The organism is Mesorhizobium sp. M0106 (assembly GCF_040322715.1).
Taxonomy (GTDB): domain Bacteria; phylum Pseudomonadota; class Alphaproteobacteria; order Rhizobiales; family Rhizobiaceae; genus Mesorhizobium.
Genome location: NZ_JAMYUA010000048.1, coordinates 1 through 42336 on the forward strand (window position 1 = coordinate 1; position 42336 = coordinate 42336).

A 42336-nucleotide genomic window follows, 5' to 3' on the forward strand; every position below is an offset into this window, starting at 1 on the left:
CTGCTGCCCTTCAACTTCGCCAAAGTAACAGCAGCCTGATCAGACCAGATACCGTTCCCGATTCGAAGGCCATCCGTCGAAAGCCACCGCGTCAACGTGCAGCGAAAATAGCGCTTACCTACGAGCCATGCCAGGCGCGGCACCGCCTTCGACTACAACATCCCGGCCAAGCGCGCCGAAGAACGGTCCCGAGTCGAAAAGGCAGAAGCTGCCTATGCAGCAGAGACTTCCCGACGCGAACGAGGCCGGAAAGGCAGAAGGCTATGGAAAAAGCCGCCGAATGAGCAGAAGGGGCTATTCTACAACATCCGTCTGCATCGGCTTGCCGGGCGCAATGTAAGGTCATTCGACGCGGTTCTGATTCCGCCCAGGAGAGGATCGCGTTCGAGGTGCCGTTGCACCTCACTGCTGCTGTCCAGAAGAGATGTTAAGCTGGCATTCTCGAAGGTGGTCTCTTAAGAGGAGGTAATCCTTCATCGCAATCGTCAGTGGGGACTCCAAACTCAACCTGCGTACTTCCTCCGCGAGTTCGGATTGGAATGCGGGGCTGTATTCGACAATCGGGGGACAGAGTATCTTTGGCACTCGTGCTTTGACGGGTGGTCGAGGAGAGACTGATGCTGGCAAATCGGCAGACTCAGAAGCTGACGTTGTCAAGCCGATCCAGCAAATCGTTAAAAGAACTGGAGCGAGATATCGATTCCTTGCCAATTTGGTTACGGGCATCCAGCACCTTCGGAACAAGAGGAGATTGCACGTCTATTGTGCCGACCACTTCAATATATTGAGGATCGGCGGGGTCAACACGAGTGACAACAACCCATTGGGGGATACATGCTAGCGGCAGTCGGCAAGAGACACCGTCCGAAAAACTTGCTTCACTTCCGCCTGGTGCGGCCCGGTTTAGGCGCCATGCATATTGCGTCGCTATAGCCGGGTCAAACCAAGGCCGCTGAATTCTTAGAACGGTCAGAAATCTTTTTCGTTCACCTTCGCCTATCTCCCGCCAATTTTCAGGGTGGCTGAGGTAGGTTAGTTCCACATGAGTAAAGGGACCGGCTCCGCTGCGAGTCCAGGCAGACCCACCATACGCCACAAAATCACTCGTCAAGTCAGCAAAAAGAAACAAAGGATCAATCGTTTCCAGGTCATGTGTAACCCAGAGCGCAATTGACACCTCCCGTCGGAACCCAAAATGATCCCAATCCTGTTGAATCTTCGTCAATTGGGAACTAGGAGCGCTGTCTGCCGGCTCAGCAGCCAGCGCGGTTTCCCACCGACTCCGGTAGGCCAAATAACTTTCAAACGCTCTACATCTGACGGTTCGTTTTTCTATGGGACATCGGCTTGGCCGATCTAGGATTTGTTTTGAATCTTGCAGGCGCCTCTGGCGCCCCAGGACCCGAATTTCGGGAACGTCAGCATATCTCAGTATGTATTCATATGACTCAGCTATTGACATCTCTCTGGGCTTTAGAGTGGCCTCTATCAAAGGACCGTAATTGCCATCTGGCGGGATCGGTATTTTTGACGTACTGGCGAAAACCGAAACTCTGTAGGACGAGCGCCAATATAATAAGTCGCTTTTACTCAATACGCTTTGAATATTAGCCTGCACCTCGTGTAAATCCGCAGCAGTCGACCTATCGACCCCGGCGAGTGTCGCGAAGACAACAAGTGCACAACGCGACACCCAAAAAATCGTGCGCGCACGATTGCTGACAAAATTCATTTGCTTTTAGCCGTATTGAGAAGCTCCTGAGCTGATTGAATCAATGGATCGGCACTCTCTGCCGTGGCAAGCGCTTCAATAGCTTTGTCCGTGCGTGGCTCATCCGGCCATACAACTGGCTTCCCGTTAATCTCCCGGGCACGCTTAGGTGATTCAGGGAGTGCATGTACTAAGTATCCAATTATCTGAGGGCTATCGAAGGTGACAGTGTTGCCGTTCCCTTCGGCATGGACATACGTGTCCTTCGAGCTCTTGTTTGTACGTCCTCCGAGCTTGAACGGACCATACCCGAATGACGCGCCGCCTCCTGAATGCTTCTCAATAAACTCCTTGATATCAATGCTCCAGTCTGCGGTCATCGAGAGGTTGCGCGCGACAATTAGCTCGACAGGGACGACGGGCATGATCCCTGTAGGCGTTTCACCCTTCGCGTAGTCGGCGCCGGACGATATCTTTTGCCCAGCGTAAATTGAACCGTTCGACCAATCCCACATCTGGGATTCAAAAACATTAGCGTCCATCCACGCATAAGTGATTCCAACACGGAGAACATCGAAGCTGATGGTCAAGTTGGAAGCATCTGCTCGTTCGGTATGTTTAGTTTCATCCTCGCTATAGTCCCCGCCTACACTGAACAACCCCCAGCTGCCTGAAAGCCCGCCTCCAATATCCGAATGCTCGTCGTGAGTCCTGGCATCGAGCATTTGAGATGTTATCTTAATGTTCTGCCAACTGAGGTCCTTGTTTAGCCATGTTTGATAAGTTGGATAAAATAGAGTCCTTCCGTACCAGTTAGCCTGGAACCAGTTGGCGGTAAACCGGTCCCTGAGTCTTTCAAAATAAAATTCCGTATCACGCTGAGCATATTTTTGAATCGTAAGCAAGTACCCCTGAGCTTTGTCCCCCTGATGAGCTATATACTGTGTCAATGCGAACTTTATCGCATTTATGTGCTCTAGGGGAAGTGCCTTTCCGACGTTCTGCGACTGCCAAAGCGAAGCATTCTGGTTGGCTGTTTGGAGAAGCTTGCTATACTTGTAGTAATCCTCCAACAATCGGCGCGACTCACCTTTGCTATTAAACAACTTTGAATTGGCGTCCTCCAGTTGAGCTTTCTCTGCGGATTCGAGAATCGGCAGCGGGACCACGTGACTGCGTAGAATTTCCTGGTATAGATCGCTCATTCGACCAGGTTTAAAGTCAAGGAACGCGCTTGGCAATATTATTCGATCGCTCATGTTTGTTATAATGTTAGCTGCGTCGTCCGCGTTGTCCATACTTATATTTGGATCAACTAATATTGCTGGCGCTGCAAGCACCAGCATATTGGTATTTGGACTGAGCTTTTGGTCGCCTACGCGAAGATTCGCCGCAATCTCGGAATACAGCTTCTGCATCAACTCAGCATTTGTCTCGCCGGCTGCAAAGGCGTCTGTTGCACCCGCTAGTAATGTTGCAACGCAGATTGCGTGTGATAGCCTCATGATCGGTTCTCCTCTAGTGTCAGTTTCCTAAACCCTCAAATGTCGGTAGCGGGTCTTCCCACACAAGATCAGCTCGCGGATCTGGCGCTGGGGGCAATATATCCCCCGTTAACCCTATAATCTGCACGGCGGACACTGCTATCACTTTGCGATCAACGCCAAACGGCTGAATTCTCATCAAGCCATTCCCGAATGCGAAATCGCCAGCTACTGCTATAGGTCCAAAATAGACCCTGCGTTTACCCGTTGCCGCCTCAGCGATTGCCCTCATGAGAGATTCTTCGAACTCACCGCTAATTTTAACATTCCGAATTAGGACTAGTTGCCGAGGCAACAGAGTAAGATCAACGCCCCCCCCCGGGTCGGCTAAGCCAGCCTGGCCTCGTGAGAGAGGGGCCTCGTCGCCCTTCCATTTCCATATCTGTCTTGCCGCACCCGACAGAATCTGGTCATCGCGCCAAGGTTGACTGATCTTCACTACCATGCGTTCAAATTCCATTTTGAACACGGGAGATAGTTCGTTGCCGGCACCAGCGGCGGGTAGGTCGCAACACCAAACGGGCGGAAGTGTCGGCGTTAGGCTGCCCGGTGGGGCAGGTGTAGACACATCCAATGTTACGGATACCGCTTCCCAGGAAGAGGCCTGCGAAAAAAAACTTATCTGAGGAGTTGCCTTCGTAGCCAGCTTGCCAGTTTTCGCGTCTATGTTGCGATTTAACCGCTCTTTCGCCTCCAAGCCGCGAGTTCTATAATCGTAATTTACCAGCGTCTTTAAGCGCGCCAACTTCGGTATGAGTTTATTTGCTTCAGTATCGTTCTGTAGCGCAGCCTTCGCGGCGTCCAGACGAGCCTTCAAGGCCGGGGTGCGCTCCTCAGGCTTAGCGGCAACCCATTCCTGTGTAACGGCCGCTAAGTTTGCCTGAAGCTCAAGCAATCTCTTTACTGCAGGCCGAGCTAGGAACTGACCGTTGCCGCTCTTGACATACAGAGCGGCCGTAAGCTCCTCATATTCCTTCATCTCCGTTGTGAATGGCACGCGTCCCCAGCTCGCCTCGGACACCAAGTGCGTATAGAGTTCGGCAGCTGTGCCGGGTTCAAGCTGGGATATCCAATTCGGCGCCACCGCACCGTTCGTGATGTCGGCAATGCTATTGTAGAAGTTGTCAGCCTCAGTGCCATGCTCAGCTAGAAGATCGAGCGGGACGGATCGGAGGAATACCGTGGCGAAGCTTCCTTGATCGAGGGGAATCGAGGCGTGGAGCGCAGCGTATACCGTTGTCGGCGTTGGCTCTTGCGCCTGTGCGCCATAGCCAAGGCTCGCCACGAACACCGCGGATAGACCCGCGTATCGGATGAACGTCATTGGCGAGGTCACGCGCAACCTAGCAATCGCAGAATGAGCGTAGATCTCGATCAAGTTAAAATCCCCCTGCGATACTCAACTTTATGAAGCTCGCACTTTTAAAAACTTACATTTCTAATATTAGGGGTCAAGGGGGATTTATCACCCTGTTGTCCAACTGCAGTAATATGTCAGCAAGGATGACCTTTTGACTTCCTCGCGCGCTTCTAGTTTCTGCTGTTGAAGAGTTAGGTGTAAGTGCAGCCAATTGCTTGATTTGCTAGTCTCGGCGCAGCGAACCAGGCAATTGGGGAGGCGACCTCAGCTGACAAGCTTTTGTTCCCCGACGGCACTTCGACCATCCCGTGCCCAGCGCGATCACGTCGCTGGCGATGAGGGGCGAAGATTGCGGTGTCGCGCCCCGCCATATCCTCTGAATTTACGCGGGCCAGGGACCATGCAGTTCCTTCCGCCTGACAAGTTCTCTTACCGCTCCAGCGGCCGCCCGAGCACTTCAGCGACCTAAGCTCGCGCTTCCGAAAAAGAACACGTCTCCGCAATTCTAGCGATGAGCCGGCAAGACTAAGTTTGTCGGGATATTTCGAGGCTCACTACCTCTCCATCTTTTTTCCAAATACTTCGAATCTTAAACGAAAGCCCAGCGTAGATAGTACTAAATATTAATAGTCCATCGGCTGCTGCCTCGCATAGTAGCTCTAGATTGCCGATACTATATCTGAAAGGTGATTCAAATGGAACGTTAGAAGTGTCGAAATTCGTATCTTGGTTATGTGGAGGGTTGTTGATAACTAGTTTGCCGTGGCAGCGGATGGTCGCGCCATCCCGAATAAGTTCAAAAGTCAGAAATTCTTTAGCGGATCCCGGTTTTTGCATTGCTACATCACTGCGGAACGTGAGTCCCATCTCGGTGGGATGAGAGAGATCTAAACGCCCTTTCTCAATTCCATCTCGACGATCCCATGCATACCTGTATCCGGTCCCATTCGCGTGCAGATCCTCGCTTACGCTATCCTCCTGGAATGACAAATTCAATTCAGAGGTGCTCGTATTTAAAGCACGTATTATCGAACCCATGGAATTCCTCCAACCGGCTTCAACATTCAAGATAAGTGATGAGTCAATTACAGAACTTAACATACTTTGGACATCTCGTCATACTACCTTATGCGGCGCGCACCGGGAGAAGGAAGCCCGGCCGTCACGATATCCAGCGTGACCCGTCCGGCGGGATGCCGCCGCTTGGCAGGATCATTTGCAGGTGCGGATGATGCGCTATTACCGATCCCCATGTGTGGAGCACGGCGGTGATGCCGATCCGGGCCCGAGGTGCTTGGAATCCGCCGCGATCGTCAGCATTGTCTCCGATGCCGTGACCTTGCCCCTCTGATCTAATCCGGTAAAGTCATCGGCTGTTGCCGCATGACGGTTCGCTACGAGACCAGCAGGCCGGACGACCGAGGTTCGCGAGCGGATGAAGGCGATCGCGCAAGAGCGTCGCCGGTTCGGCTACCGGCGTCTTCTCGTGATGCTGAGGCGGGAGGGCCTGGTCGTGAACCACAAGAAGCTGTTCCGGCTCTACCGGGAGGAGAAGCTCGCCGTTCGCCGCCGTGGCGGCCGCAAGCGGGCGATCGGGACCAGGGCGCCGATGCTGGTGCCGCTGAGGCCCGACGAGCGCTGGTCGCTCGACTTCGTATCGGACCAGCTCACCGACGGGCGCCGCTTCCGCATCCTGGCCGTCGTCGACGACTGCACGAGAGAGTGCCTGGCACTCATCGTTGATAGGTCTCTCTCGGGCATGCGGGTTGCCCGAGAATTGGACCGGCTCATCACCGAGCGCGGCCGGCCGAAAATGATCGTCAGCGACAAGCGAGTTCACCTCGAACGCCATCCTCTCCTGGGCGGATCAGAACCGCGTCGAATGGCATTACATTGCGCCCGGCAAGCCGATGCAGAATGGCTTCATCGAGAGCTTCAACGGCCGACTGCGCGATAAACTGCTCAACGAGACGCTGTTTACTTCGCTGGCTCAGGCACGCGTCGCCATCGCCCTGTGGCGCGCCGACTACAACACCGCGCGGCCGCATTCCCAAATCGCCTGGCAGACACCGGCCGAGTTCGCCACCACCTTCAATCTGCGACGGTCGCTCGCGCTGCGCTGTGCCAAAGGCTCCGCGCCAGCGCCCGTCGCTTCACCCGCCCAGCAGGGCACAACCCATGCCGGAAACGAACTCAAAACTGGATAGAAACTGGGGGCAACGTCAACAGCATCCCACGTCGCAATTCTACTGACTGCCTTCAAGTCGTCAGAACGAAAGACCGAGCTTATGCTTAGAGGTGGAGAAGTGCACCTGCAGTCACTTCCGCCCCGAGGCGATACTCGCGCCATCCAAACTCAAATGAGTCATTTGTCTGGTGCACGGATGATAGGTCAAACGCAGCTCGTAGCCGGCTGCGTGTTGCATCGCTTGTATCGGCCAGCGGCTGGCCGGTACCTTCCTGCTTCAATGCAGAGAATACATTTTTGGGAGACCGGTGCGACGGGAGAGTGTGAAAGCTAACTAGGTTCCACCCTGGCTCCAGTGTTACAATCTGGAGCGGCTGGCAGAGTGCACCATGGTACCCTACGAGAGAGACCAGAAAAGCCAACATGATCGTGGAAATACCAAGCAGCATCACAAGCACCCTCGAAATCTGGCGATGCCCACGTGGCAGGACAGTTTCACCAGCGTCAGCAAGAGTCAAGCTAAGGTAACAGTAAATCCGGAAGTTGGCCGTTGTGCAAGGATTACTGTAAAGGCAGTAGTGGAGAGAGAGTCTGCTCTTTAAAACCCGCTGTGGAGGAAGAAGCAGAGAGCCGCCTTCGCTAGAGGTCGCGGGCGCAGATCATACCGTTGGCTCGCATGACAGAGCAAGTTCACTCCAAAACCTGGCGCGGAGCTGGGAGGACTAGGCGGTGGCACGCAGAAGATCCGCTTACCAGCAGGCCTTTAGAGCCTCTTCAATCGGCTTGGTGTGGCACAGTGTCGGGTCAACCTCACAAACCGGGACAGGTTCCTGTTCCGGCGAAGGTACTAGCGAAACCCCCGTGTCGAAAAACAACTTGCCCTCGGTCGGCTTGGGCTTCTCGCCGGAATCGGCGAACTTCTTAATGGCCTCGATGCCCATCGATGCCATCAGCAAGGGATGTTGCTGGGAGGTGGCGCTAATGACGCCCTCGGCGACATTCTTGACGCCCGGACAGCCGCCATCGACCGAGACGATTAGCACATCCTTCTCGCGGCCAACTGCCGTCAGCGCTTTGTAGGCGCCCGCAGCCGAAGGCTCGTTGACCGTGTAAACGACGTTGATACCCGGATCCTTCTGCAGGCAGTTCTCCATGGCCTTGCGGCCGCCCTCTTCGCTGCCGTTCGTGACGTCGCGGCAGACGTTGCGCGCATCATCCTCGTCGCCGATCGTCTTAATGTCCCTGGTGTCGATGCCGAAGCCGGTCATGAAACCCTGGTCACGTAACACATCCATCGTCGGCTGGCGCGGGTTCAGATCCATATACCCGATCCTGGCATCCTTGGCGGCATCGCCTAGCGTGGCCTTGGCCCAAGCGCCGATCGCCTGACCGGCCTTGAAGTTGTCGGTTGCGAACGTGGCATCGGCAGCATCGATCGGCTCCAGCGGCGTGTCGAGCGCGATCACCAGAACGCCGGCGTCGCGCGCCTTCTTCACCGTCGGCACAATGCCCTTGTTGTCGGAGGCGGTGATCAGTATGCCCTTGGCGCCGTCGGCGATGCAGCTTTCAATCGCTGCGACCTGACTCTCGCTGTCGCCATCGATCTTGCCGGCATAGGTCTTGAGGTCGACGCCGAGTTCCTTGGCCTTGGCCGTGGCGCCCTCTTTCATCTTGACGAAGAAGGGATTGGTTTCGGTCTTGGTGATCAGGCAGGCGATCGGTTGTGCCCCAGCCTGAACGGCGCCGCAAACGATGATGAAAAGGCAACAGCCCCAACCACACAACAACCTGTAGGTAGACGACATTGTATCCTCCCTCGACTGCATGCTCGTTTATAGCCCGAATGGCGGCAGCGATCGGTCAGTTCCGGCGTGATCCCCCATATTAGACATAACTCTTCAAGGGCCGATGACTGGCTCGTGTATCGCCACGCCTGAATTACCTGTCTGTACAGCATCACATTTCTCGGAACCGAACACACCGCTTGAGCAGCAATACTTCTTGCGGAAATTGCCCTTAGAATGAATCCCCGCGATGTAGAACTGCCTCTCCCGCAGTACAAGTATCGCGCTGCCTGACTGCCCGCGATCGGTTTGGCACAAATGGTGAATCTCACCATCCTGATCGCGAGCAAGAAGCATGCAGTATGGCTCCATCGACACTGATACAAATCTGCCCAAATTATTTGGCACACCCTGATCTTCCGCAAGGACTGCCCTTGAGAGGTATGGATTGACACCAACAATGATCAGCGGCTCCCACATCTCGGCTGCGAAGTTCGCCAATGGAAGATATCGAGAAGGGCCTAAATCGGGTAACGGGATGAAAACTACGTCTCCGTTCTTTACATTAAACACTCTTCCCGAAAAACCGTCGTCCAATCTAAGGTGTAGCGTTTGTCCAGAAATACTAGTGAAAACCATATCCGAGAACACGTACGTCAATTTCGCTACATTATCCTCGCCCGTTGTCGTATACTGACCCAAGCAGTGCGCAGCAGTTAGCAAGCCAGACCGCCCTTCACCAATGCTAACAAGAGTAGCGGAACAATATTTATCTCCACCAGAACCGCTTAGTGCCCCAACGCTATCGCGCAAGGTTTCAACCTGCTCTTTTGAGGATATCCACGTCAGGTGGTCTGACGAAGCTCGATTTCCCTTATAACCACCCCCTTGATCCGTAATATCGGAAAAGCGAATGAGACACTGTGCCCTATATTCGCTGGTCAAATGCTGTGCGATCGGGCTTTCCGCAACGCGGTCAAAGAAACCGAATTTGCTAATGGCGTCCCAGTCTTCCAGTTGGTTCACAATGTCAGTGCACGTCATGCTGCGTCCCCGGCCAAAAAATAACTCTCTCCACGTGCCGGTTGGCCGTTCGATATCCGAATTGCATTTACGCTCGCCCGTGAGGACAAGCTGATCAGCCCAAAGAGCGGACTCACTCTTTATGATACGAACCTGCTCCTCACCAATTGCGCGGCACGGGAAAATCAGGCTCCCACTAAGCAGAACTGCCAACGCCAACATCTGCATCAGCCGCCTTGCAGACTTCCGCACTTGGTCTCGCGTCGAGCAATGCGAGGATCTCATAAAAGTCGACAACATTGCTCCCGCGTATGCCTCCTAGCGGTCAACAGGCGCCTGGATCCGCCCCACAGGCCTCGTCTACAAGGGACCGGATATTCGTCTTCTTTGTGTAAGCGTGGTTCTTTGCAAACCGCGATGCACCTTGGACTTTGATGTGACTGGTTGTGAAACCCCAGCTGGTTACGGCCGTCACCGTGTTAAGTTGACTGTCAAATGGAGGCGTCCCAGTGTACGAAGTAGGTGTTCCGAAATTTTGAAGCCAAGGGCAGCCACTAGATCCACCAGTTTGATTTGATCCGATAATCACATTGTTCGGGTCATCTTGATAGCCGAGGGAATCAGTGCGGATCATCTTTGTTCCGTCGTAATCCATTGACGGATATCCGAGTTGAGTAAAATGCGCAGATTTCTGCCCCAAGAAAAAAGTGAAGCCGAATTCGTGAGGCGGAACCTCGTCTTCGTTTGGTTCAGGGGGCAGATTGTACATGCCAACAACATCAGCGATAGCCTTGTCCCCGTTCTGGTTTAGCACGACTACTGCTATGTCATTCTCACAGACAACTCCTGGCGCCCCGTTAGAACAGACATCACTGCCGTCAAAATAAGTCTTAGGGATGAACCACGCCTTGGCGGTCCAAGTCCCGAAAGGCCTTGCATCGTCATGCCGCGCTGGCTCAAACGAGACAGAGCTTGCAAAACCCTCCTTACCCTTGCCGAAGTTATGCACACAATGCGCAGCGGTCACCAGAAGTGATCTGCCAATTACAGATGCAGAACAGACAAAACGTTGCGGTCCGAAGGTCATAGATAGCTTACCAGTGGCACGCCAAGGATAGCTATTGACTGGCTCGATGCCGTTCTCGACGCTCACACGCTCGGTGGTAAACGGGTGGCTCCCTGAGCCAAAGGCCTCTGCCCCTATAGATTTGTCTGGCAGACCTAAAATCGAGCGGACTTTGGGCGACAGTTGCTCTACGCTAAGCTCCCGATTGAAGTCGCTGTCGGTTGTGACAGCCGGAGCGACGCCGTGGGTGTCTGATGGCTGGCCCACGACGTTTTCATCGGAGTATGCTATGGAACCAGATTGGAGAAAAAGGCAATATCCTGCCGCAGCTAGCCCAAGTCGCGCTAGAACCCTCATCACTACCCCCCTGTATTTATTGTTAAAAGAATATCTATCGGAAAAGGGCGCTCGTCAATGTAAATCTTGTTGGGGCGTAGTAGTATGAGGATTATCGAGGTGCCAGTGCGCGTTGGAGCAGGGCTGTTTGTATTCTGCTTGGTAGCAGCCGCGACGGCCATCGCTATCGTGGCAGGAGTCGTCGGAATACCCTCAGCAGGGCCACGCAATGTTGAGTTGTCTGACCTTCAGGGCCGATGGGTTCTTGAGTCGGTCAATGGTGTTTTAGTATCGTCCTCAGTCCCTGTGTATTTCGAGGTAGTTGGTGACAACATCACAGGCTTTGACGGCTGTAATAACTTTGGCGGACCGCTTCTGACGCCGGACTTCATTCGAAAGGGCGAGCGAGACTGCGAAGGAGACTATGTCTCGCTTCCGCTGGATTTTGCGAATCCGCTGGAGCAGCTACGTCAGGCAACGCTCGACGGGAAGCTTTTGGTGCTATCCATTCCGAATACGGCAGGAAAGGCGCGCTTCCGTCGGGCCCCAGGATAAAGGCTATCGTGGGCATCAGGAGTTAGGTTCGTCGAATGTCTGGAGGCACGGCCAAAGAATGGGCCCGATTGCTGGGTAGTGTCCGCTTGGTGCGGAAAGCATGCAGTATCTGCAGGCGGGGGCATTACTGGCGAACGTCCTCGAGACTCGGCCGGCGCCGTTAGTATGGAGGCACTTTAAGACCTCGAGGCCGGCAAGATCGCGTGCGGGCAGGCGCACTTCAGCGCGCTCGCCTCCGGACGGAACCCAGCTCGATACATCAAGGCCAGAACGGTCGACGACCTGATGGATCACACGTAAGGCGTATCCTTGGCCGTTTCAGCTTTGCTCGGCTGCGGAGCGATCGTTGCGTTCGCAGCCATCGCTCGTCTGGCTCACGAAACTTCAGTGCGGCAATCGGCGGGCCGGCCACAGCTCGGACGGACGGTTGGCCTAACCAGAGAGCCGCTTCCGCTAGGCTGCGGCAAATATCTGCATCTACAATGACGGATGCTGGATCAAAGTCATAAGGGAAGGTAAGGCCAGCCAGCACGCCGTTCGATTATCGTCCACTTCCCTCCAAATACGGTTGCTGACTCGATCCGCAGCGGCGTAGTGAAATTTCCAACTTCGTCGCGGTACTAGAAATATGGGGCTCTCGCTGGATGCGGGATCATAGCGCTCCAGCGAAGACGTAGTTCTCAGTTTCATCAACGCTGGGGCGCCATTCCATCCAGTTGAAATCACTAGCCTTTTAGGTCTGCCTAACGCGACGGCGCTGGCTTGTTTTCGGAATTCAGCCGGTTTTTCAGACGGTTTTGGCAGACCGGCGGCAGCCAGCGTCAAAATCGCACCATGGGCTAAGTGCTATGTTTGGAACGGCACAGTCTGTGTCGAGCGACAGCAGATTCGCGGCGAGACTATCCTGCCGGCTCCAGCGTTTTGCGTTCGGCCGGCTCGGATTCTCCGGCCTTCGGACTGTCCTGGTCGACGGCGATGGCGGTCGGTTCGTACCCCAATGCGGAGATCAAGGCCGCGACGCGGCCACGCACCCTTGGAGGAAGCTGCATCAGCCCCTCAATCAGACGCCGGCCTTCCGCTGGCAATAAAATTGATGCGCTCGTCGACCGGCAGAGGCGGAGCCTTGCGCGTCTCGTTGCCCGGCAAGCCTTCGAAGAAGCGGCTAACAGGACGCCTAACGACAGGGCGATCTCGTAGAGCATGGACGCGCTGACACGGTTTCTCGCGTTCTCGTATTTCTGAAGTTGCTGAGAGCTGATGCCTATCGATCGGGCAAGCTGTGCCTGCGATACGCCCGACTGGATGCGAACGATCGCGATCTGCCTGCCGACATGCTGATCCGCGATCCGCGGGATGAGGGCTCGTTTGAGGTTTGGGCTTTGCCCACGCCGTGACGGCAGGAAGCCGTTTCGATTCCGACAAGGCCTCTCGCTGTTGCATCTGTCACCCCCTGGAATGTGAGTCAGTCACTGCGTGCCGCCAGGAACTCAGCAAATTCCGAATGCTTGGGAGTTACAGACCTGCGCGAACCCGCATGGACGCCTTCAACCCGGTTCTCTCTGCCGGCTAATCCCGGCAATATCCTCGATGGCCGAGCGGATTTGGGGCCAGGGAAACTCGGCATCGTCCTCAGACGACTGACCTTCCTTAAGGATTGCATCAAGCTTGGCTGCCACGCCGGCAAGGGTAGTGGCAGCCGTTTCAGACAATTCTTCGAGCAGGGCCTCCGCTCGGTTGGCCGCTTCGTGCTCAGCGCGCATCGCTGCGGAATAACCTATTTCCCTGTCGGCAGCATCCAGTGAGCCTGATGGGCCGCGAAGTCGGCTTCAGCCTTCGCGCGAACCGCTGAGTCGATAGGGTCGACGCCCAACAATTCACGAATTTCCTTCAGTGAATGCAGTGTCACGCTCTCACCATTCGAGAGTATCGTCGCGCTCGGAAAGCCAATAGTTTCGGCGAGCTTCCGCTCCAAGCGTCGTTGCTCACGGCACAGCCGCTCGGTCAAGTTGTGGGCATCCAGCCAATGGCCCCACACCGTTACCGCACGATCCGAAGTTTGGCCCTTTTTCAAGTCGTCCCGCGCAAGCTCGGTTGGCCGCAGTCGTTCGTTTGCGACAACTATTCCTGCTGGAATTGACAGGGCCAATCTTCAGGCCTCGTCAAGCCAGAAGGCAACTCGGTCCGGGCGTCTCCGCAAGCCATGTTGAGCTGCCACTGGGACAGACCCACCGAATTGGAAAGGTCGAGGCCCTCGATACGGGTCAGAAAGAAAAAGGCGCGGTCAAAGTCTATCGGCGCGGTGAACGTCGCTCCTCGGAAGTCCGCCCGTGCGAGATTGGCAAACGAGAAGCGGCTGCCGCTGATATCGGCGTCATGGAACTGCGCACGCCCCAATTCCGCCTTTGTGAAATCAACATTGGTCAGATTGGCGTCCTGGAAATTCGAGCGCTGCATTTCCGCGCTCGCAAACACAGCGCCCTGCGCGTCCATACGGCTGAAGTCGGTCCTGTAGGCCTCGATTCTGTCGAACCGGGCGCCTTTGGCGGTCGAGTCGGCCAGGGAAGCACGCACAAGCGTTGCCTTCTCAAGATTTGCGGCAACGAGATTGCTGTTCCTGAGGTCGGTCGAAGTGAAATCAACACCGAACAGGTTCGCCCCGCTCAGGTCCTGTCCTTCTAGGATGAGAAGCTTCTTGTCACACTCGTGCCAATTGACGCCAGGCGTCGCGGCTGCGTCGCAATTTTGAGCGGCAGTGGCGTTCTGCCAAGCAAACACAGTGCAAACCGCTAGAACCAAGCCGGATGCGCCGTATGCTCTGGTTCGTCTCAAAGTCATTGTTGCTGGACCTCTGCCACTCGCTGATATTCAACCTTACCACATCTGCTGACACTCGAGCCACGGTGACCACCGCCGTCACAGTTGGCGCATTTCTCATATTCAAGCTTTGATGTTGATCAACCGATCAACCCGCGCGTAGGGCGCGATTTGCGAGCGACTTCCCATATCATCGGCGGTCCAGCAGAGATTCATTTGTCACCGGCCAGGCGCATCATTCTGGTGTAGGACCTATTTGCGCTGACTAAGAAGCCCCGTCAGCAAACGAACTCGGTCACAGCACTGTATTGGCGGTATCCCTCTAGCGACTCGAACCCCCGAAATTTGCAGCGGAACGTTCCGCCGTCCGTCGCCCCTCCGATGCGCACGTCGCTACTCGTCTTTGCCGGAGACGTACCCGTGACCGTTGATTTTATTGGCTTTTTCGTTGGCCAAAATCAGAAATCTTCCCGTATTGTTCCGCACGGTCCCGCGGCTGATTATGGTCGGTCGTCTTTGCCCTAGATCAATGAATGCCCAGTTCATGCCGATAGGCTTTTAGGGGATTAACCGAAAGGTTGCCTGGAAGAGAGAGAATGCACAGGCGAGGACGACTATCCATTGGCCAAACGTCACTGACTGACAGGAAAACATAGAGGATGTCTGGTTCTTCTGTCGAATTGACAGTGCGTTGATAGAAAGCGAAATCTGATACGACACCCGCGTTGCCTTGTCTTGAAGCAACCGTGGTCTAGTAGCCGAAAGGAAGAACTGGGCTTGGGAGGACAAGCATGGGTGAGGATCTATCCGGTCATCACGCCGACCGCGTTCAGGCCGCGATCGCTTCGGACGCGGCGGCGAAGTCCGCGCTGGTCGCTTCCTGGCGACGGTCTTCCAGTCTGCACCGGCTCGATCCGGCCGATTGCAGCCCCCCACGCTACCTGACAGAGGCGGAATTGGGACAGGCCCGGCAACGCATCGGGCCGCTCGTCCGGGTTGCTCAATCAAGCCTGGACCGGCTCTATCTTGCGGTGGGCGGCGTTGGATGCTGCGTCCTGCTCGCCGATCGCGACGGCGTGCCGGTCGAACGGCGCGGCGCGCCTGTGGACGACGAGACGTTTCGTTCCTGGGGGTTATGGACAGGGTCCGTCTGGAACGAGGAGAGCGAGGGCACCAATGGTATCGGCACCTGCCTGGTGGAACAGCGCGTCCTGACGATCCACCGTGATCAGCATTTTCACACGCGCAACACCGGGCTGAGCTGCACCACGGCTCCGATCTATGATCACCGTGGAGACCTTGTGGCTGCGCTTGACGTGTCTTCCTGCCGGGCTGATCTGACCGAGGTCTTCTCCAACCTTATTTCTATGGCCGTCGTCGACGCGGCGCGTCGGATCGAGGCGGAGAACTTCAAGATGGCATTCCCCAAGGCGCGCATTCTGCTGGCGCCGGTGCCCGACAAGGGTTCCGGCGCGTTGATCGCGGTTGATGCGGACGACCTTGTGGTCGGCGCGACCCGTTCGGCTCGCCTGGCGCTTGGAATTACGCAACAGTGTCTCGACAAGCCGATGCCTGCGGCCGATCTGCTCGGTTGGGCCGAGAGCGGCCCCGAAGTCCTCGCCGAGGCGGAGCGCGGCGTCCTGCAGCGGGCGCTGGCGCGGGCAGACGGAAATGTCTCGGCCGCGGCCCATGCGCTCGGCATCAGTCGCGCCACGCTTCACCGCAAGCTCAACCGCCTGGACGTCCACAGGTCCCACTGACTTTTGAAACGTCGCATGACTGTCGCAATTCTGCGACACATCCCGCCCGCCCACTGTCCCCGGCGTATTGGCAATAGCGGTGGGAGATCGCAAGTGTCTTCCCGAAGCGTCGCATTCCGCGGCGTCAGCCTTGGGAGGAAGACACATGAACAAGGTAGAATTCTCACGCCCGGTCAAGGCGCCCTTCGATAAGCGCTACGGCAATTTCATCGGTAGCAAATGGGCCGAGCCGCGTTCGGGCCGTTATTTCGAAAACTTCTCGCCGGTGAATGGTCAGTTGCTCTGCGAGGTGGCTCGCTCGGATGCCCAGGACATCGAGGCGGCTTTAGACGCTGCCCATGCCGCCAAGGACGCCTGGGGGCGCACGAGCGTGGCCGAGCGCTCACTCATCCTCAATCGCATCGCCGACCGCATGGAGGAAAACCTCGATCTCCTCGCATGTGCCGAAACCTGGGACAACGGCAAGCCGATCCGCGAAACGACCGCCGCCGACCTGCCTCTAGCCATCGACCATTTTCGCTATTTCGCCGGTGCCTTGCGTGGCCAGGAAGGCAGCCTTTCGCAGATCGACGACGATACCGTTGCCTATCATTTCCATGAGCCGCTCGGCGTGGTCGGCCAGATCATCCCCTGGAACTTTCCGCTGCTGATGGCCTGCTGGAAGCTTGCTCCCGCGCTTGCCGCCGGAAACTGCGTCGTGCTGAAGCCTGCCGAGCAGACGCCGGCTGCCATCTTGCTGTGGGCCGATCTTATCGGCGATCTGCTGCCGCCGGGTGTGCTCAACATCGTCAACGGCTTCGGCCTCGAAGCCGGCAAGCCGCTCGCGTCGTCGCCGCGCATTGCCAAAATCGCCTTTACCGGCGAGACCACGACGGGCCGGCTGATCATGCAATATGCCAGCCAGAACCTTATCCCCGTAACACTGGAATTGGGCGGCAAATCGCCAAACATCTTCTTCAAGGATGTTGTCGCCGAGGATGACGATTTCTTCGACAAGGCGATCGAAGGCTTCGTCATGTTTGCGCTAAACCAGGGCGAGGTCTGTACCTGCCCGAGCCGCGCGCTCATCCATGAATCGATCTACGATACGTTCATGGAACGCGCCCTCAAGCGCGTCGAGGCGATCGTGCAGGGCGATCCGCTCGACCCGGCAACGATGATCGGTGCCCAGGCATCATCCGAGCAGTTGGAGAAGATCCTGTCCTATATCGACATCGGCCGCCAGGAAGGCGCGGAGGTGCTGACCGGTGGCGCCCGCAACGTCCTGCCCGGCGATCTCGCCGGCGGCTACTACATGAAGCCTACGGTGTTCAAGGGCCACAACAAGATGCGCATCTTCCAGGAAGAGATCTTCGGACCGGTGGTCTCGGTCACGACCTTCAAGGACGACGACGAAGCGCTCAGCATAGCCAACGATACGCTCTACGGCCTCGGCGCCGGTATCTGGACACGCGACAGCAATCGCGCCTACCGGTTCGGCCGCGCGATCCAGGCGGGCCGCGTCTGGACCAACTGCTACCACGCCTATCCCGCGCATGCGGCCTTCGGCGGCTACAAGCAGTCCGGCATCGGCCGCGAGACGCACAAGATGATGCTCGACCACTACCAGCAGACCAAAAACATGCTGGTCAGCTACAGCCCGAAGAAGCTCGGCTTCTTCTGATCGCCGGTTTGACCCACAGGCGCGGCTCCGCGAGGGGCCGCGCCAAAGGCTGGAAATCGGAAAACATGATGCGAGCGAAGATTACCGCGACACCGGCAGCCCTTGAACTGTTCGCCGAGATCGTTGCCGAGCACGGTCCGGTGCTGTTTCATCAATCCGGCGGCTGCTGCGACGGCTCTTCGCCCATGTGCTACCCGCGTGCCGGCTTCATCGTCGGCGACCACGACGTGCTGCTCGGCCATATCGGCGACGCGCCGTTCTACATCGGAGCGTCGCAATTCGAGGCCTGGAAGCATACCGATCTCATCATCGACGTTGTGCCTGGTCGCGGCGGCATGTTCTCGCTCGACAACGGGCGCGAGAAGCGGTTCCTGACGCGGTCGACAATCTGTGCCGTATAGGTGAAACCTGCCGGTTTTGATTTCGAACAAGGAAGGCGCCGCCGCAATCTCTACCTTCCGAAGATGATCCTCAATCTGCTCATCGGCACCGTCGTCATAAGTTTGACGGTCTTGATCCATACCTTCGGTCTGATCGCCATCACGCACGCGATGGGACACCTGGTCGCCCGGTTTCGCATGCACGGACGCCGCAGCCGTATCGTCGCAATGATCAGCGTGGTGATGGGACTCTTTGCCGTCATGACCACGGAGGTCTGGCTCTGGGCGGGCCTGTACCGGTTGCTTGATATCTTCGCTGACTTCGAAACCGCGCTCTATTTTTCGACCATTACCTTTTCGACCGTCGGCTATGGCGACATCGTGCCCGCTCACGCGTGGCGTGTCCTGGCGGCGCTCGAAGGCGTCAACGGTTTCTGCTCATCGGCTGGTCGACCGCCTACCTGATTGCGGCAGGCACCCGCATCGGCCCGTTCAAGGCCGGCGAGCATTTCTGAACGGGCGATCGTTCAGACCGCTACGGAATGCCTGGCTGTACCGGTTTCGAAATATTTGTCGAACTTCGCTGCGGTGCTTCTGACAAAGGGCCGGCTTTCCGCCGGCACGACGAAGCGGTCACCATCAAGTTCAAGCAGCCGCGCAGGACCATGAAGAGCCGTGGAACTCGCCTTGAGGAGAAGTCTTTGGCCGGCTTCGCCAAAGCGCTCCACCAGCTCAATCGCCGAGAAGGCGAAGTCACACATCAATCGCTCGATGATCCAGCCGCGAACGCGGTCGTCTTCGGAAAGCGCAATGCCTCGGACCGCTGCCAGCCCTCCTTCTGCAACCATGCGTCCATATTCGGCGGTCGAAGGAATGTTCTGTGCATAGCCCTGGCGAAACTGGCTGATGGATGACGGGCCAAGGCCGATCAAGGTCTCGCAGCGATCCTCGGTATAGCCCTGGAAGTTCCGGTGCAGTGTTCCGGCGCGGGCGGCAAGCGCGAGGGCATCGCCCGGTTTGGCGAAATGGTCGAGCCCGATTGCTTCGTATCCCTGGTCCACGATCGCCCGCGCCGCAAGTCGCGATTGAGCAAACCGCTCTGCCGGACCCGGCAGCCATGCCTCGTCGATCATCGTCTGATGTTTCTTAAACCACGGCACATGGGCGTAGCCAAAAAGCGCTATCCGATCCGGTTCCAGGGTCAGTGCCTGCGCGACGGTGGAGGAGACGCTCTCCCTGGTCTGGTGTGGCAAGCCGTAGAGCAGGTCCAGATTGACCGATTCGACGCCGCGCGAACGAACGCCGTCGACTACCGCTTTGGTCTGCAAAAAGCTCTGCTCGCGGTTAATTGCCTTTTGCACCTTCGGGTCAAAATCCTGGACGCCGAGGCTCGCCCGGGTCATGCCGATTTCGGCGAGTGCGTCGAGGCGGGAATCGTCCATATCATTGGGTTCGATTTCGACGCTGATCTTGGCGCCAGGAAGAAAGGTGAAGCTGTTGCGAAGGACGATTGCCAGCGCCACCAGATCCTCCGGTTTGAGCATCGTTGGCGAACCGCCGCCGAAATGGACGGCACGCACGCGACCCTTGCCTGCGACAAGACCGGCGACGGTGGCGATCTCGGCATGCAGTGAGCGAAGATATGTGGTCACCGGTTCGTAGTGGCGTGTCTGCTTGGTATGGCAGGCACAGAACCAGCAAAGCTTGTCGCAGTACGGGATGTGCAGATAGAGCGATATCTCGTGGCCCTCGTCGAGCGCCTGCAGCCAGCCCCGACAAACGGCAGCATCGACGCTTGCATTGAAATGCGGCGCTGTCGGGTAGCTCGTATAGCGCGGCACGTTCTCACCAAGCCTGGCAACTAATTCTGGCCGCACGCCTCTATCCGCTCCACTTTGCATGGCCCGACTTTGACCACATTACTGGCCGGCAGCCTTGATTTCGGTCAAAGTCCGCTGTGGACAAACTGCCGCAAGAATTTTCCTGCCGCCGATGCTATCTTGCCGGCAGTTTGGGTCCTCGGACGATCATGATGACAGTGCGTCAGGATATTCACAGCACCGGCATTCCAGTGCTTTGCCGATCATGCGAAGCGCGCCACCATGGCGTCTGCGGCGCGCTCGATCCCGATCAACTGGTGGGCCTCGCCAAGACCTCATCGAAGCATACCGTTGAACCGGGCGCAGAACTGATTGGTGACACCGAGACCGTCGACCGTTATTCGAACGTGCTTTCCGGCGTGGTGAAGCTCACCAAGAGCCTGTCGGACGGACGCCAGCAGATTGTCGGCCTCCAGTTTGCCCCCGATTTTCTAGGCAGGCCCTTCAAGGTGGAGAGCGCGATCAACGCCGAAGCCGCAACCACCGTTTCCCTGTGTTCGTTTCCAAAAGCCGCCATCGAACGCATGATGAAGGAATCACCACAGCTCGAGCATCGTCTCTTCAAGCAGACGCTCAATGAACTAGACGAAGCACGAGACTGGATGGTGACGCTGGGGCGCAAGAGTGCTGCGGAAAAGGTGGCGAGCTTTCTCCTGATGATCGCCAGGAATATCGATCCTACGCTTGACCCGGCGGCCCAGTCGACAACCTTTGACCTGCCGCTGACGCGCGCCGACATCGCCGATTTTCTCGGCTTGACGATCGAGACGGTCAGCCGCCAACTGACCAGGCTGAGAACAGACAGCGTAATCCGGATCGACAACAACCGGCACATGACTGTGGAGAACATGAGCCGGCTGCAGCGACGCTCCGGCGCCTAACCGGCATCGACGACCCCGATCATCGGCAAGACGTGCTCGCGTTCGAAGGCGATATGCCGGCGCAAGCTTTCGAATAAGCCGCGCAGCATGAAGCCGACAGCCTCGGCATTGTCGACCTTCTCGCCATGGCCGATCGCCAGCAGGATTTCAGTCACCTCGCTGGCAAAGCATTCGTCCTCGATGTGTTCTGCGCGCAATCGACGAGTTGAAGCAAGTTTGGCATCGCTGCCAGTCAAAGCAGCCTCGTAGGCCGGAAAGATAACCGTCTCCTCGTATTGATGAATGTTGCGCAGCAGCGGAACGATCGCGTTGGCCACGCCAATACAGTTCAGGCGATCTGCGGCCGGCAACGTATCGGCGATCTTTTCCAAGGCGTCACAGAGCCGCAGCTTTTCCCCATGGGCACGTTTCATCACAGCGCCAGGGAGAAACTCTCGATCGAACCGTCCGACCGGCATGGAAATCTCGCGGCGGGCTTCAAACAGCGACGATTTCCGCTCGTTCTCCCCGTCCAATGAAAGCCTCCTGATCGTTTGCGAGTTCGAAGCTGCCCAATCCAAAAGCAAATGGCTTTGACATGGATCAAGGCAGCGACGACGCGACTGCTGAATTGGTGTCAAGCGGATCGGTGTCCGCGCATTCCAATCCGAGGTCGGGGACAGGTCATGAAGTTCGGCACGCAAATCTTCGCCTTGGGCCTGTTCACATTTGCGGCCCTTGTGGCAGCCGGGTTCGGTGTGGACGAGCCCTTCCGGCAGCATATGTGGGTGCTGTTTTTTGTGCTGCTCGGCTTTGTCGCCATCCTCATCCGCAACACGAATTTCGAACTGGCTGCTTCGATCGACCCGTCCGCCTACATGGATGGGCCAATCCGCTATGGCGCCATCGCCACCATGTTCTGGGGTGTCGTCGGTATGCTGGTCGGCGTCGTCATTGCGCTGCAGCTTGCCTACCCCGATCTCAACATTCAGCCCTGGTTTAACTTCGGCCGTTTACGGCCATTGCATACGTCCGGCGTCGTCTTCGCCTTCGGCGGCAATGCGCTGCTCTGCACGTCCCTGTATGTCGTCCAGCGCACCTGCCGCGCTCGGCTGTTCGGCGGCGATCTCGGTTGGTTCGTGTTTTGGGGCTACCAGCTCTTCATCGTCATGGCCGCGACCGGCTACCTGCTCGGCATCACCGAGAGCCGCGAATACGCCGAACCCGAATGGTATGTGGACATCTGGCTGACCATCGTCTGGGTCGCCTATCTCATCCTGTTCCTCGGCACGATCCTGAAGCGCAAGGAGCCGCATATTTACGTCGCCAACTGGTTTTACCTGTCCTTTATCGTCACCATCGCGATGCTGCATGTGGTCAACAACCTGTCGATACCGGCATCATTCCTGGGTTCCAAGAGCTACTCCGCCTTTTCCGGCGTCCAGGACGCCCTGACGCAATGGTGGTACGGCCACAACGCCGTCGGCTTTTTCCTCACCGCCGGCTTCCTCGGCATGATGTATTACTTCGTGCCCAAGCAGGCGAACCGGCCGGTCTATTCCTACCGCCTGTCGATCGTCCATTTTTGGGCGATCATTTTTCTATACATCTGGGCCGGCCCCCATCACCTGCACTACACCGCCCTGCCCGACTGGGCGCAGACACTCGGCATGGTGTTCTCGATCATGCTGTGGATGCCGTCATGGGGCGGCATGATCAACGGCCTGATGACGCTGTCGGGCGCCTGGGACAAGCTGCGCACCGATCCGATCATCCGCATGATGGTGATGGCCATCGCCTTCTACGGCATGTCGACCTTTGAAGGTCCGATGATGTCGATCAAGGCGGTCAATTCGCTATCGCACTATACCGACTGGACCATCGGGCACGTCCATTCGGGCGCACTCGGCTGGGTCGGCATGGTCTCGTTCGGCGCGATCTACTACATGGTGCCGAGGCTCTGGAATCGTCAACGTCTCTATTCGCTGCGGCTCGTCACCTGGCACTTCTGGCTGGCGACGCTCGGCATCGTAGTCTACGCCGCGGTGATGTGGGTGTCCGGCATCATGCAGGGCCTGATGTGGCGCGAATACGACGAGCAGGGCTTCCTGGTCTACTCCTTCGCCGAAACCGTGGCCGCCATGCACCCCTACTATGTCATGCGCGCCATCGGCGGGGCCATGTATCTCTCCGGCGCCCTGATCATGGCCTGGAACATCGCCATGACCATTCTCGGATACCAGCGCGAGGAGGAGCCGATGCCCGGCTCTGTTCCCGCCCTTCAGCCTGCCGAATAGGGAGCCAGAAAAATGAGCTTGATGGACAAACACGCGCTCATTGAGAAGAACGCCACGCTTCTTCTCATCGGCTCTCTTCTTGTGGTGACTGTCGGCGGCATCGTCGAGATCGCACCGCTCTTCTATCTCGACAACACGATCGAGAAGGTCGAGGGCATGCGCCCTTACTCGCCGCTCGAACTTGTCGGGCGCAACATCTATGTGCGCGAGGGTTGCTACCTCTGCCATAGCCAGATGATCAGACCGTTCCGCGACGAGGTCGAGCGCTATGGTCACTACAGTCTGGCGGCCGAGTCGATGTACGATCATCCTTTCCAATGGGGATCGAAGCGCACCGGACCGGACCTCGCCAGGGTTGGCGACCGCTATTCCAATCAATGGCATGTCGAGCACCTTACGGATCCGCGTTCGGTGGTGCCTGAATCAATCATGCCGAGCTATGCGTTCCTGAAAGACACGCCGATCGAGGTGAAGGATTTCTCGACGCATCTGGTCGCCAACAGCCGTGTCGGTGTCCCCTACGGCGACGACATGATCGCACACGCCAGCGCCGACTTGATGGCGCAGGCTGATCCCAACGCCGACACATCCGGCCTCGAGGCCCGCTACCCCAAAGCCAAGATCGGCGACTTCGACGGCAACCCGCAACGGGTCACCGAGATGGATGCCCTCGTCGCCTATCTGCAGATGCTCGGCACACTGGTCGACTTCAAGAACTACGACGAAGCCGCCGGCTATCGCTGAGGAGTTTTATTTATGGATTACAATCTGATGCGAGAGTTTGCCGACAGCTGGGGCCTGGTCGCCATGGCGCTTTTCTTTGTCGGCGCAATTGCCTTCGCCCTGCGCCCCGGCAGCCGCAAGCTGGCCGACGAAGCTGCCCGGATTCCCCTTAAGGACGAGTGATCATGAGCGACGAGCACATCGATGAAATCTCTGGCGTTTCGACCACCGGCCACGAATGGGATGGCATTCAGGAGCTGAACAACCCGCTTCCGCGCTGGTGGGTCGTAACCTTCTACGCCACCATTATCTGGGCAATCGGATACACCATCGCCTATCCGGCATGGCCTTTGCTGCATTCGGCAACAACGGGCGTGCTCGGCTATTCGAGCCGCAACGAAGTCAAGAACGAGCTATCGGCGGCTGAAGCGGCGAAGGGCAAATATGTCGCGGCGATAGAATCGAAGAGTGTTTCGGAGATCGCGGCGGACGATGGTTTGCGCGAATTCGCGATCGCCGCTGGCGGCGCCGCGTTCAAGGTCAATTGCGTGCAATGTCATGGCTCCGGCGCCCAGGGCTCTAAGGGCTTCCCCAACCTCAATGACGATGACTGGCTGTGGGGCGGCAAGGCGGATCAGATCCAGCAGACGGTCACGCATGGTATCCGCTTCGCATCCGATCCGGATACGCGACTTTCGGAAATGCCAGCCTTTGGCGACATTATCACTGCCGACCAGATCAAACAGGTCAGCGCCTATATTGCCGGCCTGTCCCAAGCCGTCAGCGACGAATCTTTGGTGGCGCCCGGTGCCAAGGTTTTTGCGGAAAACTGCGTTGCTTGTCACGGCGACAACGCAAAGGGCAACAAGGAGCTCGGCGCTCCTGATCTGACCGATGCCATCTGGCTCTACGGATCGGGCGAAACGGCCATTGCCGCCCAGGTCACAGCGCCGAAACAAGGCGTGATGCCGGCCTGGGGCGCGCGCCTGGGCGAAACCAGGGTCAAGGAATTGGCGGTCTACGTGCATTCGCTAGGCGGTGGAGAATAGGAACGGGGGCCTATTCTCCGGCCCTCACCGCCGAAGCGACGAGGTCCGGCTCTGCCGGGCCTCGATTTGTTTTCCATGGGCCAGGCGATTGACCTGCATCAACGCGGCGCAATCCAGTCGGCAGCAAAATCCGCTCGACGCTGTATTTCGCTGACCTGCCTGCATCCAGTCAGGACATTTGCCCGGCGAAATCAAAGCTGCGCGACGGGAGAAACCAGTGCTGGACAATACGCAGGTAGAACGGCTCGAAGCCGAGGCGGTCAACTCCGCCAAAGTGCGACAGCCGATGTATGCCGCGCGCAAGAAGATCTTCCCGAAGCGGGCCTCGGGCAGCTTTCGCCGGTTCAAATGGCTGGTGATGGCGATCACGCTCGGCATCTACTATCTGACGCCGTGGCTGCGGTGGGATCGTGGCCCGTTTGCCCCTGACCAGGCAGTGCTGCTCGATCTCGCCAACCGGCGTTTCTACTTCTTCTTCATCGAGATCTGGCCGCAGGAATTCTACTATGTGGCCGGCCTTCTGGTCATGGCCGGCGTCGGTCTTTTCCTCGTTACGTCGACTGTCGGTCGTGCCTGGTGCGGCTATACGTGTCCGCAGACCGTGTGGGTCGATCTGTTCCTGGTCGTCGAGCGAGCTATCGAGGGCGACCGCAACGCACGCATGAAGCTCGATGCCGGGCCTTGGACCGCCCGCAAGCTCGCGCTGAGAATATCGAAACACGCCATCTGGCTGATCATAGGTGCAGCGACCGGCGGCGCCTGGATCTTCTATTTCGCCGATGCGCCGACCTTGCTCGTCGAACTCTTCACCGGCACGGCAGCGCCTGTCGCCTACATCACCGTCGCTGTGCTCACAGCGACGACCTATACGTTCGGCGGGCTGATGCGCGAGCAGGTCTGCACCTATATGTGCCCATGGCCGCGCATCCAGGCGGCCATGCTCGACGAAAGTTCGCTCACCGTCACGTACAATGACTGGCGCGGCGAACTGCGCACGCGTCACACCAAGAAGGTCCAGGCCGCTGGACAGTCAGTCGGCGATTGCGTCGACTGTAACGCCTGCGTGGCTGTCTGCCCGATGGGGATCGACATTCGCGATGGCCAGCAGCTCGAATGCATCACCTGCGCGCTCTGCATCGACGCCTGCGACGGGGTCATGGACAAGCTCGGCAAGGAGCGCGGCTTGATCTCCTACGCGACACTCTCCGACTACAATGCCAACATGATGCTGGCGACCGCGGGCGGCGCCTGTTCGGTCGATCCGTCATTGGTCAGGACGGATGACGGCCTGTTTTCGGACAGGGTGGCGCATTTCCATGTCCGCAAGATCTTTCGGCCACGCACCTATGTCTACATGGCCATGTGGTCGCTGATCGGCCTGGGTCTGCTCTTTTCGCTGCTGACGCGTGACCGGCTCGAAATCAATGTTTTGCACGACCGCAATCCACAATTCGTAACGCTGTCCGACGGCTCGATCCGCAACGGCTATGCCGTCAAGCTGCTGAACATGATCCCCGAACCAAGAACGATCGTCGTCAGCATTGCGGGTTTGCCAGGCGCAGAGATGAGCATCGTTGGTGTCGACCTCCCCGCCGATCGCTCTTTTGCGATCCAGGTCGAACCCGACCGGCTGAAGATGTTGAAGGTTTTCGTGCGCCTGCCTGCTGATCAGGTCCATGGCGAAGCGCAGACCTTCACATTCCGGGTCGAGGACAAAGCGAGTTTCGAGTCGAACGAATACACCGCCACATTCAACGCGCCGGAGATCGCCAGATGAACGCCACCACGCGAAAGTCCCGCGAATTCACCGGCAGGCACATGTTGGCCATCATCCTTGCTTTTTTCGGCGTGGTCATCGCGGTCAATCTGACCATGGCGACGCTTGCCAAGACGAGTTGGACCGGCCTTGTCGTCGAAAACACCTATGTGGCGAGCCAGCAATTCAACAGGAAGGCCGAGGAAGGGCGCGCGCAGGCAGCCCTCGGCTGGACCGGCAAGCTGACCATCTCATGGGGCGAAGTCCGCTATGGCCTCACCGACGCCGCCGGCAAGTCGGTTCCCTTGCATGGCGTGAAGGTGCTGTTTCGCCATCCCGCTTACGAGAAAGAAGATGAGTCCATCACGCTCGCCGCCGCCTCGGGCCAGGAGTTTGCCGTGCAGCACATGCCAAGGGACGGTGTGTGGATCGTCGAAATCGACGCCGATGCCGGCCTGGCAAGGCCTTTCCGCGACGTGCGCAGGATCATGATTTCCCACGGAGCGCTGCAATGAGCTGTTGTGCACCAGCCGCTGAAATGGCGCTGGATCTGGGCAACGCTACATCCGTCCGGCCTTCCAGCGAAGAGATCAAGCTGGCGAGCCTGTCGCTTGGCGATGGCCTTAGCCAGACCGATCTTTCAGTTCCGACGGTTCATTGCGCAGCCTGCATCCAGACAATCGAGACGGCGTTGGCAAAACTCGATCACGTCGAGGCCGCTCGCGTCAACCTGTCAACGAAGCGGGTCTCGGTCCGGTGGCGCGGGGACGAGGCCCCACCATTCGTCGCCATGCTGGGGCGGCTGGGTTACCAGGCGCATTTGTTCGAACCAGAGATTGGTGAAAAGGACAAAACGCTCTCGGAGCTTATCCGCGCCGTCGCTGTTGCCGGATTTGCGGCGGGCAACATCATGCTGCTGTCGGTTTCGGTCTGGTCCGGTGCCGAGGGCGCGACCCGCGACCTGTTCCACTGGGTCTCGGCACTGATCGCCATCCCCGCACTCGCCTTCGCCGGCGGCATCTTCTTCAAGTCGGCCTGGAATGCCTTGCGTCACGGCCGCATGAACATGGACGTGCCGATCGCGGTCGGCGTGTCGCTGGCCTATGCGATGAGCCTTTATGAGACGATCACCCATGGCGACCACGCCTATTTCGACGCGTCGGTGTCTCTGCTGTTCTTCCTGTTGATCGGCCGCACGCTGGATCACATGATGCGCGAACGCGCCCGCACCGCGGTGAAAGGCCTGTCACAACTGGCCGCGCGTGGCGCCATGGTGCTGCGCGACGATGGCGCACGCGACTATCTGCCGGTTGGCGAGATCGAACCGGGCATGCTGTTGCTGATCGCGGCCGGCGAAAGGATCCCCGTCGACGGCAAGATCACGCGTGGGACATCGGACGTCGACTGCTCGCTGGTTTCGGGCGAGAGCACGCCCAGAAGCGTGGCGCCAAATGACGCCATCCAGGCCGGCGTGCTCAACCTTACCGGCCCGCTGACCATCGAGGCGACAGCTGCCGCGAAGGATTCGTTCCTGGCGGAAATGGTTCGGCTGATGGAAGCCGCCGAGGGCGGTCGCGCACATTACCGCCGCATGGCCGATCGCGTTTCAGCACTCTATGCTCCAGTTGTTCATCTCACCGCCTTCGTGACATTCCTTGGCTGGATGGCGGCAACCGGCGACTGGCATCGGGCGATAACCATCGCCATTGCCGTTTTGATCATCACATGCCCGTGCGCGCTCGGGCTCGCCGTGCCGATCGTCCAGGTGGTCGCCGCGCGGCGGCTGTTCGAGAACGGCATCATGGTCAAGGATGGTTCGGCCATGGAGCGCCTGGCAACGATTGATGCAGCGGTGTTCGACAAGACCGGCACGCTCACGCTCGGCCAGCCCCGTCTCGTCAATGCGGCCTCGATCGATCCGGGCATGCTGGCCATCGCGGCCGACATGGCCGCGCATTCGCGTCATCCCTTTTCAAAGGCCATAGCCGGTCTTGCCGCTGCCGGCGGGCAGCACAAATTCGATGCCGTCACCGAGCATCCGGGGTTCGGGATCGAGGCAACTGACGTCGGAAGTATCTGGCGGCTGGGCAGACGCGGATGGGCTGGATGGAAGGCCCGCACCGGCGGCGAAGGCAAACATGGCTATGGCGGGACGGTCCTGACGAAAGACGGGATCGTTGTCGCGACCTTCAATTTCGAGGATGCGTTGCGTGCCGACGCCATGGCGGCGATCGAGCGATTGAACGATGCCGGGATGTCGGTTCAGATGCTGTCGGGCGATAGCGCGAGCGCCTGCGGCGAAATCTCGAAAATGCTGGGTATCGGCGATTTCGTTCCGTGCCTGCTGCCGTCCGGCAAGGTCGAATGCATCGAAACCCTGGCGAAAGAGGGACACCGGGTTCTGATGGTTGGCGACGGCTTGAACGACACGCCTGCGCTGAGCGCGGCGCATGTTTCGTTCGCGCCGGCCACGGCCGCCGACATTGGCCGCAATGCGGCGGATTTCGTATTCCTGCGCGAAAGCCTTCTGGCAGTGCCTCTCGCACTGGACGTCTCGCGCAAGGCGGGAAGCCTGATCCGCCAGAACATCGCGATCGCAATCGTCTACAATGCTGTTGCCGTGCCGATCGCCATACTGGGACATGTCACGCCTCTTATCGCAGCGATCGCCATGTCCGCTTCGTCGCTGCTTGTGATAGGAAATGCGCTGCGCCTGCAAAGTTCCACGCCAAATTCGCCGGCGAAAAATGTTCGGCGCGACAGACGTTTCGACATCAACACATTGGCCCGATCCTCATGACAACCCTTGCCTACCTCATACCTGTGGCCCTCTTCCTTGGTGCGCTTGGACTGGGGAGCTTCCTGTGGGCTTTGAGGAGTGGCCAGTACGAAGATCTCGACGGCGCCGCCGAGCGGATCCTTATCGAGCGGGAAGACAAGCCCGGCCGCTAGCCAAATGCTGATGCAATAACCGAGCCACGACCTTCTCCACCTCGATCATGCCGCGCAAGATCGCTGTGTCCGAGGTTCTTGCCTGCCAAGACTGAACTCCAGCAATTTGCGCCAGCGCAAAGAAACGCCGCGTCACGTCAGATAGCTTCTACTCATCTGCAATGGTTGAGAGATAGGAGACTGACATGATCACGCGACGCGAAGCCCTCTTCGGAGCAGCGATTGGCGCTGCCGCCGCGGCGGCGCTGCCCGCATTTTCGGCAACGGTGACAAAGGCAGACCTTCGCGGGCTCCCTCGCGAAAAGATCAAGCTCGTCGCACCGCCGTTCGTGCATCCGCACGATCAGGTCGCCAAGGGCGGACCAAAAATCGTCGAGTTCACCATGACGATCGAGGAAAAGCCTGTCGTAATCGATGCCGACGGCACGACGCTCAACGCGATGACCTACAATGGTTCGATCCCTGGCCCGCTGATGGTCGTACATCAGGACGACTATCTCGAGCTGACGCTCATCAACCCCGACACCAACTCACTCGCCCACAACATCGACTTCCACGCTGCGACCGGCGCTCTGGGCGGCGGCGGTCTCACGCTGATCAATCCCGGCGAACAGGTGACCTTGCGCTTCAAGGTGACGCGAACGGGAACGTTCGTCTATCACTGCGCGCCTGGGGGCGCGATGATCCCTTGGCATGTCGTCTCCGGCATGAGCGGCGCAATCATGGTCCTGCCGCGCGATGGGCTCAGGAACGACAAGGGCGAGCCGGTCAAATACGACAAAATCTTCTACATCGGCGAGAACGACTTCTATATTCCGCGCGACGAGAAGGGCAATTTCAAGAGCTACGAATCGGCCGGTGACGGTTACGACGACATCGTCAAGGTCATGCGCGGGCTGATCCCGACGCATGTCGTGTTCAACGGCAAGGTCGGATCCCTGACGGGCGACAACGCCATGAAGGCGAAAGTCGGCGAGACCGTGTTGATCGTCCATTCGCAGGCCAACCGCGATACGAGGCCGCATCTGATCGGCGGGCACGGAGACTATGTCTGGGAACAGGGCAAGTTCGCCAACCCGCCGGCCAAGGACCTGGAAACCTGGTTCATCCGCGGCGGTTCGGCGGGCTCGGCGCTCTACACGTTCCTGCAACCGGGCATCTACGCCTACGTCAATCACAATCTGATTGAGGCTGTGGAACTCGGAGCGACCGCTCACTTCATGGTCGAGGGCGAGTGGGATGACGACCTGATGACGCAGGTAGAGGCGCCTAAACCCATCGTCACCAACTGACGGCACTCCAATTTGCCCGGGCAGCGACGCTGTCCGGGCATGGACGAAAGCCATGCCTCCTTTCATCTTGAAGGTTCTCCCGGTCGCCCTGGCCGCCGCTGCTGTTCCGGTGGGGCTCTCGATACGGGCGGTCTTCGGGGATAGACAACACCATCCCATCGCCATGACGGTCACCTTGCCCCCTGGTTCGATCACCTATCCGACTCCGGGCGAGTTCCTGAAAGAGGGACGCCCGCAAGGCAATCCCCGCCTCGAGCGGCAACTCAACAGACCTCTCGAGATGATGGCCTATCAGGTCAGCGCGGCCGACTACGCGAACTGTGTGTCGGCTGGAAGCTGTCAGCCGGCACAGGAGACGCACGCGATCCCGAGCAATGCTCCGGTGACAGGGGTGAGTTATCTCGATGCCAATGCCTACGCCCGGTGGTATTCGGAAGTGACCGGCGGCCAATGGCGGCTGCCATCCGATGAAGAATGGGCCTTTGCCGCCGCGGAGCGGTTCGCCGGCGAATTTGAGGGGGTCGAAAACGACGCCAGCAACCCCGCCAGACGTTGGCTCACCAGCTACAAGGCCGAGGTGGACCTTAATCGCAAACCGGACCCGTTGCCCAAGAGCCGTGGCTCTTTTGGGTTCAATTCCCTGGGCCTCGCCGACTTTTCCGGCAATGTCTGGGAGTGGACTTCGACCTGCTATGTCCGCACCACGTTGGCTGCGGATGGAAGCGGTGTTGCGAGTTCGGTCGACAATTGCGGCGTCCACGTCCTTGAAGGGCTTCACAGAGCCTACATGTCGAACTTCGTCAGTGACGGGAAAAGCGGAGGCTGTGCCGTTGGCACGCCTCCCGACAATCTGGGATTCAGATTGGTCCGGGACCATTCGGGATGGGCAAGCCGGATCCTTGGCTGGCTTGGCATCGTCTGAAAAACAGGAATAGCGGGCCACGTCTTCTCGACCGTCGCGAGCCCGCCCGTCGCCCTTCCCTCGCCTCACCGTGCCTTGGGTGTCGTCAACGCGGTTCCGTGGATCAGGAGGAAGCCGGCGAATGCCGCCATCCATGCGGCGCCGGCCATATCGATCACCGCGTCTGAGGGGACGAAGGCGGCCAGGATTCTCAATGATCCCGCGAGAAGGAGGACTACGAAGATGAACGAGGTGCTTTTCCCGGCCTTGAGCTCCCGCCCTGTGTGCCCGAGCGTTGCGCGGGTCATCACGGCAAGCGTCATTGAGCCGACCGCACCAGTGCCGAGCGCGTGAAGTCCTGCCGCCGCCGGGACGGCATCCGGGAAGAAGATCGACGCCGAGACTAGGGCGAGACCGATGGGCACGAAAGCATAGGCAAGATGGAGGATGAGCACGAGCGGATCCCGCAACGTGCGTTCACCAGCCCAGCGCGACAGACGCCACGCCTGACAGATTGCGGCGACGGCCATGAGCATTCCTGAGACACTGTTGCCGGGGGCGAACGTCCACGCTCCCAGCGCGATGGCTGAGATGGCTAGCGATGCGATGTCGAAACGATCGAACGGCACAGGCAGCCTGCCAGGATTTTTGCGTACGAGCCAGTTGCGCGTGAAGCTCGGAATGATGCGCCCGCCGATCAGCGAGATGAGCATGATCGCCGCGGCCATCCCGAGCCTGCGGCTGACGTCGGATGTGCCTTGAAGGTGCGCCTCGATGTGGAACGCGCTGTTGGCGCAAGCCAGGACGGCAAGCGGCAGCAGTACTTTCAGATTGCGCCAGTTCCGTCCCGAGACGATTTCGCGTGCCGCCGCCGTGGCGACCGCAAGCAGAAAAGAACCGTCGATCACAGCGGCTGCTTCCCAACCGATATCCGCCGAGAAGAAGACAGCGATACGGCCCGCTAGCCACAAGACAACCAGCGCCAGCAGCGGCAGGCCTTGCACAGGCAGCCGGCCGGTCCAATTCGGGATCGCGGTCAACAGGAACCCGGTAACGATCGCAGGCAGATAACCAAACAGCATCTCGTGGACATGCCAGTCGACGGGAACGAATGCACTGTGGGCATTGAATTCGCCCGCATAAATCGGCAGCCAAAGCAGAATCGAGAGTCCGGCATAAAGCGATCCGAGGAAGAAGAAGGGCCTGAACCCGTAGGAAAGAAACGCGGGCCCGGCGTATGCCCGAAGGCGTGGAATCCCCATGACTATATCCTCAAATGAAAAGGGCCGGATGACCGCCGCCCTCGGTTCGTCCGGCCCGCGCCCGCCCCCTTTGTGGCAGGCAGGCATGCTGGTCAGTTGGCCGGGACCTGGGTAAACAGGTCGGCAAACACCGTCTTTGCCTTCCCCGCATGTTTGACCGTCTTGGCTGTGTCGAGGTTGACCGGCTTGCCGACAACGATCAGCGCGACCATGCCCATGCCGTAGTGAGGCGCGCATTTGACGCCGTACACACCTTCCTGGGTCAGTGTGACGGTGATCTCCTCGTTGGGCTTCCCCTTGAAAGGTTCGGCGCCATCCGGGATCATACCCTTGATCGACTCCGCATCGTGGCCCTTGTCGATCGGCACGAACTTGACGGTGTCGCCGGGTGCCGCCTTGACGAAGGCCGGCTGGAAAACCATGGCGCCTTTTTCGCCCTTGTTGAGCATTTGCACCACATGCTCTTCCGCGCTTGCGCCGCCGGCGAGCGCGAGGAGGGAGATTGCGGCAGCGAGGATGGAGAGTTTCATCGATTTGTCCTTTGTTTCGTCTTCGCGGCATTGCGCCGTTCCATGCCATTTAGCTTGATGCGGCCGGGGACAATTTGCGCTGGCGCAAACTCGGGATAAGAAAGGTCTCCCGCACGACTGATGCGGAACCGTAGGGCTGTGAGGGATCCGCTTGGCTGCGTTGGATCGATCGGTGATTTCTGGACTGCCCCTCTTCCAGGGGCTTACGCCCGACGAGCAGAGCGAGATCGTACAAAATGCGCGGTCGTCTCGTTATGCCAAGGACACGGCGATCTTCGAGCAGGAAGCCGAGGCCCATTCGTTTTTCGTGCTGATCGCCGGGCACATACGCGTTGTCCGCACCACGCCTGACGGGCAGCAGGTCATCGCCAGATACATCAGTGAAGGCGAAATTTTTGGCGTCGCCGCAGCACTAGGGCGAACGACCTACCCCGCCAGTGCGGTCGCCGCGGTGGACTGCGTGGTGCTGGCCTGGCCCAACGCTCTCTGGCCGGACCTGGCGCGACGGTTCCCCGTGTTTGGGGCAACCACCTACAGGACGGTTGGAACCAGGCTGCAGGAGACCCAGACGCGGGTGGTGGAGATGTCCACGGCACAGGTGGAGCAGCGGGTTGCCCATGCGCTGCTGCGACTGGCGAACCAGACCGGCCGAAAGACCGACAGCGGTATCGAAATCGACTTCCCGATTTCGAGGCAGGACATTGCCGAAATGACAGGAACGACGCTGCACACCGTAAGCCGTCTGCTCAGCAAGTGGGAAGACCACGGAATAATTGTCAGCGGGCGCCAGAAAGTCACCGTGAAGGATGCTCATCGCCTTGTGGTTCTCGCCGAGAACCGGGACAAGGGCTGACCTTCAGCTTTCGCGCCGAACAGCCGATTCCAGGTCCAAAATGAAGCAGGTCTGGTTGATCCGATGCTCGCGGCATGCTTCGGCCACGGTATGGAAACTGCCGATCGGGCAGCCCACGCAAAGCATCCTGTAGTTCACCACCACGGCCACCGTTGCCGGCCATTTTCTCATGATCTCGTCAACGACCATATCAGAGTTGATCGAACTGCGCTGCTTCACGATGAAGTCTCCGCGATATGCGAGGTCTCGTCATAAATCGCGCGCGGGCTGCCTTCGTTGCGCTTTCGCAACTTTGATGAGCGTCTGCCAGGAAAACTAGACGAACGTCATGACCACGATTGCACCGACGACGATCAGAACAAGCCCGCCGATCAGCATAGGGAGCAGTGTGTTGTTCAGGTCGACGCCGGACGAATTGCTTGGCCATCGGTGTGTCGTTTTTGTTTGAGTCAGTCATGCTTGTCTCCACGGACAGGCAGACGCGCATCGCGCGGCGTTGCGGCTGATTGTGGGTTTACCCACGCTAATTGGGATGCGCAGCGCGCGATCCATGAACAGCGCCGCAACCTCGGGTGGCCAAATGCCGTGCACGGTTGCGCGAAACAGCTTTAGCCAACGCCGGAAATGCGCCACTCCAAGGCCGGAGATCGCCAGGTGTGGCGGTAATGGACGGCCTTCATAACGGGACGACCGGAGCAGCGTAGCGGACCAGAAGTCGCACATCTTAGCCAGATGACGCGGCCACACCTCAGGCTGGATAGCGTCATGAAAGATGGGGCCGAGAAGGTCGTCGCGGCGAATCTTGTCATAGAAGCCGTGAACCACAAGACGGATCATGGCCTCGTCAAGCACGTATGGCAACGGAGTACCAACGATCGTTCTCTTGCTCCGAGCCTTCGCAGTCATGTGCACGTCCTTGCTTTTCGAGGGCCCAAAGACCTCAAGGTGATACCCGCCCTCAAACAGGCCCGCGACGCGCCGAGTGAAGTCGCGTCTACGATGGGATCGATGCATTTGCTTTCAAAGGAGGCCTTTGTCGGCATAGATCGGATCGCATCTGAAAGCCGGCGCCTCGCAGTGTCATTAGCGGCGCGCCTCTGCGGGGCATCGCTGCAGGTCCCTGTCATGGCAGCCTTGATAACAAGCGGGCAGCCCGTGGGGCCAGTCGGCTGTTTACATGAAAGTGGAGTTGCAGGCATTCGCGGCGGCCTTGGTGACGCGAACTGCGGTCTGCCTGCGTAACGCTCTATCGGTGGCCGGCTGCGTGCTGCAGCCGTGCGATCAGGTCGCGGTTGCGGCAATAGTCTGGCGGATCATCAGCTTGCTGGTGTTCATCAAGCCAAGTCGAGCATTCATCCTGGTGCCCGCAGGAGCGACACCGGTCCACCGCCCGATTGGTTACGCCAACATGGTCCGGAACGACCTTCAATTGTTTGTCGACGCCGAGCTTCTGCATCATGCGGCCCATCAAGGCGGTCCTGGCGTCAACTGAAATCAGGTACTCGAGAAAACTCATGTCGTTTTACTCCCGTTTCCCGGCAGATCATCGCCATGTCGGCGACAGCTGCATTGATCTCGGTCAACAGGCCACTCCCTCTCGTGGCGACTGGGGCTGGCGTGAATGCCGCAAGGTGACAACTTTGAAGTTCCTATGTGACCGGCGGTTATACGACATAAGGGTGCAGCCGGCAGGCCGATGGGGTGAGCTCCGAAAGGTCCAGCAGGCTCGACCGCGACTATTTGGCTTCATGGGTTTTCCGTGTGCAGAACGAGCAATGGATGGTAACAAGACTGCGTTGCGGGTTCCCCGATCATAGGACTTGATTTGGACGACAAACAACCACGTAACTTGTCGACTGGTGTTCGCGCCGAAGGGCGGGGCACGGCCGAACACGACCGGCTCTCCCAGATGTTTGAGCAGGCCCCTGGTTTCATCACGTTGATGCGTGAGCCGGGCCACGTCTTCGAGCTGACCAACGCCGCCTATCAACGCCTGATTGGCCAGAGGCAAGTGATAGGAAAGTCGGTACGCGAAGCCCTTCCCGAGCTCCCAGGCCAGGGTTTCTACGAACTGCTGGACCAGGTGTACGAAACGGGCGAGCCCTACAGAGGTCAGGGCGTAAAGGTCGCTCTTCGCAACAAGGATGACGAGCCGGTCGAAGAGCGCATCCTCGATTTCGTCTATCAGCCCATCAAAGCCGACGATGGTCGCATCACGGCCATTTTTGTCCAAGGCACCGACGTCAGCGAGCTCTCCTTTGCGAACGCGGCACTTCGTTTGCGTGAAGATCATTTGCGCTCGATCCTGGCGACGGTGCCCGACGCAATGGTCGTCATCGACGAACAGGGCAGTATTCAATCCTTCAGCACGGCTGCCGAAACGCTGTTCGGTTACCAGTCGAGCGAAGTCATCGGTCAGAACGTCAATCTGCTGATGCCGTCACCCTACCGCGAAGAGCATGATGCTTATCTGCACCGGTATCTATCAACCGGTGAGCGCCGGATCATCGGGCTCGGCCGCACCGTCACTGGAATGCGCAAGGATGGCTCAACTTTTCCGATGGAACTTTCTGTCGGTGAAATGCATCCTGGAACCGGCCGCTTCTTTACCGGCTTCTGCCGCGACTTGACGGAGCGCCACAGAGCAGAGGCAAGGATACAGGAGCAGCAGCAGGAGCTTCTCCATATGGCGCGGTTTACCGCGCTAGGCGAAATGGCTTCGACACTTGCCCACGAAATCAACCAGCCCCTCACGGCAATCACGAACTACCTGAAAGGCAGTCGCCGACTTCTCGAAAGAAGCACGGAAGAGAATGCGCCGATGCTGAGGGAAGCCGTCGAAAAGGCAGCGGAACAGGCATTGAGGGCCGGAGACGTCATTCGCCACCTGCGGGATTTCGTCGCAAGAGGCGAGAGTGAGCGTCAAGTCGAACGCCTGCCGGCGATTATCGAGGAAGCCTCGTCACTGGCACTGGTCGGCTCAAGAGAAATAGACGTGCGTGTCAGCTATAAGCTCGATCCGGCCGCCGAACTGGTCTTGACGGACCGCATCCAGATTCAGCAGGTCCTGCTGAACCTGATGCGCAATGCGATAGAAGCCATGCAAGGCGTACCACGCCGTGAGTTGCAAATCATAACCGTGGCCCGTGATGACGGCATGGCTGAGGTAAGCGTGATCGACACAGGCACTGGTCTCGCGCCGGAAGTCTCCGCCCAGCTTTTCCAGCCATTTGTCACCACTAAAAAGCAGGGCATGGGCGTCGGCCTCTCTATTTGCCGTACGATCGTTGAGTCGCACGGCGGTCACATCTGGGCCGAGGCAATGCCGTCCGGAGGAACCGCCTTCCGGTTCACCTTGCGCATCGTGGAAAAGGAAGAGGTCGCCAGTGGCCGATAGCCATCTTGTGCATGTGGTCGATGACGACGTCGACGTTCGCAAATCGCTTGGTTTTCTGTTGGCGACGGCTGACTTCGCTGTGCGCCTGTACGAATCGGCGACAGCTTTTCTGGCTACGGCCACGAGCAGTCTTGACGGCTGCATCGTGACCGATGTGCGCATGCCCGGCATTGACGGCATCGAGTTCCTGCGGCAGCTCCGGACCCGCGGGCATACTATTCCGGTCATTGTCATGACAGGCCATGCCGACGTGGCGCTCGCTGTTCAGGCGATGAAGGAAGGTGCCGCCGATTTCATCGAAAAGCCGTTTGACGACGAGGTGCTGATCGAGGCGATCCGCTCCGCTTTGGACAATCGCAACCAGGCGGATGCTACACACCCACAAAGCGTGGAAATCCGCGGTCGTCTGGCGGCCCTGTCCGAGCGAGAACGACAGGTGCTGGACGGTCTTGTGTCCGGCCTGCCAAACAAGACGATTGCTTACGATCTTGGCATCAGCCCGCGCACGGTCGAGATCCATCGCGCCAATGTCATGAGCAAAATGGCCGCGAGCAGCCTGTCGCATCTCGTGCGCATGGCATTGGTCGTGGAATCCAAACGTTAAGGCGAGTCACCATGAGACTTGTGGTTGTTTGCCGGGATCCTATCCGGCATCCAGTCGCGCCAGTGGGTCGGGTGGATGTCAACGCGTGAGCGGGTGGCGGCGTTCTTCCAGCCTTCCCGCTCCTTTATGCAAGGGAAAACAAGGGTATGTTCGCCGTCCTCGTCGAGGACGGCCAGTTCGAGCTCACGACCGAACGGAGCGCTTGAGATTGGCTTCCACATCATCCCCTATGATGCGTGGAAGCGGCAGGGCCCCGCCTTGATCTGGATCATTTTTCAGAAATCGCCCACTCCCGCATCGACACTGACAGCGTGGCGTGGCCGCCATGCGAATGACGAGACCGGCCAGACATGGTCGTTGGGTCGCCGTGGGATGACCGACTCCTTGATCGTGATCAATCACCTCCCTGGCAGCAGGCGCTATGATCGAGATTCAAACGAGATCCGTGATGCCGGATAGCAGAGTCGATGAAGCACGGCGACACCCTTGCAGTCACGAAACACAGGAGATCGCGTTGATGTTGATCCGTACGCTTTCCGCCTTGGAATGTACGAAATTGCTAACGGCCAATCGAGTCGGCCGCTTGGCATGCGCGAAGGACGGGCAGCCTTATGTCGTCCCGCTGCACTATGCCCACCCGGACAATCACCTTTATGCATTTTCCATGTTGGGCAAGAAGATCGACTGGATGCGGGCCAACCCGCTGGTGTCCGTCCAGGTCGACGAACGCGGCCAAGGGCGGGGATGGAGAAGCGTGGTTGTCGACGGCCGCTATGAAGAACTGCCTGACCATATCGGCTGCAAGGTTCAGCGCGACTATGCATGGTCAGTGTTGAGCAGGCACGCCAACTGGTGGGAGCCAGGTGCCCTCAAGCCAGTGAGGCCTGCCGTTTCGGACAGCACTCCGCACGTCTTTTTCAGGATCCTCATCGAGCAGGTGTCGGGCCGGGAAGCAAGCGAGTGAACCGTTCCGCCCGCTTGGGTTTTGCAAAGCAGGGGCCGCCAGCAGACTGAGCTGTCCCAGCCGTTTTCACCTTAAGGTCCCCGTCGTGGCCAAAAGCATTGGACATGCGAGGCACTTGGCGACGGCGATCTCCCACGCACATAAAGAGGATACCAATGGTGAATGGTTATGGCTCAGCAGAATCTGGTGGTTTGCAGCAAATGCGGTGGGGTCAACCGCCTGCCGCCGGCCCGCAGTGCCAAGAATGCGAAATGCGGAAAGTGCGGGAACAGGCTGTTCTCAGGTCACCCTGAAGACGTCAACGGTCGGATTTTCGATGACCACATCACGCGCAGCAGTATCCCCGCTGTCGTCGATATCTGGGCCCCATGGTGTGGCCCGTGCAAGATGATGGCGCCGGCATATGAGACGGCAGCGAACGAATTGGAGCCGGATGTTTGCCTGATCAAGCTAAATTCCGACAATGAGCAGGCCGTTTCAGCCAGGCTCGGCATTCGCAGCATCCCGACCATGATCCTGTTCCATGGCGGGCGGGAGGTCGCGCGCACATCCGGCGCAATGACGGCCGGGCAGATCGTCAGGTGGGTTCGCGACCACCTGCCGATGGCCACGGCCTGAAAGCAGCGCGGCTGGCGGGAACGGGACGCGCCTGATCGCAGCCGGACGGCCGGAATTCGAACTTTCGGCATATCCGGTCTGCTCGGCGGTATTCTCGCAGCTCTGGCCGATGCGCTCGACGCAGTTTCCGTGCTAGTCGGCGGCTTCGTCGCCTTTGCGGCAATCTTCGCCTGGTACAAGGCGCGTGAGGCCGCCCATGACGAGGACTTCAGCGTTACTGCGGTGATCGTGTTCGCGCTCGGTGCGCTTTCGGTCGCCGTTGACTACCGCGTCGCCGCAGCCGGGGGGCGGCATTGGCGGCGGTCCTTGCCAGTCGCGAGATCCTGCACGGCCTCTTGATCGGCTGACCTGGGTCGAGCTTCGTTCTGCGCTGATCCTGGCCGTGATGACCGCGATCGTTTTGCCATTGCTGCCAAACCGGACGATGGACCCGTGGGTTGGCTTCAACCCGTGGGAAGTCTGGTTCCTCACGGTGCTGATGGCGTCGATATCGTTCGCTGGCTATGTCGCCGTTCGCGTTCTGGGAACCACGCGCGGGCTGCTCGTCAGCTCGCTCGCCGGCGCCATCGTCTCTTCCACCGCCGTGACCATGGCACTCGCTGGCGGCAATGGTTTCGGTGCTGCGCGTTTGCGCCGTGGTGCTGATCGTCGAGCCAAGCGTTTTGGTCGTGATGGGCATTCCGGCGATTGCCGCGGCGCTCTCCTTCGCGGCTCTCGGAGCATTGCTGCTGACTCGAGACAGCGGGGATCACGAAGGCGGCGCGATCGCGCGCAATCCGTTGGAACTAGGGCCGTTGCTGCTCTTCGCCCTGCTCTTTGCGATTGTCGCGACCGCGAGCGCTGCATTGGCTGCTCAATTCGGCGGACGCGGCTTGCTGGCGAGTTCGGCGCTTGCGGGCACATTCGATGTCGATGTCTCGGTGCTCAATGCTTTGCGCCTGGTCAAGCATTCGGTCCCTGTCGAGACCGGTGGGCAGGCGGTGCTCGCGGCACTGGCAGCAAACGCGATCGGCCGCCTGTCGCTGGCAGTATTTGCCGGTCCGATGAGGTTTCTGGTTGCCGCTGGCAGGTGCAACCCTGATCGCCGCAATAGCCGGTTACGGTGCGGTGTTGCTGCCACTGACCTTCCGATAGCGCCGAGAACCGGCCTCTTTTGATGCCGATCAAGGGCCAAGCCGTACAGCCGCTCTATGAACTCCGCGAAGGAGTGCGCCATGATCAGCTTGAAGGATCTTACCCCGAAATTCCGACACGTCCGGTTGCTGCCAAGACGCCTCAGAGGTAACTCATGCCGCGACGACGCATCTTGATTGTTGTCGGCCATCCTGACCCGTCCCCGGACCGGCTCTGCCGTGGTCTCGCCAAGGCCTATGCCGAAGGCGCGGAACAGGCGGGGCATGTCGTCCGCCGGATCGATCTCGCGGCGCTCGATTTTCCCATGCTTCGGACGATGCAGGAGTTCGAGCACGGCGCGATCCCCGACAGCCTGAAGGACGCCGCCGAAGCGATCGTCTGGGCGGAGCACATGGTGTTTGTGTTTCCGCTGTGGCTCGGAACCATGCCGGCCATGCTTAAGGCGTTTCTGGAACAGGTTATTCGGCCGGGAACGGCGTTTGCCTATCCGGACAAAGGCGGAGGCTTCACCAAGACGCTGCTTCGCGGCCGCTCCTCTCGCGTCGTGGTGACCATGGGCATGCCTTCCGTTCTTTACCGGCTCTGGTTCCTCGGCCACGGCATTGCCGGCATGCGGCGCAGCATCCTTCATTTTGTCGGCATCAGTCCGGTACGCGAGACGTTGTTCGGCATGGTCGCGGGTGCCAGGGATTCGACACGGGCGAAGTGGATCGAACAAATGCGCAAGCTCGGTGGCTTGGCGCTTTAGCCACGATCAATCAGGTAAGATAAGGTCGGCCGTGGTTGTCCAGCCACCGAATATTTGATCGCTCAAGCCGCGCGACTCCACCGGGCTTTGTCCGGCGCGACAGCTCTAAGTAGTTTTTCATGGGGAAAGCCGAGTTTCGCGACCCGCGGATTTTCGTGCGGTTGTTGTGCCACGGATCAATCGGGAAACAGCCATGCGCGCCTGCGCCGACTGGTGAGAGCCGGTGCCGCCAGGCGACTGAGCTATCCTAGTGGATTGAATCCAACGTCTGGTGCCCTCGGCTTGCGGCTGCGATGATTTTGTCGGGGTCGGCTTTCCAGCGGAAGGGTTTG

39 protein-coding genes and 5 pseudogenes are annotated in these 42336 nt (G+C 58.7%); 24 read left to right on the top strand and 20 right to left on the bottom strand.

Annotated features, from left to right (window positions below):
• Positions 1-637 precede the first annotated feature (637 nt).
• From NKJ55_RS29930 to NKJ55_RS29950, 5 genes and pseudogenes are all read right to left on the bottom strand, one after another.
• On the bottom strand, positions 638-1177 hold the full coding sequence (locus tag NKJ55_RS29930; protein WP_352453020.1) for a hypothetical protein: 540 nt from the start codon (positions 1175-1177) through the stop codon (positions 638-640).
• A gap of 551 nt (positions 1178-1728) precedes the next feature.
• Positions 1729-3216, bottom strand: coding sequence for a hypothetical protein (locus tag NKJ55_RS29935; RefSeq protein ID WP_352453021.1), 1488 nt, complete (start codon positions 3214-3216; stop codon positions 1729-1731).
• A 19-nt stretch (positions 3217-3235) separates the two neighbouring features.
• On the bottom strand, positions 3236-4633 hold the full coding sequence (locus tag NKJ55_RS29940; RefSeq protein WP_352453022.1) for a hypothetical protein: 1398 nt from the start codon (positions 4631-4633) through the stop codon (positions 3236-3238).
• Positions 4634-5140: 507 nt separating this feature from the next.
• Positions 5141-5653 (bottom strand): hypothetical protein, encoded by a 513-nt coding sequence (locus NKJ55_RS29945; RefSeq protein WP_352453023.1) that lies wholly within the window; start codon positions 5651-5653, stop codon positions 5141-5143.
• Positions 5654-5780: 127 nt separating this feature from the next.
• Positions 5781-5950, bottom strand: a pseudogene (locus tag NKJ55_RS29950) (transposase); the annotation flags it as partial.
• Between the two features lie 27 nt (positions 5951-5977).
• Between NKJ55_RS29950 and NKJ55_RS29955 the strand changes: the two are divergent.
• Positions 5978-6822 (top strand): annotated as a pseudogene (locus NKJ55_RS29955) (IS3 family transposase); the annotation flags it as partial.
• 730 nt (positions 6823-7552) lie between these two features.
• Here NKJ55_RS29955 and NKJ55_RS29960 read toward each other — a convergent pair.
• The 3 genes and pseudogenes from NKJ55_RS29960 to NKJ55_RS29970 form a co-directional block, all read right to left on the bottom strand.
• A pseudogene (locus NKJ55_RS29960) lies at positions 7553-8524 on the bottom strand (sugar ABC transporter substrate-binding protein); the annotation flags it as partial.
• A 177-nt stretch (positions 8525-8701) separates the two neighbouring features.
• Positions 8702-9838 carry a trypsin-like serine peptidase gene (locus tag NKJ55_RS29965; protein WP_352453024.1) on the bottom strand — a complete coding sequence of 379 codons (1137 nt, stop codon included), beginning with the start codon at positions 9836-9838 and terminating at the stop codon, positions 8702-8704.
• 97 nt (positions 9839-9935) lie between these two features.
• On the bottom strand, positions 9936-10943 hold the full coding sequence (locus tag NKJ55_RS29970) for a trypsin-like serine peptidase (RefSeq protein ID WP_352453025.1): 1008 nt from the start codon (positions 10941-10943) through the stop codon (positions 9936-9938).
• Positions 10944-11117: 174 nt separating this feature from the next.
• Between NKJ55_RS29970 and NKJ55_RS29975 the strand changes: the two genes are divergently transcribed.
• Positions 11118-11567, top strand: a complete 450-nt coding sequence (locus NKJ55_RS29975) for an META domain-containing protein (protein ID WP_352453026.1) — start codon at positions 11118-11120, stop codon at positions 11565-11567.
• Between the two features lie 899 nt (positions 11568-12466).
• On the opposite strand, the gene NKJ55_RS29980 is transcribed toward NKJ55_RS29975, so the two are convergent.
• The 5 genes and pseudogenes from NKJ55_RS29980 to NKJ55_RS30000 all read right to left on the bottom strand — a co-directional run bounded on the left by NKJ55_RS29980 (position 12467) and on the right by NKJ55_RS30000 (position 14402).
• Positions 12467-12616: a hypothetical protein gene (locus NKJ55_RS29980; RefSeq protein WP_352453027.1), complete on the bottom strand. Its 150-nt coding sequence runs from the start codon at positions 12614-12616 to the stop codon at positions 12467-12469.
• Between the two features lie 132 nt (positions 12617-12748).
• Positions 12749-13033, bottom strand: a pseudogene (locus tag NKJ55_RS29985) (helix-turn-helix domain-containing protein); the annotation flags it as partial.
• 78 nt (positions 13034-13111) lie between these two features.
• A complete protein-coding gene (locus NKJ55_RS29990) occupies positions 13112-13327 on the bottom strand; it encodes a hypothetical protein (RefSeq protein WP_352453028.1) in 216 nt (71 codons plus the stop codon).
• 14 nt (positions 13328-13341) lie between these two features.
• A complete protein-coding gene (locus NKJ55_RS29995) occupies positions 13342-13572 on the bottom strand; it encodes a hypothetical protein (RefSeq protein WP_352453029.1) in 231 nt (76 codons plus the stop codon).
• Positions 13573-13685: 113 nt separating this feature from the next.
• Positions 13686-14402, bottom strand: a complete 717-nt coding sequence (locus NKJ55_RS30000; RefSeq protein WP_352453030.1) for a pentapeptide repeat-containing protein — start codon at positions 14400-14402, stop codon at positions 13686-13688.
• Positions 14403-15172: 770 nt separating this feature from the next.
• Between NKJ55_RS30000 and NKJ55_RS30005 the strand changes: the two genes are divergently transcribed.
• The 4 genes from NKJ55_RS30005 to NKJ55_RS30020 all read left to right on the top strand — a co-directional run bounded on the left by NKJ55_RS30005 (position 15173) and on the right by NKJ55_RS30020 (position 18649).
• On the top strand, positions 15173-16141 hold the full coding sequence (locus NKJ55_RS30005; protein ID WP_352453031.1) for a helix-turn-helix domain-containing protein: 969 nt from the start codon (positions 15173-15175) through the stop codon (positions 16139-16141).
• A gap of 145 nt (positions 16142-16286) precedes the next feature.
• Positions 16287-17804 (top strand): aldehyde dehydrogenase, encoded by a 1518-nt coding sequence (gene adh, locus NKJ55_RS30010; RefSeq protein ID WP_352453032.1) that lies wholly within the window; start codon positions 16287-16289, stop codon positions 17802-17804.
• 68 nt (positions 17805-17872) lie between these two features.
• On the top strand, positions 17873-18205 hold the full coding sequence (locus NKJ55_RS30015) for a DUF779 domain-containing protein (RefSeq protein WP_352453054.1): 333 nt from the start codon (positions 17873-17875) through the stop codon (positions 18203-18205).
• Entirely contained in the window at positions 18206-18649 is a 444-nt protein-coding gene (locus NKJ55_RS30020; RefSeq protein WP_352453033.1) for a potassium channel family protein, read from the top strand.
• Positions 18650-18711: 62 nt separating this feature from the next.
• Here NKJ55_RS30020 and hemN read toward each other — a convergent pair whose 3' ends face one another.
• Complete coding sequence (gene hemN / locus NKJ55_RS30025) at positions 18712-20061, bottom strand: oxygen-independent coproporphyrinogen III oxidase (protein WP_352453034.1); 1350 nt, start codon at positions 20059-20061, stop codon at positions 18712-18714.
• A 155-nt stretch (positions 20062-20216) separates the two neighbouring features.
• Here hemN and NKJ55_RS30030 point away from each other — a divergent pair, with 155 nt between their 5' ends.
• Complete coding sequence (locus tag NKJ55_RS30030) at positions 20217-20945, top strand: Crp/Fnr family transcriptional regulator (RefSeq protein WP_352453035.1); 729 nt, start codon at positions 20217-20219, stop codon at positions 20943-20945.
• Here NKJ55_RS30030 and NKJ55_RS30035 read toward each other — a convergent pair.
• A complete protein-coding gene (locus tag NKJ55_RS30035) occupies positions 20942-21358 on the bottom strand; it encodes a hemerythrin domain-containing protein (RefSeq protein WP_352453055.1) in 417 nt (138 codons plus the stop codon). The two genes, NKJ55_RS30030 and NKJ55_RS30035, sit on opposite strands and share 4 nt — an antisense overlap.
• Before the next feature lie 252 nt (positions 21359-21610).
• Between NKJ55_RS30035 and ccoN the strand changes: the two genes are divergently transcribed.
• The 10 genes from ccoN to NKJ55_RS30085 all read left to right on the top strand — a co-directional run bounded on the left by ccoN (position 21611) and on the right by NKJ55_RS30085 (position 31915).
• Positions 21611-23221 (top strand): cytochrome-c oxidase, cbb3-type subunit I, encoded by a 1611-nt coding sequence (ccoN, locus tag NKJ55_RS30040; RefSeq protein WP_352453036.1) that lies wholly within the window; start codon positions 21611-21613, stop codon positions 23219-23221.
• A gap of 12 nt (positions 23222-23233) precedes the next feature.
• A complete protein-coding gene (ccoO, locus tag NKJ55_RS30045) occupies positions 23234-23965 on the top strand; it encodes a cytochrome-c oxidase, cbb3-type subunit II (protein WP_352453037.1) in 732 nt (243 codons plus the stop codon).
• Between the two features lie 12 nt (positions 23966-23977).
• Complete coding sequence (locus NKJ55_RS30050) at positions 23978-24127, top strand: cbb3-type cytochrome c oxidase subunit 3 (protein WP_352453038.1); 150 nt, start codon at positions 23978-23980, stop codon at positions 24125-24127.
• Between the two features lie 2 nt (positions 24128-24129).
• Positions 24130-24993, top strand: a complete 864-nt coding sequence (ccoP, locus tag NKJ55_RS30055) for a cytochrome-c oxidase, cbb3-type subunit III (protein WP_352453039.1) — start codon at positions 24130-24132, stop codon at positions 24991-24993.
• A gap of 217 nt (positions 24994-25210) precedes the next feature.
• Positions 25211-26770, top strand: a complete 1560-nt coding sequence (gene ccoG, locus NKJ55_RS30060) for a cytochrome c oxidase accessory protein CcoG (RefSeq protein ID WP_352453040.1) — start codon at positions 25211-25213, stop codon at positions 26768-26770.
• Complete coding sequence (locus tag NKJ55_RS30065; protein ID WP_352453041.1) at positions 26767-27264, top strand: FixH family protein; 498 nt, start codon at positions 26767-26769, stop codon at positions 27262-27264. The genes ccoG and NKJ55_RS30065 overlap by 4 nt, the downstream gene beginning before the upstream one ends.
• A complete protein-coding gene (locus NKJ55_RS30070; protein WP_352453042.1) occupies positions 27261-29549 on the top strand; it encodes a cation-translocating P-type ATPase in 2289 nt (762 codons plus the stop codon). The genes NKJ55_RS30065 and NKJ55_RS30070 overlap by 4 nt, the downstream gene beginning before the upstream one ends.
• Complete coding sequence (ccoS, locus tag NKJ55_RS30075) at positions 29546-29701, top strand: cbb3-type cytochrome oxidase assembly protein CcoS (RefSeq protein WP_023720408.1); 156 nt, start codon at positions 29546-29548, stop codon at positions 29699-29701. Before NKJ55_RS30070 ends, ccoS begins: the two co-directional genes overlap by 4 nt.
• 185 nt (positions 29702-29886) lie before the next feature.
• The gene (gene nirK, locus NKJ55_RS30080; RefSeq protein WP_352453043.1) at positions 29887-30993 is read left to right on the top strand and encodes a copper-containing nitrite reductase; all 1107 of its coding nucleotides are present in this window, start codon (positions 29887-29889) and stop codon (positions 30991-30993) included.
• 52 nt (positions 30994-31045) lie between these two features.
• A complete protein-coding gene (locus tag NKJ55_RS30085) occupies positions 31046-31915 on the top strand; it encodes an SUMF1/EgtB/PvdO family nonheme iron enzyme (RefSeq protein WP_352453044.1) in 870 nt (289 codons plus the stop codon).
• Positions 31916-31980: 65 nt separating this feature from the next.
• On the opposite strand, the gene NKJ55_RS30090 is transcribed toward NKJ55_RS30085, so the two are convergent.
• Positions 31981-33156 carry an NnrS family protein gene (locus NKJ55_RS30090; protein ID WP_352453045.1) on the bottom strand — a complete coding sequence of 392 codons (1176 nt, stop codon included), beginning with the start codon at positions 33154-33156 and terminating at the stop codon, positions 31981-31983.
• Positions 33157-33248: 92 nt separating this feature from the next.
• The gene (locus NKJ55_RS30095; protein ID WP_352453046.1) at positions 33249-33686 is read right to left on the bottom strand and encodes a pseudoazurin; all 438 of its coding nucleotides are present in this window, start codon (positions 33684-33686) and stop codon (positions 33249-33251) included.
• A 151-nt stretch (positions 33687-33837) separates the two neighbouring features.
• Here NKJ55_RS30095 and NKJ55_RS30100 point away from each other — a divergent pair, with 151 nt between their 5' ends.
• A complete protein-coding gene (locus tag NKJ55_RS30100; protein WP_352453047.1) occupies positions 33838-34539 on the top strand; it encodes a Crp/Fnr family transcriptional regulator in 702 nt (233 codons plus the stop codon).
• 3 nt (positions 34540-34542) lie between these two features.
• On the opposite strand, the gene NKJ55_RS30105 is transcribed toward NKJ55_RS30100, so the two are convergent.
• From NKJ55_RS30105 to NKJ55_RS30120, 3 genes are all read right to left on the bottom strand, one after another.
• Positions 34543-34758, bottom strand: coding sequence for a DUF1858 domain-containing protein (locus NKJ55_RS30105; protein WP_352453048.1), 216 nt, complete (start codon positions 34756-34758; stop codon positions 34543-34545).
• Between the two features lie 234 nt (positions 34759-34992).
• Entirely contained in the window at positions 34993-35445 is a 453-nt protein-coding gene (locus NKJ55_RS30110) for a group III truncated hemoglobin (protein ID WP_352453049.1), read from the bottom strand.
• A 340-nt stretch (positions 35446-35785) separates the two neighbouring features.
• A complete protein-coding gene (locus NKJ55_RS30120) occupies positions 35786-36055 on the bottom strand; it encodes a DUF6455 family protein (protein WP_352453050.1) in 270 nt (89 codons plus the stop codon).
• Positions 36056-36448: 393 nt separating this feature from the next.
• On the opposite strand from NKJ55_RS30120, the gene NKJ55_RS30125 reads away from it, so the two are divergent.
• The 6 genes and pseudogenes from NKJ55_RS30125 to NKJ55_RS30150 all read left to right on the top strand — a co-directional run bounded on the left by NKJ55_RS30125 (position 36449) and on the right by NKJ55_RS30150 (position 42004).
• The gene (locus NKJ55_RS30125) at positions 36449-37936 is read left to right on the top strand and encodes a PAS domain S-box protein (RefSeq protein WP_352453056.1); all 1488 of its coding nucleotides are present in this window, start codon (positions 36449-36451) and stop codon (positions 37934-37936) included.
• Positions 37926-38540 (top strand): response regulator FixJ, encoded by a 615-nt coding sequence (gene fixJ / locus NKJ55_RS30130; protein WP_352453051.1) that lies wholly within the window; start codon positions 37926-37928, stop codon positions 38538-38540. Before NKJ55_RS30125 ends, fixJ begins: the two co-directional genes overlap by 11 nt.
• A gap of 517 nt (positions 38541-39057) precedes the next feature.
• A complete protein-coding gene (locus NKJ55_RS30135) occupies positions 39058-39504 on the top strand; it encodes a pyridoxamine 5'-phosphate oxidase family protein (RefSeq protein WP_352453057.1) in 447 nt (148 codons plus the stop codon).
• 168 nt (positions 39505-39672) lie between these two features.
• On the top strand, positions 39673-40122 hold the full coding sequence (gene trxC, locus NKJ55_RS30140; RefSeq protein WP_352453052.1) for a thioredoxin TrxC: 450 nt from the start codon (positions 39673-39675) through the stop codon (positions 40120-40122).
• Positions 40123-40125: 3 nt separating this feature from the next.
• Positions 40126-41256: pseudogene (locus tag NKJ55_RS30145) on the top strand (MgtC/SapB family protein); the annotation flags it as partial.
• A 154-nt stretch (positions 41257-41410) separates the two neighbouring features.
• Entirely contained in the window at positions 41411-42004 is a 594-nt protein-coding gene (locus NKJ55_RS30150; RefSeq protein ID WP_352453053.1) for an NAD(P)H-dependent oxidoreductase, read from the top strand.
• Positions 42005-42336: the final 332 nt, after the last annotated feature.

Coding starts and splice junctions, on each gene's coding strand:
- NKJ55_RS29935 (WP_352453021.1), bottom strand. CDS start 3,216: ATGAGGCTATCACACGCAATCTGCGTTGCAACATTACTAGCGGGTGCA.
- NKJ55_RS29945 (WP_352453023.1), bottom strand. CDS start 5,653: ATGGGTTCGATAATACGTGCTTTAAATACGAGCACCTCTGAATTGAAT.
- NKJ55_RS29965 (WP_352453024.1), bottom strand. CDS start 9,838: ATGCAGATGTTGGCGTTGGCAGTTCTGCTTAGTGGGAGCCTGATTTTC.
- NKJ55_RS29975 (WP_352453026.1), top strand. CDS start 11,118: ATGAGGATTATCGAGGTGCCAGTGCGCGTTGGAGCAGGGCTGTTTGTA.
- NKJ55_RS29980 (WP_352453027.1), bottom strand. CDS start 12,616: ATGCAGCTTCCTCCAAGGGTGCGTGGCCGCGTCGCGGCCTTGATCTCC.
- NKJ55_RS29990 (WP_352453028.1), bottom strand. CDS start 13,327: ATGCGCGCTGAGCACGAAGCGGCCAACCGAGCGGAGGCCCTGCTCGAA.
- NKJ55_RS30000 (WP_352453030.1), bottom strand. CDS start 14,402: ATGACTTTGAGACGAACCAGAGCATACGGCGCATCCGGCTTGGTTCTA.
- NKJ55_RS30005 (WP_352453031.1), top strand. CDS start 15,173: ATGGGTGAGGATCTATCCGGTCATCACGCCGACCGCGTTCAGGCCGCG.
- adh (WP_352453032.1), top strand. CDS start 16,287: ATGAACAAGGTAGAATTCTCACGCCCGGTCAAGGCGCCCTTCGATAAG.
- NKJ55_RS30015 (WP_352453054.1), top strand. CDS start 17,873: ATGCGAGCGAAGATTACCGCGACACCGGCAGCCCTTGAACTGTTCGCC.
- NKJ55_RS30030 (WP_352453035.1), top strand. CDS start 20,217: ATGACAGTGCGTCAGGATATTCACAGCACCGGCATTCCAGTGCTTTGC.
- NKJ55_RS30035 (WP_352453055.1), bottom strand. CDS start 21,358: ATGAAACGTGCCCATGGGGAAAAGCTGCGGCTCTGTGACGCCTTGGAA.
- ccoN (WP_352453036.1), top strand. CDS start 21,611: ATGAAGTTCGGCACGCAAATCTTCGCCTTGGGCCTGTTCACATTTGCG.
- ccoO (WP_352453037.1), top strand. CDS start 23,234: ATGAGCTTGATGGACAAACACGCGCTCATTGAGAAGAACGCCACGCTT.
- NKJ55_RS30050 (WP_352453038.1), top strand. CDS start 23,978: ATGGATTACAATCTGATGCGAGAGTTTGCCGACAGCTGGGGCCTGGTC.
- ccoP (WP_352453039.1), top strand. CDS start 24,130: ATGAGCGACGAGCACATCGATGAAATCTCTGGCGTTTCGACCACCGGC.
- NKJ55_RS30065 (WP_352453041.1), top strand. CDS start 26,767: ATGAACGCCACCACGCGAAAGTCCCGCGAATTCACCGGCAGGCACATG.
- NKJ55_RS30070 (WP_352453042.1), top strand. CDS start 27,261: ATGAGCTGTTGTGCACCAGCCGCTGAAATGGCGCTGGATCTGGGCAAC.
- ccoS (WP_023720408.1), top strand. CDS start 29,546: ATGACAACCCTTGCCTACCTCATACCTGTGGCCCTCTTCCTTGGTGCG.
- nirK (WP_352453043.1), top strand. CDS start 29,887: ATGATCACGCGACGCGAAGCCCTCTTCGGAGCAGCGATTGGCGCTGCC.
- NKJ55_RS30085 (WP_352453044.1), top strand. CDS start 31,046: ATGCCTCCTTTCATCTTGAAGGTTCTCCCGGTCGCCCTGGCCGCCGCT.
- NKJ55_RS30090 (WP_352453045.1), bottom strand. CDS start 33,156: ATGGGGATTCCACGCCTTCGGGCATACGCCGGGCCCGCGTTTCTTTCC.
- NKJ55_RS30095 (WP_352453046.1), bottom strand. CDS start 33,686: ATGAAACTCTCCATCCTCGCTGCCGCAATCTCCCTCCTCGCGCTCGCC.
- NKJ55_RS30110 (WP_352453049.1), bottom strand. CDS start 35,445: ATGACTGCGAAGGCTCGGAGCAAGAGAACGATCGTTGGTACTCCGTTG.
- NKJ55_RS30120 (WP_352453050.1), bottom strand. CDS start 36,055: ATGAGTTTTCTCGAGTACCTGATTTCAGTTGACGCCAGGACCGCCTTG.
- NKJ55_RS30125 (WP_352453056.1), top strand. CDS start 36,449: ATGTTTGAGCAGGCCCCTGGTTTCATCACGTTGATGCGTGAGCCGGGC.
- NKJ55_RS30135 (WP_352453057.1), top strand. CDS start 39,058: ATGTTGATCCGTACGCTTTCCGCCTTGGAATGTACGAAATTGCTAACG.
- trxC (WP_352453052.1), top strand. CDS start 39,673: ATGGCTCAGCAGAATCTGGTGGTTTGCAGCAAATGCGGTGGGGTCAAC.
- NKJ55_RS30150 (WP_352453053.1), top strand. CDS start 41,411: ATGCCGCGACGACGCATCTTGATTGTTGTCGGCCATCCTGACCCGTCC.